The sequence below is a fragment of the Variovorax durovernensis genome, from assembly GCF_977011995.1.
This window is the reverse complement of sequence record NZ_CDRNCW010000001.1, coordinates 2,897,844-2,953,414: the sequence shown is the minus strand read 5'-3', so window position 1 is coordinate 2,953,414 and position 55,571 is coordinate 2,897,844. Positions and strand designations below refer to the sequence as shown.

Genomic DNA, 55,571 nt, shown 5'->3' with positions numbered 1-55,571 from the left:
GATGACGGTCACGCCGGTAGAGAACTGCCCCAGCGCCTTGCGGAAGTCGCGGCGGTCGAAGCGGTCGACCGCGGCCTCGCGCGCCCTGGCCTCCAGGAAGCGATCGGCCTCCACAGCGTCGAACCACCAGGGAGCGAAGGCGCGCGGATCGTCGAAGCCGTTGACCACCGTGCTCGCGACCGCAGGCATGTGCGTCGCGCTCTGCAGCAGCTTGTGCAGGTGCGGCGTGGGCGGCGCGAGAAGGCTGCGGGTCCAGTCGGTAGCCCAGCGGGCATAACCCTCCCAGTAGCGGTCGAAGGTCTGCTGCATCCACGCCGCGTCGAAGGAGGCGTCGGTGTTTTCGAGGATGCGCTGGAGGTAGATGTGAGCGCTCTTGGCCGCGTTGTTCGAGCCCTGCCCGGTGATCGGGTCGTTGAGGACAACCACGTCGGCCAGGCCCAGCACCTTGCGCCCTGACGGCAGCGTGGCCACGGGCTTGCGCACCGTGGGCGCGAAACTGCCGATGAGGATGCCGTTGTCGTCGGCCAGCTCGATGCTCTGGCAACGTTCGGCCTCCCAGGGCAGGAAGGTTTCGAGGATCTGCTTGCTGCGCGCCAGGTGCTCCTGCGGCGTCCTCACGTCGGCCCAGCAGTCCATCGGCCCGCCCGGTATGCCTTCGAACACCATGATCTCGCACGGGCCGCTGGTCGTGAGCGCGGGGAACACGAAGTACTCGCCCACGCCGGGAATCAGGTTGAAGCACACGCGCGAATAAGGCTGCGCCGGCTTCATGCCCTTCACATAGGTCAGCGCCAGCACGCGCTGCGGCGCATCGAACGCGCTGCGTTCGGCATCGCGCTCGAACAGCTTCGCAATCTCGCCCTTGCCGCTGGCCACGACTACCAGCTCATGCGCGCGCGCGCACGCCTCCAGTGCCTCGAGCCCCACGGCCTTCAGCACGAGCCGGCCGCCGCGTTGCTCGAAGGCATTCATCCAGCCGTGGATCTTGACGCGCTGGTCGACCGACTGGGCCGCGCCGTCGAGCCGAGCGCTCCACTCGATGGCCTTGCCGCCCTGCGGGTTGCGCACCGTCATGCCGATGCCTTCCACGCGCGGGCAGTCGCCGGCCCAGAAGTCGAGCCCGAGTTCGCGTTCGGTCTGCAGCGCGGTCTCGAACATGCACTGGCTGGACATGACCGGCCCCTCGAGGATCTCCCGCGCGCTGCGGTTCGAGAAAACCGTCACCTCGTGCCCGGCCGCCTGCAGGCCCAGCGCAAGCTGCATGCCGGACTGGCCGGCGCCGACGATGGCCACGCTTCTTTTCATTGCGTCGTCAGGCCGTGGCGGCGCAGGTTTCGATGTAGCGGTCGGCCTCCACCGGGTCGGCGAACCACGGGAAGAAGGTGCGCGGGTCGTCGAAGCCGTTGGCGAAGGCGCTGGCCAGCGTCGGCATCGCGCCGGCGCTGCCGAGCAGCTTCAGCACATGGGGCGGCGGCGGCGTGAGCAGCATGTTGGTCCACTGCGTGACCCACTGCGAATAGCCGAACCAGTAGCGGTCGAAGGTCTGCTGCATCCACGAGGCATCGGCCGCGCCGTCGCCGCGCGCGAGGATGCTCTTGAGGTACACGTCGGCGCACTTGGCCGCGTTGTTCGAGCCCTGGCCGGTGATCGGGTCGTTGAGCACCACCACGTCGGCCAGGCCCAGCACCTTGCGCCCTGACGGCAGCGTGGCGATGGGCTTGCGCACCGCGGGCGCGAAGCGGCCGGCGAGGATGCCGTTGTCGTCGGTCAGCTCGATGTCCTTGCAGCGCTCGGCTTCCCAGGGCGTGAAGGTGTCGAGGATCCACTTGCTGCGCGCCAGGTGTTCCTGCGGCGTCTTCACGTCGGCCCAGCAGTCCATCGGCCCGCCTGGAATGCCTTCGAACACCATGATCTCGCACGGCCCGCTGGTCGTGAGCGCAGGGAACACGAAGTACTCGCCCACGCCGGGAATCAGGTTGAAGCAAACGGCAGAGAACGGTTCGCGCGGCTTCATGCCTTTCACGTAGGTCAGCGCCAGTGCGCGCTGCGGCTTGTCGAAGGTGGACTTGTGGGCGTCGCGCTCGAAGAGCTTCGAGATCTCGCCCTTGCCGCTCGCTACCAGCGTGAGGTCATGCGTTTGCGTGCAGGTTTCGAGTTCGTCGATGCCTGCGTCCTTGAAGACCAGCTCGCCGCCCTTCTTCTGGAACTCGGCCATCCATGCCGGGATCTTCACGCGCTGGTCGACCGACTGCGCGCTCGAGTTCAGCCGGGCCGTCCAGTCGATGGCCTTGGCGCCCTTCTGCTCGGGGTGCGGCACGGCCAGGCCGATGCCGTCGACCGTGGGGCACTCCTTGGCCCAGTGGTCGAGCCCGAGGTCTCGCTCGATCTGCAGCGAGGTGTGGAACATGCACTGGCTCGACATCACCTTGCCGTTGCGTATGTCGTCTGCCGTGCGGTTGCTGAACATCGTGACTTCGTAGCCCGCGCCCAGCAGGCCGAGCCCCAGTTGCAGGCCCGACTGGCCCGCGCCGACGATTGCGATTCGCTTCATTGCCTTGCTCCTTGCTTGCTTGTTCGGTTGCTTGGATCAGTCCATCAACTTGGGAATGGCCGGCACGGCCTGCTCGGGGCCCATGGCCGCGTAGCCGCCGTCCACTGCGTAGTCGGCGCCGGTCACGAAGCTCGCGTGGTCCGAGCACAGGAACAGCACCACCTGCGCCACCTCGTCGGGGTCGCCCACGCGGCCGAGCAGGTGGAAAGGCGCGGCCACGCGGTCGGTCTTGGCACGATCGCCGTTGCTCAGGCGGTCCATCACGGCCGACCACGTCCAGCCCGGCGACACGCTGTTCACCCGGATGCGGTCGCCCGCCAGGTCCATCGCCATGTTGCGGGTGAGCTGCGCCATCGCGGCCTTGCTGACCGGGTACAGCCAGCGCCCGGTCTGCGCCACGCGCGACGAGATGCTCGTGAAATTGACCACCGCCCCGCCGCCGGCCTCGACCATGTGCGGATGCACCGCCTGCAGCATCGCCACCGCGCTGGCCACGTTCACGTTGAACGAGGTGAGCCAGTCGGCGCGCGGCGACTTGAAGCCGTCGTCCACATAGGAGCACGCGAGGTTCACCAGAAAATGCACGCCGCCGTGCCGCTGCGCGGCCTGGGCCACGCATGCCGCCACCTGGGCGTCGTCGGTGATGTCGGTGTGCGCGAAGAGCGCGCCGGCGCCCAGCGAATCCGCCAGCGCCTGTCCGTTGGCGGCGTCGATGTCGGCGATGGTCACCTTCACCCCGGCTGCGTGCAGCGCGCGCACCACGCCGGCTCCTATCAATGTGGCACCGCCGGTGACGATGGCGCTCTTGCCTTCGAGTCCCTTGAACATGACGCTGGCTCTCCTCTTGGTGGATCGACCGGGCCGGGCTGGCCCGTGGGGTCGTACGTTAGGAGGTCGGAGCGCGCGAACGCATCCCGCAAGCGCAGGCGCTGTCCCTGCCGCGCATGTTTTTGACGAGGGGCGATCCGAATTGTGGGCGGGGATGGTTTTTGCTACGGTGCCCCAGCCCCATGGAAACCGCCGCCACGACCCCACGGCTGCCGCTGCAGCGCTACCGACTGTTCGAAAGCCACGACATGGACGAGGCGCGCGAAAGCGTGGCCCGCGTGTTCTGCCCGCACGGCCTGACCATGCTGCGGCCGCGCACCGAACTGGACGCCTGCCACCACAGCGCGCGCCTGCACCGGGACGTGAGCCTCAACTATGTGCAGTACGGCCCGGGCGTGCAGATCGACCCGGGCTATCTGCAAGACTTCTTCCTGCTGCAGATTCCGCTGCGCGGCGGCGCGGACATCCGCTGCGGCGCGCAGCAGGTCGAAGCCACGCCCAGCCTCGCCTCGCTGCCGTCGCCGACCGAACAGCTCTCGATGCGCTGGGCCAACGACAGTCCGCACCTGATCGTGCGGCTGGCCCGTCCGGCGCTGCAGTCGCGGCTCGAGGCGCTGCTGCAAGCGCCGGTGCGGCAGGCGCTGGTGTTCGAGCTCGGCGTGCCGCTCGACAACCCCGCGCTGGCGCCGCTGGTGCATTTTATCGACTACCTGCGGCTCACGCTCGACGCCGGCAACTCTCTGCAGGCCGGCGGCAATCGCCTGGCCGAGCATGCAGAGGCCTACCTGATGGCGAGCCTGCTGATGTCGGCGCGGCACAACCACTCGGGTGCCCTGGCCGGCGACGCGCAGCGCGGCCTGATGCCGCGCGTGGTCCGCAAGGCGCAGGAGTTCATGGCTGCGCACGCCGAGCAGCCGGTGTCGCTGGCCGACGTGTGCCGCGAGGTCGGCTGCAGTGCGCGGGCGTTGCAACTGGCGTTTCGCCAGCATGCGGGCCAGGGGCCGATGGAGTTCCTGAGGGAACTCAGGCTCGACAGGGTGCGGGCCGACCTGCTGGCGGCGGCGCAGCGCAACGACGGTGGCGGCGTGCGCGAGACGGCGGAGAAATACGGCTTTCTTCACCTCGGTCATTTCGCGGCGCAGTACCGCGCCCGCTTCGGCGAAAAGCCCTCCGAGACGCTAGCGCATAGGGCTTGCGGCGGCGAAATCAAGACACTATGAGAATAGTTCTTATTTGATTCAGGGCGTCGAATCGGCTATTCGTTCGAGGCGGCCGACCTGGCTCAAGACGTATCCGCGCGGCTCACCACCGCGCCACGCCGCCTCGACAGCATGACCGTTTCAAACGTTTCTCCTTCCCGCATCGCCTGGCGCATTGCCGCCGGCATGCTCGGCGGCTACGCCTTCACCTGGGGTTTCATCGCCCTGGCCATCGGCCTGCTGTTCGCGGCCCGCATGGAATTCCACGACGCCGAAGCGCTGGGCTACATCGTCGGCTTCATCGTCTTCCTGGTCGCGTTCCTCTGGGCGTTCTCGGCACACAGCCTGGCGCGCGTGTGGCTGGTGCTGGCCGGCGGCGGCGCGCTCATGGCTGGTGCCGCCTGGCTGGTGCAGCGCGCGCTGCTCTGATTGTTGGCGCGCACGCGCAAGGAGACCCAAGTCCGTGTTTCAGAATTTCCGCCTCTCGATGGCCTGGCTTCATACGTGGTTCGGCCTTGTGCTGGGCTTCGTGCTGATGGTCGTCTTCTTCTTCGGCTCTCTTTCGGTGTTCGACCGCGAGATCGACCGCTGGGCGATTCCCTCGACCCGCTTCGAGCCGCAGCCCATGCCGTCGTTCGACAAGATGCTGCTGCCCGTCTTCCAGGAGATGAAGCCCAGCGCCCAGAGCATCGAGCAGGCCCGCAGCCGCGTGAGCGGCCCCATGGCCGACAGCTTTCCGGTGGTCAAGAGCTGGGGCGCGTACACCACGCACCGCGACCCGGTGCTCAGCCTGTTCTCCAGCTATGAGCTGCCCAATGCCAAGGACCCCGAAGACAGCGTTTTCGGCGACCGCACCATCGACCCGCGCAACGGCAGGCTGCTTCCCGACGACCACCTGAAGATCGGCAGCCAGTTCTTCTACCCGCTGCACTACAGCCTGCACCTGGAGTGGAAGAACCTGGGCTACTTCATCGTCGGGTTCTCGGCGCTCGTCATGCTGGTGGCGCTGGTCAGCGGCGTCGTCATGCACCGCAAGATCTTCCGCGAGCTCTTCACCTTCCGCCCGCGCAAGCACATGCAGCGCAGCACGCTCGACCTGCACAACCTGACCGGCGTGGTGGCACTGCCCTTCCATTTCATCTTCGCTTTCTCGGGGCTGGTGATCTTCGGCAGCATCTACTTTCCGATCACCGACACCCAGCTCAAGCCGCTGCACGACCTGCATGAAAAGCACGAGGCAATGGAAACCGGCCTGCCGCACGACCGCGCGGGCGTGCCCGGCACGCTGGCTTCGGTGGACGCCATGGTGGCCGAGGCCAAGCGCCGCTGGGCCGCCAAGGACATGGCCGGCGACGTCGGCTTCCTCAGCGTGCAGCACGTAGGCGACGCCAACAGCTACGTCAGCGTGTACCGCGCCGGCACCGACCGCATCGCGCTGACGGGCGAAGGCATCCACTTCAAGGCCTCGACCGGCGAAGTGCTGCGCGAAGACCCGCCGCTCACGCCCGTGGCCAGCGTCAACACCTTCCTTACAGGCCTGCACCTGCAGCACTTCCGCCACTGGCTGCTGAGGTGGCTGTATGTGCTGGGCGGCCTCTCGGGCTGCGCGTGCATTGCCACCGGCTTCGTCTTCTTCGTGGAAAAGCGCAAGCGCCAGCATGCGAAGCAGGAGCGCGGCGGCGCGCGCTGGGTCGACGCCTTCGCGGTGAGCACCGTGACCGGCATGCTCGTCGCCACGCTCGCCATGCTGATCGGCAACCGCCTGCTGCCGGACGACCTGCCGGCGCGCGGCGACTGGGAAAAGTACATCTTCTGCGGCGCATGGCTGCTCGCGTTCGCGCACGCCATCTGGCGCACCGCGCCCGTTGCCGAAGCGCGCATGGCGCCGGCCTGGGCGGAGCAGTGCTGGGCCGTAGCCGTCATGGCCGTGGCTGCGGTGCTGCTGAACTGGGCGACCACCGGGGACCACCTGCTGCGCACCATCGGCCAGGGCTACTGGCCCGTGGCCGGCGTCGACCTGTTCATGCTCGCGAGCGCGGCGGTCGCGCTAATGGCCGCACGCAAGCTCGGCCGTCGCGCCGGCATGGCCGCCGCCGTGGCGACACCTCGCGCGGCTGCCGCCGGCGTGGAGGAGAGCGCCCGTGCCTGACGCCCTCCTCCTGCTGCTGGCCGTGGCGGCCAACATCGCCGGCCTGGGCTGGCTGGCGCTGGCCATGGACGTTCATTGGGAACAGGCGTTCGGCCCTGTGCCCGCGTCGCGTGGCACGGTCGTGCTGCTTCGAGTGCTTGGCGTATCGGGGCTGCTGGCATCGCTGCTGCTGTGCCTGGCGGTCGACCACGCCTCGATGGCTTCGCTCGTGTGGTTCATGACGCTGGCCGGCGCCGCGCTGACCATCGCGTTCACCGCCGCCTGGAAGGCCCGCTGGCTCGCCTTGCTGGTGGCCTGGGTCCGCCCGGCCGCCTGAGACGCCCCTCGACCCCGGGGGGCAAAGCCAGCCCCGGCGCCCCTGCCTGTCACGAAAAAGTATTCTCCGGCAAGCGGGAAGCCGGGTTGGTCAACGACATAATGGCGGCCGCGCGGAAGCGGGCCGGTCCCGGCATTCATCCGGCGCACCTATAGCAAGCTGAACAAGATTTCCAAGGCAGAAGCGATCTATGAGGCTTGGCCGCAAAGGCTGTTGGCGAATCGGCCAATCGATCGCAAAGCTCTGGCTGGCGCTGCTGCTGTTGGCCATCCTGCCCTTTGCGCACGCCGATGAATCGCCGCGGAGCGAGTACACCGCCGTCCACATCACCCGGGCGGAACTGCTGTCCGTGACCGGTACGGGCTATTCCCTCCCGCCCCAGCACATCGAAGACGCCACGCTGCCGAGCGCCGGCTGGAAGCCGGTCAGCCTCCCGTACACGGCCTTGCGTGAACTCGTGCCCACGGCCTCGAGCGGCATGCGGGCCGTCACCGACTGGTACCGCATCGACCTGTCGGGCCAGCCCCGGACGACGCAGCAACGCGTTCTCTACCTCCCGCGCTGGAAAACCCTGGGGCACATTGCCGTCTACGGCGACGGCGTGCTGCTCTACCAGTCGCACGGCAGCCCCATCCACAACGGCTACAACCATCCGCTGCTGCTGCCGCTGAACGCGACCGCGAACACGCTGTCTCCGAAGTCCGTGCTGATCCGGGTCGACCGCCTGCGCAACAGCGGAAGCGGGTTCTCCACGGTGTGGGTGGGCGACGAGAATGCCCTGGCCTGGCGCTACCAGTCGCGCCAGATGCTGCAGGTGCAGTTGCCGTTCATGGGCAGCGCGGCATTCCTGGCGGTGGGCGCCTTCGCATTCGCGGTGTGGCTGGGCAAGCGGCGCGAATCGCTCTACCTGCTGTTCTCCGCCATCTCGGCAGTGGCGTTCCTGCGGATGCTTCACTACTACGTGGGCGGCAGCTACCTGCCGATTTCGGACGAATGGTTCGAATGGGTGACCGTGGCCAGCCTGCTCTGGCTGATCGTCCTCATCCACCTGTTCCTGCAGCGCCTGCACCAGCAGCCCTCGGCCTGGCTGACCCGGCTGGCGCTGGGCCTGACGCTGGCCTGCAATGTCGCGACGCTGCCGAATCTGTCGACGTCGATCGTCAGCCTGTACCTGTTCACGCCGCTGCTCAACCTGGCGGTATTGCCCGTGGCGGTGCTGATCTTTGCCGTGAACCTGCGCAAGGCCTTGCGGGCGCAACTGCCCGAGGGCCGGCTGGTGGCGGGCTGGACTGTCTTCGCCGTCGTGTTCACCTCCTACGACGGGCTCCTGCAGAACAACCTGGTCAGCCCGGAGAGCGTGTACACCTCGCCCTACGCCGTCATCGGCCTGTTCTTCGTGTTCTCTTTCATCATGTTCCAGCGCTACACCGGCGCGTTTGCCGAGGTGGGACGGCTGAATACGGAACTGGTCTTGCGGCTGCGGGCACGCGAAGCCGAACTGGAGCAAAGCTACCAGCGCCTGCGCGTGATCGAGAACCAGCAGATGCTCAATGCCGAACGGCGGCGCCTGATGCAGGACATGCACGACGGCCTGGGTTCATCGCTGATCAGCGCCATCCGCTCGGTCGAGCGCGGCACCATGAACGAGGCCGAGATTTCGAGCGTGCTCAAGAGCTGCATGGAAGACCTGAAGCTGGTGATCGACTCCATGGAAAGCGTGGACGCCGACCTGCTGCTGCTGCTGGCGACCCTGCGTTTTCGCCTGGCGCCGCGCATCGAGAGCGCCGGCGTCGCGCTGCGCTGGGAGGTGCAGCCCGTGCCCGTGCTGGCCTGGCTGGACCCGAACAGCGCATTGCACATCCTGCGCATCGTGCAGGAATGCGTGGCCAACGTGCTGCGCCACACGCGGGCCTCCACCATCTGCTTCAGCACCGCGACAACAGACGACGGCGTGTGCGTGGTGATCGAGGACAACGGCGAGGGCTTCGCCGTGGAAGAGGCCCTGCGCCGGCATGGCCGCGGGCTGCGCAACCAGCAGCAGCGTGCGCAGGCCATCGGCGCCAAGGTGAGCTGGGAATCCAGCAGCGCCGGCACCCGGTTCACGCTCTGGCTGCCTCTTCACCGCGACGTCGACACAGCAGCGAAGGCCCTGGATCTCATTTGAGTCCCTTCAGAGGCTCGCCGCGATCTGCTCGCGCAGCCACTTGTGCGCGGGGTCGCGGTGCCTGCGTTCGTGCCAGAGCATCGCCATCTCGTAGCCAGGCACCTCGAGCGGTGCCTCCACGACACGCAGCCCCGCCGCGCCGCGCGCCAGCCGCTCTGGCAGCATCGCGACCATGTCGGTGCTGGCCAATACCGACATCATGAAAAGGAAGTGCGGCACCGACAGCGCCACGCGCCGCGTCAGGCCCTTTTCGGCCAGCGCCTCGTCCGTCGGCCCGGCAAAACCGCCGCCCCCGGGCGACACCACCACATGCTCCAGCGCGCAGAACTGTGCGAGCGTCGGCCGCCGCTTCAGGCGCGGATGCCCTTCCCGCCCAGCCAGCACATAGCGCTCCTGGAACAGCACGCGCCGGTGCAGCCCGGGCTGCGCACCCACACTGGTGTGAAAGAACAGGTCGACCTCCGCCTGCTCCAGCTGCCGCGCCATGCGCGAGGGCACCGCCTCCACCACGGCCAGCCGCGTGTGCGGCGCCGCGGCACGCAGCCCGGCCAGCGCCGGCAGCAGGATGGCCGACTCGGCATAGTCGGCAGCGGCAACGCGCCAGGTGGTGGTCGCCTCGGCAGGGTCGAAAGGCCGCGTGGGCGCCACCGCGCGGCCCAGCGATTCGAGCGCCTCGCGCAGAGGCTCGCGCAGCTCGTCGGCGCGCGCGGTGGGCCGCATGCCGCGCTGCGCGGGCACCAGCAGCGGGTCGTCGAAGGCTTCGCGCAGCTTGGCAAGCTGCACGCTCACGGAGGGCTGCGACAGGTTCAGCCGATCGGCCGCGCGCGTTACGTTGCGTTCGGCCAGCAGTGTGTCAAGCGTGACCAGCAGGTTGAGGTCGAGGCGGCTGAAATTGTTCATGGCAATTCCTGGAATTCAAACTATTCATTTCCAATATATCGCCACGAAGCCTAACCTGCGGGCATCTTCATTCCGACCTCTGTGGAACCATGAACATCCTGCTGGTACTTGCCCACCCCGAAGCCGCCTCGCTCAATGGCGCGCTCCATCGTTTCATGCTCGAGCGCCTCGCGGCCGCCGGCCATTCCGTGCAGGTATCCGACCTGTACGCCATGCGCTGGAAACCCGCGCTCGATGCCGACGATTTTCCCGCGCGCGACACCGCCGCGCGCTTCGACCCCGTGCTTGACTCGCTCCATGCCTTCGAGGCCGGCACGCAAACGGCCGACATCGCCGCCGAACAGGAAAAACTGCTGTGGGCGGACGCCGTAGTCCTGCAGTTCCCGCTGTGGTGGTACTCGATGCCCGCCATCCTCAAGGGCTGGGTCGAACGCATCTACGCGTATGGCTTTGCCTACGGCCTCGGCGAACATTCAGACACCCACTGGGGCGACCGCTTCGGCGAAGGCGTGATGGCCGGCAAGCGCGCGATGCTGGTGGTGACGACCGGTGGCTGGGCGTCGCACTACGCGCCGCGCGGCATCAACGGGCCGATGGACGACCTGCTGTTTCCCATCCAGCACGGCATCCTCTATTACCCGGGCTTCGACGTGCTGCCGCCTTACGTGGTGCATCGCACGAACAAGATCGACGATGCCGCCTACGCACGCATCACCGGGGAACTGGGACAGCGGCTCGACACGCTCTTCACGACCGAACCGATCCCGTTCCGCCGCCAGAACGCCGGCGACTACGAGATTCCCGCGCTCACCCTGCGCGAGGACATCGCGCCGGGCAAGACGGGCTTTTCAGTGCACACCGCTTGAGGAAGCGCTACGGCGCGCGGGCTACTCGGCCTCGATGCCGGCGGCCTTCACGATGCGGCCCCATTTCTGCGACTCGGCCGCCTGGAACTTCGCAAGTTCATCGGGCGAGGTGGTGAACACCTCGGTGCCGGTGGGTTCGTAGAACGCGGTCTTCGCCGCCTCGCTCTTCGCGGCCTTCACCAGCAGCTCGTTGAGCCGCTTGACCACGGCGGGCGGCGTCTTCGCCGGCGCATAGGCGGCGAACCAGTAGCCCATCTCGTAGCCCTTCACGCCGGCTTCGGAAATGGTGGGCAGGTCGGGCGCGAGCGGCGAGCGCGCAGAGCTGGAAATGCCCAGCGCGCGCAGCTTGCCGGCCTTGACCTGCGGCAGGCCGGTGGCGGTGTCGGTGATCATCATGTTGATCTGGCTGCCCAGCAGGTCGGTCACGGCGAGCGTGTTGCTCTTGTAGGGCACGTGCAGCAGCTTGATGTCGGCCATCTGCTGCAGCAGTTCGCCCGCCATGCGGCTCGACGAACTGCCGCTGCCGAAGCTGTATTTTCCCGGCTCCTTCTTCGCGAGCGCGATGAACTCGGCCACGCTCTTCGCAGGAAACGACGGGTTCACCACCATGATCTGCCCGCCCTTGCCCAGGGCGGCAACGGGTGCGAAGTCTTTCACCGGGTCGTAGGGCAGCTTCTTGAACAGGTGCTCGTTGGCGGCATGCGTGGTGTTGGTGGTGATCAGCACCGTGTAGCCGTCGGCAGGTGCCTTGGCCACGTTCTGCGAGGCGATGAAGCCGCTGGCGCCGGCCTTGTTGTCGATGATGACAGCCTGCCTGGTCTCGGTCGCGATCTGGTTGCCGAGTGCGCGCGCGATCTGGTCGGTGGCGGTGCCGGCCGCGAAGGGCACGACGAAGGTGATGGCTTTCTCGGGGAAGGCCTGTGCATGGCCCAGCAGCGGCGCAAGCGCCAGCGCGGTGGTCAGCACGGCCAGGGGAAATCGTTTCATTGTTTTGTCTCCGGATTTGAATGGGCAGTAGAAAAAGTGAAAGCCGACGCTATGGCCCGGCCAGCAAAGGCACGAGCGAGCGCGGCACGCGAACGGGCATGTCGAGCAGCAGGAAAGAAAGCGCCTTGCCGTGCGCATCGAGATTCAGCGCATCGTTGACGCCGCCGTCGAGCACCGCGTCGAGCACGAAGTTCATCGCGTGCAGCTTCGGCAACAGGAAGCGCTGCACCTGCGACGGCGCACGGTGGCGAAACTGCGCGGCCACGCGCTCGGGCGTGAGTTGTTCGGCCAGCAGCGGATACAGCCCGGCATGCCAGGCGATGACGCTGATGTTGGAACGATCTCCCTTGTCGCCGGTACGGCCGTGGGCCGCGCGGTAGAGAGGCACGTCGATGGTGTCTTCAAGAATCTTGCTCATGCGAGTTCCTCCGCGGCCAGCAGTTCGAAGCGCACCGGAACCGCCTCGCGCGACAGCAGGCACGACAGCGTGTTGAGCCTCGGCGTGAGCGCGGTGCGCACGCCGCCACCGCCAGCCGGGCCGCAGGTGTAGAGCGCCATCACCTCGCGGCCGAGCCGTTCGGCCTGGGTACGGTCGGCATGGGTGGCCGCGACGCGCAGGCGCACGTCGCGCAGGCCGCTGTCGGGCGTGTCCGCCAGCGCAAGGCCCGCGTCGTCGCCGAGGATGCTCAGCGCGCCGATCAGGTCGATGCGCAGTTCAAGGCCGTCGAGCCGTTTCTTCAGCACGTCGGCCGCGAGCCGCGCGCGCGCTTCGGCGCGAGGGCCCGCGTAGGAAATTTCGCCCTCGGCCAGCCAGCCGCCTTCATGGCAGACATTGACCTTGTAATTGCGCGGCCGCTCATGCCCGCAAACGCCGCGCAGTTCGACGCGGTCCGCGCCCGGCAATGCACGCACCTCGGCGTCGGCAATGTCTGCCACCACATCGGGCGTCAGGTAGGCGGCGGGGTCGTGCACTTCGTAGAGCAGTTGCTCCTTCACCGTGGCTTCGGTCACGAGGCCGCCGGTGCCGTCGGCCTTGCCGATGACGCAGCCGCCGTCGGCATCGATCTCCGCGATGGGAAAGCCGACCGACTCGAGCCCCGGCACATCCTTGTAGCCGGGGTCGGCAAAGTAGCCGCCGCACACCTGCGCGCCGCATTCGAGCAGATGGCCGGCCATGGTGGCGCGGCCCAGCCGGTCCCAGTCGTCGGCGCGCCAGCCGAAGTGCGACATGGCCGGCCCCACCGTGAGCGACGGGTCGGCCACCCGGCCGCACACCACGATCTGCACGCCCGCGTCGAGCGCGGCAGCGATCGGCTCGGCGCCAATGTAGGCATTGGCGCTGACCACGTGCAGCCCCTCCATTCGCGCGCCGAGTGCTTCGCGCAGCACTGCGCGATGTTCGGCGCCCGAGAGGTCGTCGCCCTCCACCACCGCAATGCGCGGGGCACTGGCGCCCAGTTCGCGCGCCATGCGGGCGATGTGCCGGGCGGCGGCGCGCGGGTTGGCGGCGCCGAAGTTGCTCACGATGCGGATGCCATGCGCCAGGCAGCGCGCCAGCACCGGCCGCAGCATGTCGTCGAGCAGCGGTTCGTAGCCGGCATCGGGGTTGGCGCGGCGGCGCAACTGCGCCAGCGCCAGCGTGCGCTCGGCCAGCGTCTCGAAGATGAGGAACGCGCGCCGCCCAGCGGGGCCTTGCGCGAGACGCGCGATCAGCGTGTCGACCACGGGGCCGGCAGCGTCGGTGCGGTCGCCCGAGAAGCCGGCCGCGCATCCAATCAACAGCGTGGGCGTTGCAGCAATGGAGTTCATCGAGTCGCACTGTAGGCAGCCCTCCCTCATCCGTAAAATCGAAAATTCGGATCGATTGATCCGGTTTTCAAATAACGTATCCGGCCACCGGAACCCAGAGACATGAAAAAGACGCCAGACCTCTCCACGCGGCAGCTGCGTGCCTTTCTCGCGCTGGCCGAGCACCGCAACTTCACGCGCGCGGCGCAGACCAGCCATCTGTCGCAACCGGCCTTCAGTGCGCTGATCCGCACGCTCGAAGACGCCGTCGGCACGCGGCTTTTCGACCGCGACACGCGCAGCGTGCAGCTCACGCCCGAGGGCCTGCTGTTCGAAGGCTCGGCGCGCCGGCTGCTCGACGACATGGGCAATGCGATGGTCGACCTGGCCGACCACGTGGAGCGCCGCAAGGGCCGCGTGCGCGTGGCCGCCCTGCCCTCGCTCGCGGCCGGCTGGCTGCCAGCGGTGTTCGCGGAATTCATGCAGGCATGGCCCGGCATCCGCATCGACCTGGACGACGCGCTGTCAGACGCCTGCATCGCGCTGGTGCGCGCCGGCCAGGCCGACTTCGCGCTCGCCGCCTCGGGCGCGGAGGCCGCGGCGGGCAGCGACCTGCGCGCGCGCAAGCTGTGCAGCGACCGATTTCACCTGGTGTGCCGGGCCGACCATCCGCTGGCGCGCGAGCCACGCCTCACGGTCAAGAAAATCGCGCCGCATCCGTTCATCCAGATGGCGCGCAACAGCAGCGTGCGGCAGGCGCTTGACGCCGCGCTGCATCCGCAGCGACTGAACGCGGTGTTCGAGGTGGAGCACCTGGCCACCGTCATGGGGCTGGTCGAAGCAGGGCTGGGCATCAGCGTGGTGCCGGCGCTCACGCTGTTCCACTTCCAGCGCGAAACGCTGGTGACCCGCCCGCTGCCCCTGCCCGCGCTCACGCGCACGCTGTACCTGGTGCAGCGGCGCGAAGGCAGCCTGTCGGTCGCGGCGCAGACGCTGTACGACCTGATCGTCGCGCGGCTCGGCTCGTTGCGGCTGGACTGAAGCCAGCGCGGGCACCGCGTGCCTGCCATGCCGAAAAGCTATATCTCCCAGTGCGATCACGATATTGCTGCAGGTCGGCTCCTCGGGAATAGTGCGGCGCAGCGGTGAAAGAGGCCGCGCCTATACCAAAGGAGACCTATGAGAGATTCCCGTCGCAGCTTCGTCGGCCTGATGCTGGCCCTGGCTGCCGCCGCCGGCGCACCGTATGCGCTGGCCGCACCCCTGTCTTCCCGGCCGATCCGCCTGGTGGTGCCCTTCGGTGCCGGCGGCGTGGCCGACCTGGTCGCGCGCAGCGTGGCGCAGAAGATGTCCGAATCGATGGGCCAGAGCATCGTGATCGACAACAAGCCCGGCGCCGGTGGCGTGGTGGCTTCCGACACCGTTGCCAAGGCCGCGCCGGACGGCCACACCTTGCTGCTCATGTCCAACGGCAACGCGGTGAGCGCGGGCCTGTTCAAGTCGCTGCCCTACGACACGGTGAAAGACTTCGCGCCTGTCTCCACGCTCGGCTACTTCGACATGGCGGTGCTCGCGCAGGGCAACGGCAAGTTCAAGACCTTCGCCGACCTGGTGGCCTATGCCAAGGCCAATCCGGGCCGGCTGAACATCGGCACCATCAACGTCGGCAGCACGCAGAACCTGGCCGGCGAACTGCTCAAGACCTCGCTGGGCATCGACGCGCAGGTCGTGCCTTTCAACGGCACGCCGGCCGTGACCACGGCACTGCGCGGTGGGCAGATCGACGTGGCGGTGGAAATCCTCTCGCCGGTGCTGTCGCAGATCGAGGCGAAGGCGCTGCGCGCGCTGGCGGTGATGGGCGACAGGCGCGCCCCCAACCTGCCCGATGTGCCGACCGTGGCCGAGAGCGGTACACCGGGCTTCCAGGTCGCCTCGTGGAATGCGCTGGCCGCGCCCGCCAATACGCCACCCGACGTGATCGCCCGCCTGAACCGCGAAGCACGCGCGGCGCTGGACTCACCCGAGGTAAGGAAGCGGCTGCAGGCCCTGGGCGTGGAGCCGCGCGGCAGCACGCCGCAGGAGCAGGCGCGCCTGCTCGACAGCGAGATCCGGCGCTGGTCGGCCGTGATCCAGCGCGCCGGCATTCCCAAGCAATGAGAAAAACGGCAAGGACACCATCTTGAAGACCATCGCCCCACCCCACCCCGATCCGAGCCGACCGGCGTTTACCCTGCCTGCCGGCGCCTGCGACGCGCATTGCCATGTGTTCGGCCCCGGCGACGTGTTTCCGTATTCGGACAACCGCCGCTACACACCGCCAGATGCGCCTGCCGCCAAGCTGCGCGCGCTGCACGAACTGCTGGGCATCGACCGCGTGGTGCTCGTGCAGGCCAGCGTGCACGGCCACGACAACCGCGCCATGCTCGACGCCATCGCCCAGTCGCCCGACAGTTACCGTGGCGTGGCCATGGTGGGCGCGGGCGTCAGCGACGCGGAGCTTGGCGCACTGCACAAGGCCGGCGTGCGCTCCGTGCGCTTCAACTTCGTGCAGCACCTGGGCGGCGCGCCCGACCTGCCCACGGTGCTGCGCATGGCCGAGCGCATCCGTCCGCTCGGCTGGCACCTGGTGCTTCACCTGGACGCGGAAGACCTCGTCACTTACCGCGCGTTCCTCGACACGCTGCCGGTGCCCTTCGTCATCGACCACATGGGCCGCACGATGGTCGAGCACGGCCTCGACCAGCAGGCCTGCGACATGATGCTCGACCTGATGCGCGACGAGCGAGCCTGGGTCAAGGTGAGCGGCGCCGAGCGCATCTCGCAGAGCCTTTCGACGCAGGGCCAGCCCTACGCGGATGCAGTGCCCTTCGCCCGCCGCCTGATCGAGGCCGCGCCCGACCGCGTGCTGTGGGGCACCGACTGGCCGCACCCCAACGTGCGCGAGATGCCCGACGACGGCAAGCTGGTCGACCTGCTGCCGCTGTTCTGCGACGACACGGCACAGCTTCGCAGGCTGCTGGTCGACAACCCGACCCGCCTGTACTGGTACGACTGAGCGCGTCCGCGCGCCGCTCCCCCGACAGCCCCCCACAGCCCTGTTTTCACGCCACGGCACCGCCGAGGCGTGCGGACGGGCTCGCCTGCGCCCGCGTTTTCTCGCGGGCTACGAATTCACAACGAGGAGACAACATGAGACGACTTCCCCGCCTTCCGGCACTTTCCGGGCGCGTTGCCCTGCGCGCGCTTCCCGCGCTGGCGCTCTGCACCGCCGCACACCCCACCTGGTCCCAGGCGGGAGCCTCCGCCGAGAGCGTCCAGATCTACGGCCTGGTCGATGCGTTCGTCGGTTCCATGCAGCGCAGCGACGAGAAGGGACGCACCAAGGTGCTGGGCAGCGGCGGCATGACCACGGCCTACTGGGGCGTGCGCGGCGCGGACAGCCTGGGCAACGGGCTGCAGGCGCAGTTCGCGCTGGAGAGCTTCTTCCAGTCCGACACGGGCACCTTCGGGCGCAACAGCACCGACCCCTATTTCTCGCGCAACGCATGGGTGGGGCTGTCCGGCGGCTTCGGGCAGGTGTCGCTCGGCCGGCAGACCAACCCGATGTTCGCGGCAAGCGGTGCCTTCAATCCCTTCGGCGTGTCGCTGCAGTTCTCGCCCGTCATGCTGCACACATGGCAGCCCACGTACAACCGCGCCGTGCTCGGCGACAGCGTGTGGGACAACGTGGTGCAGTACAGCTCACCCACCTTCGCGGGCCTGCGCGCCAACCTGCTCTACGGCATGGGCGAGGTGACGAACCGCGACAGCGTTCGCAACCTGAACCTGACCCTCAACTACGCAGCCGGCCCGTTCGCGGCGGTGCTGTCGATGCAGCAGGCCAGGACGGGGCCGGGCTTCACCACGGCCATCGGCCGGCAGGACGCAGCGATGTTCGGCGCCTCTTACGACTTCAAGGCGGTGCAGTTGTACGGCCAGTTGCTGCGCACCCGCACGCCCGACATCCGCGTCGACACCGACACCGCTCAACTGGGTGCGGCGGTGCCGGTGGGCGCGGGCCGCTTCATGGCCTCGGTGGCGCGCACCGAGCGCAAGGTGACGAACGGCGCCGAGACGCATCGCACCACCTGGGCCGCCGGCTACGACCACTTCCTGTCGAAGCGGACCGACCTGTACGCGGTCTACATGCGCGACCGGCTGACGGACTTCCGCGGCAGCGGCAGCGTGGGGTTCGGCATGCGTCACCGCTTCTGACTGGCACCGGTCATTGCGCCGGCACCCAGGTGCTGCTGGACGAGTTCGCGCAGCAACTCTCCCATGGCACGCTGCGTGCGCGTGACGGGCCGCTGCGAGCTGGCCGCCAGCGCCAGCCGGCTGCGCAGGCCGGGCTCGGCGATGGGCCGTATCGCATAGCGCTGCGAGCGCTCGGCAATGGCCACCGCATTGCGCGACAGCACTGCATGGCCCGCGCCATCGGCCACCAGCGCGAGGATCGCCGGCACGCCGTCGATCTCCAGCGCGATGCTCGGCCGCCGCCCGATGGCGGCCAGCTCCGCCTCGACCAGCATGCGGATCGCGTTGGGCCGGGTCGGAATCACCAGCGGCTGGTCGGCCAGTTGATGCAACGCGAGCGGCACGCCGCGCCGCGCGCGCCCAGCGCCCTTGGTGGCGCTGACCAGGAACAGGTCTTCCTCCAGCACCGTCTCGCTGTCTACATCGGGCGAAGGCTGCGGGTTGTAGAGCAGCGCGATGTCGAGCCGGCCGGTGAGCAGCGACTCCTGCATCGCGGTCGAAAGGCTTTCGGTGATCGAGAGTGCCGCATCGGGCAGCCGCTCGCGCACGGCCCGCACCAGCGGAACCGTCAGCACCCCGGCCACGCTGGGCGGCAACCCGACCGCCACCCGCCCCGCCAGCGCGCCGCGCATGCGGCCCATGTCTTCCTTCGCGCGCTCCACCTGGTGCAGGATGCCGCGGCCATGCTCCAGCAGCCGCTTGCCGGCATCGGTGGGTACCACGCCGCGGCCGTTGCGCACCAGCAGGTTCTGCCGCAGTTCGACTTCAAGCTGGCGCACCTGGCGGCTCAGCGCGGGCTGGGCGATGTCGATCACCGTCGATGCCCGGGTGAAGCTGCCGAGCTCGGCCACGCGAATGAAGTACTCCAGCTGTTTCAGGTCCATGACCTGAGGTTATCGGCATAGCGCCGGGCGAGCTATGCGTGTTTGTTCTATCCGGTGCTGGCTCCGCTGAGGCCGGCCTTGCCTGGGGAGTCGGCGCTGCCACTGGCGACGTCGATGGCGCTCTTGCCCGCCGCCTCCGCCATTGCGGCCAATGCCGTCGGATTGGGCGTGGGCTCGCCGATCTTGCGCAGCAAGTTGCGGTCGGTATGGCTGAAGGGCTCGGCCTGTCCGCGCACGCTCAGCACGGTTTCCTGCTCGTACGACCAGCTGCGGTCGTCGTGGATGGTGACGGCGATGCTGTAGCGCAGCGTCTTGAACGCATGCTCCAGGAACGGGTTGGCGAGGATGCCGTTGGTCTCTCCGCCGCGCACCGCCTCCAGCCTGAAGCTGCGGTCGCCGGCCTTCGCCTGCCCCGTGGCCATGGCCGTGAGCCCGCGCGGGATCGACAGTGTCTGCACCAGCGCGCCCGTGGCGGGCTCCCAGAGCCAGTAGCCGACCTGGTCGTGGAAGGTTTCGACGTCGTCGGGCTTGACGATTCGCAGGTGATAGCGCAGCCCGTAGAAGATCTGCGGTCCGTTGGTCTGCGCGTCGATGGGCTGGAACTCCGCATGCTCGATGAAGGCTTCGGCTTCGGGGCCTTCGGGCTTCGGGCTCACGTCGTGGCCGGAAGTCCCGATCCACAGGCCCGCGAGGCCCGTGAGCGGGCCGAGGTTGGCAAGCGTGTACGGATCGGGCTCCGGCTCGGTATAGATGTCTTCGGGAAATTCAGGGGAGTCCGGGAGCTCGGCCATTTTTTCTTCCTGGAGTTTTTGCGGGAGTGTGAACGACAAGTCCGTCACTGATCAAGACGGATGCCGACCTTGGCGATGATCGCACCCCACTTGCGGGCCTCGCTGTCGATGAAGGCCTTGAATTCCTCCGGCGAACCGCCGCCCGCCACCAACCCCTGGTTGGCGAGCAGTTCGCGCACCGCCGGCTCGCGCAGCACTGCGTTGACGTCCGCGTTGATGCGCTGCACCACCTCGGGCGGTGTGCCGGTGGCAGTGAAGAAGCCGTTCCAGGCCAGCGATTCGAAGCCGGGGTAGCCCGACTCGGCCACGGTCGGCAGGTCTTTCATGAGTTCCGAGCGGGTGGCGCTGGTCACTGCGATGAGCTTCACCCGATGGCCCTGGATCAACGGCAGCAGCGCGGGCGCGACCGTGAACAGCGCCTGCGTGTCCCCCGCGGCGAGCGACAGCCCTGCGGGCGGCGAGCCCGAGTACGGCACGTGCACCGCCTCGATCTTCGTCACGCTGCGCAGCAGCTCCATCGTGAGGTGCGACGAACTGCCCGCGCCCACGGACGCATAGCTGAACCTTGAGCCCTGCTTCTTCGCCCAATCGACGAATTCCGGCAGCGTGTTCGACGGGTTGTTCGCCTGCACCGCCAGCACGTTGGGCTGCGAGGTCGTGAGCACGATGGGCATGAGGTCGCGGGCCGGCGCATAGGGCATGCGCCGGTACATGTAGGGCCCGAATGCGATCGGTCCGTTGAAGCCGATGCCCAGCGTGTAGCCGTCGTGGGGCGCCTTGGCCACCGCGTCCATGCCGATCAGGCCGCCGGCACCAGCCTTGGTCTCGATCACCACGGGCTGCTTCCAGAGCACGCGCAGGCGATCGGCCAGCGTGCGCGCGATCACATCGAGCGAGCTGCCGGCCGGCGCGGGAACGATCACGCGAACGGGCCTGGACGGCCATTCCTGTGCACTTGCGCCGGCGGTCAGCAGGCTGGCAAGCAGGAAGATGGCGAGCCTGTTGTTCTTCACTTGGGTCTTTCGATGGGCGAGGGTGGGGCAGCGCAAAGTTTTATCACCGTTCTACAGGGAGACCTGACACCATCGGCGCCGGGGAAGGAAAACACCGTGGCAAGCATTGCAAACTGAAGCACTACAAATGAATTCGAAAGGCTTCCACAGCACCTCCGAACGGCATTCCGGCGTTTAACCACTTCGCGAACGTGCTGATTTTCGGGGGGCTTCAAACCGCCCTCACATCGCGGCAAGATGCGCATCCGCCGATTCTTGCGTCACCTCGACCAAACGAAGGAGCCCGCTCATGTTCGCCACGCCCGAACGCACCATCAAGACCCCCGGCCCCGAGCACCCGATCACCATTGCACGCAATCCGCTTCGCGTGGTGGTGTCGGTGGACGGCCGCGTCATTGCCGACACGCGCGAAGCGCTGACGCTGCGCGAAGCGCATTTCGGAACCGTGCACTACATCCCCCGCAAGGACGTGAAGATGTCCTTGCTGGAACGCACCTCGCATGCAACCTACTGCCCGTACAAGGGCGAGTGCAACTACTACAGCATTCCCGCCGGCGGCGAGCGCTCGGTGAATGCGGTGTGGACCTACGAGTCGCCCTACGAGCCGGTCGCCCAGATCAAGGACCACGTGGCCTTCTATCCCGACCGCGTGGGCCCCATCGAGGAGCGGGTGGCCTGACGGCACCTGAGTCCCCTCTTCCGGTGCCCCCGGGCACCGGACCCATCACGTGGAGAATGGCAGCGGCAACCATCCTCCACGTCCATGAACATCCGACTCGCACTCTACGAACTGGCCCGCATCCATCGGCTGCCGCCCGCGCGCCTGCACGCGCTGTTCGCGCTGGCTGAACTCGACGCACAACCGACGCAACTGCCGCAACGCTTCTGGCGCGTCATCGCACTGCTGGCGGCGGGACTCGGCGGCTTCGGCATCGTGATGTGGGTGGCGGCCAACTGGGGGTCGCTGGGCCGCGCCGGGCAGTTCGGATTGCTGCAAGGCTGGGTGCTGCTGACGGCACTGGCCGCATGGCGCAGCGCGACGCTTCGCACCCCCATGGGCCTGCTGTGCCTGCTGGGCACGGGCGCGCTGTTCGCCTATTACGGCCAGACCTACCAGACCGGTGCCGATGCATGGCAGCTGTTCGCGCTGTGGGCCGTTCTCAGCCTGCCGCTGTGCCTCGGCGCGCGCAGCGACGTGCTGTGGTTTCCGTGGGCGATGGTGGCCTGCAGCGCAATCAATCTCTGGGTCTATGCGCACACGGGGCATCGCTGGCGCTTCGACAACAACGACCTGCCGATCCAGCTGATCGGCTGGGGCATGGGCGTGCTGCTCATCATTGCGCTGAGCCCGTGGGCACGGCAATGGGTCGGCGAAACGCACTGGTCGCAACGGCTGGCGATGCTGGCGCTGACCGTGAACGTGACGCTGACCTCGCTTGCAGGTCTTTTCTTGCGCAGCGAGGTTTCGCCCCACTACTTTCTGGGCCTGGCGCTGATGTGTGGTGCCGGCGGCATGCTGATGCAGCGCGGCTGGTTCGACATCGTCGGGCTGAGCGCCGCGGTGCTGTGCGTCGACACCCTGCTGGTCGCCGGCCTGGCCCGCATCCTGTTCGACGGCGGCGGCATCGACACCATGAGCCGGTTGCTGCTCATCGGGCTGGTTGCCGCGGGATTGCTGGCTGTGTCCGTGGCCCTGGTCATGCGTAGACAGAACACCGTCCTGGCCGCCTCGCAACAGGAAGGAGCGACCGCATGATCGCCCCCGCCGAAATCATCCAGCGCGCCACCGCCCAGGGCTTGCTGCCGCAAGACGCGCAATGGCCGCGCGAGGATTCCCGCCCCGGGGCGGTGCTGCTGCTGACTGCGCTGGGCGCCTGGCTCGCCGTGCTGCCGCTGCTGGGCGCGGTCGGCCTGGCATTCGGCGATGCGCTGCTGCACGAAGGACCGGCACTGTACGTATTGGGACTCGGCCTGCTGGCCGTGAGCATCGTCATCCTGCGCCAGGGCGGACTGGCGCTGTTCATCGAACAGCTCTGCCTGCCGGCCGTGGTGCTGGGCCTGTGCTGCCTGGGATGGGCGCTGTTTCGCGACCTGCCGGTTTCCATCGCCGCGCTGGGCATGTGCGTTGCCAGCGTGGTGCTGGCATGGCTCGCTCCGCTGCACTGGCTGCGCAGCCTGCTGGGCATGATGCTGGGCGTGTTCCTCACCGTGGCCGTCATGGGATGGTCGAGCGGTGAAGACACCTTCGATCATTTGTTCTGGTCGGGCCGCTTTCGCTGGACGTGGTGGCTTCAGGCGCACATAGGCCTGGCCGCATGGCTCACGGTGCTCTGCCTGCTGCCACGGTTGCCGGGCGCGCGCACCGGCAGCCTGCTGGCGAGCCTGGCCGAAGGCTGGTGCGCGCAGCTCCTGCTGATGCTGGTGCTGCTGTCGGGCGCCACATTCATGCTGGGCGGCGTGGTTCCGGGCAGCAACGTCGGGAGCGAAATGGGCCAGGCCGGCAGCGGGTTCAGCCTGCTCGGCAGCACCCGGAACCTGGTGTCGGTGCTGTGTGCCTTGGCTGCAGCCGCGCTGTTGGCCTATCGCTGGCCGGCACTGCGGCAGATGCCCTTGGCGGGCCTGGGCGTGGCACTGCTGCTGGCGGTCTTGTGCGCCTTCATGCCCAACCTCGGCGCGACCTGCCTTTGCACCGCGGCATTGGCGGTGACTCAGCGCTGGCGGCTCGCCGCCCTTGGCTGCGCGGCCGCGCTGTGGATCGTGGGCAGCTTCTACTACCTGCTCGCGTGGTCGCTGGCGGACAAGGCGCTGCTGCTGGTGCTGATCAGTGCCGCGCTGGGTGCACTGGCCTGGCTGGCAACGCGCGCCATGTCGCGTGCGGCCGGCGCCGAGAGCGCCGCGCCGAGCGCCGGCACCTGGTGGAAGAACAGGCGGCTCGCCGGCATCGCGCTGGCAGGAGTCGCCACGCTGGCGGTGGCGAACTTCGCCATCTTCGAGAAGGAAACCATCATTCGCGACGGCCGCCCCGTGTTCGTGCGGCTGGCTCCTGTCGATCCGCGCTCGCTGATGCAGGGCGACTACATGCGGCTGAACTTCGCATTGCCCGATCGAATGGACCGGGACGACCATCCTCGTGGTGGCCGGCGGCCGACCGTGCTGGTGCGCCCCGATCCGGCGCTGCCGTCGGCCTATACGCTGCACCTGCCATCGGCCCTGGAGCCGCGGCAGGGCGACGACATCGAAGTACCGCTCAGTGCCAAGGACGGGAGCTGGGTCTTCGTCACCGACGCATGGTTCTTCAAGGAAGGCGACGCGCAGAAGTTCGAAGGCGCGCGTTATGGCGAGTTCCGCATCCTGCCCAACGGTTCGGCCCTGCTGGTGGGCATGGCGGACGATCAATTGCAGCCGATCCGGTAGCACGCCCAGCCCAAGGAAAAAGCCGGCCTCGCATCTGCGGAGCCGGCTTCTTTTTTATTCGACTGCCTTCGCCGGAGCGGCGAAGCACTACAGATCGATTACAGCGGCAGCGTGTCGCCGCGAGCAGCAGCGCGGGCCGCGGCACGCACGGTAGCGCGATCGACGCCGCTGGCCAAAACAGGTGCCACGCCCGACGAAGCGCCGTCGGCATACGGGTTGGCGCTGTGCGCGGCGGCCACTGCTTCGGCGCGAACGGCTGCGCGGCTGGTGGTCGAGGCGGTCAGCTGCACCGGGCCCGAGTTGGCGCCATCGGCATAGGGGTTGGCGCTGTGCGCGGCCACGACGGCCTGGCTGGCGACTTCGGCGCGGCTGGTGGCGGAGGTCAGTTGATGCACGCCGTCATAGCTTTCGGCATGGGCAGCGCCGGCAGCGGCCAGCAGAGCGAGAGAGACGGCGGAGAGGAGTTTCGAGGCGGTCATTTGGAGGTCCTTCAATTGGTTGGTTTCGTTTCACCTGGATCAGCTGAAGGGCTGGTCCATGGAAAGAATTTTGCGCCGCCAAACCGGTAAAAACCCGCATCGAAAAGAACCGCGGTGTTCGTGTGAAGGAAACAATCGCGGCGCCCCACCCTCCCGCCCGCAACGCCCTTTCAGTCGAGCAGCACGCCCGCCAGCACCGTGCTCACGATGCATTCCAGCGCCTGCTCGTAGTGCACCGCCGTGAGCTTCTTCACCTGCAGCACTGCGTTCACGATGGGCTCGTAGTCGGCATAGAACTGGGTCGAGGCCCAGAGCATGAAGAGAAAGTGGCGCGCGTCGATCTTGCGGATCTTCTTGGCGGCCATCCAGGCTTCGAGCACCTCGATGCTGGCGGCCGTGCTCTGCGCGATGTGCGCCCAGTCGGCGGCCGACAGGAAGGTGCCGCCACGCACCACCTCGTTGGCGAACAGGCGCGCCTCCAGCGGATTCTTGCGGCCCAGCCGGAGCTTGGCTTCCACATAGGCGCGCAGCGCCACGGCGGGTTCGGTCTCGACCTTGAGGATGCGCAGCGCGCTGTCCCACTCCTCCAGCAGCGGCGCGAAGGTGGCGCTGTAGAGCTCTTCCTTGGTGGCGTAGTAGTAGTAGACGTTGGCCTTGGGCAGCTCGGCCACGGTGGCGATCTCCGCGATGCGCGCGCCGTCGAAGCCCTTGGCCGCGAACACCTCGCTGGCGGCCTTGAGGATCTTGCGCTTGTTGGCCGCCCTGATCTCCCTGTCCGCGGTGGTCTCGGGTGCCGAAGGTCGTGTTGTCTTGGTGTCGCGCATGGCTTTGAGTCGCTTTTTTTGACCGGAGCAAATTCTAGAGGTGGCCCCGCGCCGGGGCGGGAAAAGCATCATCAAAAAAATCTGACCATATCGTCAATTTATTACTTAGAATTTCCTGACGAACTGGTCAGCTTTTTTTAGTTTGAATGTAAGCCATGCCTCAAGCCCTGCGCACCGCCTTGCAAGAAACCCTGCTCGACTGGCAGGACGACCTGCCCGCTGACTGGCGCTGCGCGCTCGGCGGCGTGCGGCTGGACTTCGAAGGCGTGGACGCTCGACTCGAGCTGGAAGCCTGGGAGCCCATCTTCCCCGCGCGCAAGGGCCGCCGCCTGCCCGGCATGCCGGCCGGCGCGCACATGCTCAAGGCCTTCGACAGCGTGCTGCCCTCGAAGGTGCGCTGCCTGGTGCTGGGGCAAGACCCTTACCCCTCGATCGACATCGCCACCGGCCGCGCCTTCGAGGTCGGCAACGTGGCCCGGTGGCGCGAGCTCGACAAGATGTTCACCAAGAGCATCCGCGCCTGGGTGCAGATGCTGGCCGAGGCCCGCACGGGCGACGCCGGCTACGGCGGCAGCTTCGCCAACTGGCCACGCACGCTGGCGGACATCGAATCGGGCGCGCTGCCCTTCGAGACGCCCGACTGGCTGAGCGACCGCTGGATCGAAGACGGCGTGCTGCTGCTCAACACCTCCTTCACGCTCAGCCGCTTCCAGGTGGCCATCGATCCGCATCAGTCGCACGGGCACCTGGTGCTTTGGAAGCCGCTCATCCAGGCGGTGCTGGCCCATCTGCTGCAGCGCGGCGAGCCGCTGGTCTGCATGGGCTTCGGCGCTTCGGCCGCGGAAGCCTTCGCGGCGGCGGGCATCGGCGAGGGCCGCAACGGCAACGTCGCCTGCATCCTGCGCGAGCACCCCGCCTACGCGGACGCCGTGCTGGGACTGCCAAACCCCTTTGTGCTTTGCAACACCCATCTGGCCGAGATGGACAGCGCCCCCATCCACTGGTGACCACCCCAATGAACGACAAGAACGACTACGACTACATCATCGTGGGCGCGGGCTCCGCGGGCTGCGCCCTCGCCGCGCGGCTCAGTGCGCGCCCCGCCACGCGCGTGCTGCTGCTGGAGGCCGGCGGCAAGGACTCCAACCCGCTGTTTCGCCTGCCGATGCTGATGGGCAAGCTGTTCCAGTCGGGCATCTACAACTGGCACTTCCATACCGAGCCCGAGCCCAACCTCAACGGCCGCAAGATCTACTGGCCGCGCGGCAAGGTGCTGGGCGGCACGTCGACCATCAATGGAATGATCTACGTGCGCGGCGGCAAGCAGGACTACGACGGCTGGGCCGCCATGGGCAACCCCGGCTGGTCGTACAAGGACGTGCTGCCCGCCTTCAAGCGCTCCGAAGGCCACATCCAGCGCGACGGCGTGTTCCACAGCGCCAAGGGCGAGCTCACCGTATGCCGCGCACGCGGCTGGAACGCGCTGCTCGACGTGTTCTGCGCGGCGGGCCAGCAGGCCGGCTATCCGCTCAACGACGACTTCAACGGCGCCAGCCAGCTCGGCTTCGGCCGCTACGACTTCACCATCAAGAACGGCAAGCGCTGGTCCACCTCCTTCGCATTCCTGCGGCCGGCGCTCAAGCGCAGCAACCTCAAGGTCGTGACCCGCGCACGCACGCACAAGGTGCTGGTGGAGCGGGCCCGGGCCGTGGGCGTGTCCTACGAACTGCACGGGCAGATGCACACGGTACGCGCGCGCAAGGAAGTGATTCTTTGCGCCGGCGTGGTCGGCTCGCCGCACCTGTTGATGCTGTCGGGCATCGGCCCGAAGGACGAACTGGAGCAGCACGGCATTCCGGTGCTCAAGCCGCTGCCCGGCGTGGGCGGCAACCTCCAGGACCATGTGGACTGTGTCATGTCCTATGAGTGCAAGCAGCCCGTCACGCTCTACAAGGACCTGCGCTTCGACAAGATCGCTTTCTCGGTGGTGCAGGGCATGCTGTTCGGCGAAGGCATCACCACCACCTTCCCCTACGAGGCCGGCGCCTTCATCAAGACCTCGCCCGAACTCGCCAACCCCGACGTTCAGCTGCACTTCATGCCAGCGCTGGAGAAGACGGCCAACCTCTATTTCCCCAACCCGTTCAGGAAGAGCACGGTCGAGGCCAAGCACGGCTTCACCCTGCGCGTGGGGCCGGTCAACCCGAACAGCAAGGGCCGCATCCGGCTGCGCTCGGGGCGCCCGACCGACGCGCCGATGATCCAGCCCAACTACCTGGACACCGAGTTCGACCGCAAGACCATGGTCGATGCGATCCGCGCCACGCGCCGCATCATCGAGCAGCCCGCGTTCGACGACTACCGCGGCAAGGAGATCGCGCCCGGCCCCGAGAAGCAGAGCGACGAAGACCTCGTCGCCTGGCTGCGCGCCACCGCCATGACCACCTTCCACCCCGTGGGCACCTGCAAGATGGGCCACGACGAACTGGCCGTGGTCGACCACCGGCTCAAGGTGCACGGCATCGAGGGGCTGCGCGTGGCCGACGCCTCGATCATGCCGGTCATCTCGAGCGGCAACACCAATGCACCGGCCATCATGATCGGCGAGAAATGCGCCGAATTCATCCTGGCCGGCCAATAGAACCACACGAATCCCAGGCCAGCAGGAGCACACCGAAATGATCGTCGAACACCGCCTCTACACCTTCCGTCCCGGCACCATCGACCAGTGGCGCGAGAAGTACGAACGCGAGGGCCTGCCGGTGCAGAAGCGCCACCTCAACAAGTTCGTGGGCCTGTACATCTCCGAGATCGGCCGGCTGCACACCTCGGTGCTGATCTGGGCCTACGACAGCCTGGCCGACCGCGAGGCCCGGCGCGCCGCCATGTACGCCGACCCCGAGTGGCAGTCATTCATCAAGAGCGTGTGGGCGCTGGACGCCATCCAGAGCCAGGACGTGATGATCATGAACCCGGCCCCCGGCTCGCCGACGCCCTGAGCGCATTTCTTCCCGTCAGCAATTTCGTCCGCCAGTTCTTCAACCCGAGAGATATCCGCATGACAAGCAACGCATCCTCCCGCACCGCCACGCCCCGCCGGCAGATCCTGAAAGCCGCGGCCGGCCTTGGCGGTGTCGCCATGGCCAGCGCCCTCTATCCGCTGATCGCGAATGCCAAGGGCGGGCTGATCGCGCTGGTGCACACGCAAGCCGCGGGCGACGCCAGCGCGGTCGACGCGATGATTGCGCGGCTCAAGCTGCTGGGCAAGGAAACGGGCATGCAGACGCGCGCCATCTACGCGAAAGACCCGTCGACCTACGAGACCATCTTCCGCACGCTGGGCGATGCCGGCGCGGCCATCATCGTGTCGACCTTCAACGAAGTGACCGAGCCCTTCAAGGCGCTCGCGCCCAAGTACCCGAAGACGCAGTGGCTGCAGCTGTTCGGCGACGAGATGAAGCCCGCCATCCCGAACGTGACCACCGTCTCGTACGACTACTACCTCGGCACCTACCTGGCAGGAATCTTCGCGGGCCGCATGTCGACCACGGGCAAGATCGGCTTCATCGGCGGCATGTCTATCCCGCCGCTGAATGCCGACTACAACGCCTTCAAGGCCGGCGTGCTGTCGGTGCGCAAGGACGCCACGGTCACGGTGGCCTTCGCGGGCTCGTTCCAGGACCCGGTGAAGGGCCGAGAGATCGCCACGCAGATGTTCAACGGCGGCATCGACTTCATCCAGACCGACGCCGCCGCCACCGACGCGGGCATCATCGCCGCCGCCAACGACAAGCCGGGCCGCCTGGTGAGCTGCCTCGACCCCGCGCAATACCCGCAGGGCCCGAAGACGCTGATTTCCATCGTCAGCCTGCACTTCGGCAAGTCGCTCTACGACGAGGCCAGCAAGATCCTCAAGAACGGCAAGGGCGGCGCGCACCTGAACACCGGCCTGGGCACCGGCGTCGTCGGCCTGGAGCTGTCGCCCCTGTTCCAGAAGGAAGGCGACAAGGCCGTGGCGGCCAAGGCCGAAAAAGTGATGGCCGAGATCCGCACCGCGCAGGCGGCCATCCTGAGCGGTGCCCTGAAGGTGCCTTTCAACACCGTTCTCTGACCCTCGCCACCGCAGCATGAACAGCAGTTCCTCGAACAGCGGGCCCTCCCCTGCGCGCCCGGCGCTGGTGCTCGACGGCGTCACTGTGCAATACGACACCGTGAAGGCGCTGTCGGACGTGTCCATCGCTTTCGAGGAAGGCCGCATCCATGCGGTGGTCGGCCAGAACGGCGCGGGCAAGACCACTTTCGCCCGCGTCTGCTCCGGCCTGGTGAAGCCCACGCACGGCCGCGTGCACATCGGCGAGCACGAGATCCGCACCGGCCACGTGAACGCCGCGCGCGCGGCCGGCGTGGAACTGGTGCACCAGAGCTTCGCGCTGCCCGCGTCGTTCACCGTCGCGCAGGCGATGGAGTTCGGCGCCACGCGGCACAGCGGCCTGTTCACCAAGCGCCAACTCGAGTCGCGCTGGCAGGCGCACCTCGACGGGCTGGGCCTTTCGGTCAGCCCGCGCGAGGTGATCCGCAACCTGCCGATCGAGACGCAGCAGGGCATCGAGATTGCGCGCGCGCTGGTCACCGACGCGCGCGTGCTGATCCTGGACGAACCCACGGCGGTGCTCGCACCGGCCGGCGTGGAAACGCTGTTCGAGCGCATCCGCATCCTGAAGAAGCGCGGCGTGACCGTCGTGCTCATCCTCCACAAGATCCGCGAGATGATGGCCATTGCCGACACAGTGAGCGTGCTGCGCCGCGGCGAGCATGTCACCGGCCCCGTGCCGTGTGCATCGATCGGCGCTGCCGAGCTGAGCCAATGGATCATGGGCGACGCCAAGGTTCCAGTGCAGACTGCCGCGGCACCGCCGCGTGCAACCGAGGCGCTCACGGCTCCCACCATCCTGCGCATGCACAAGCTCTCGACCCAGCCCGACGCCGAGGGCGCGGCGCTGAACGAGGTGAGCCTCGAAGTGCGCGCGGGCGAGATCATCGGCATCGCGGGCGTCGAAGGCAACGGCCAGCGCACGCTGGTGCGCGCCATCTCGGCGCTGGCCGGCACCGCGTCCGGCAAGCTCGAGTTCGGCGGCAAGGACATGACCCACAGCGACCTCGCCACGCGGCGCGCGGCGGGCCTGCGCATCATCCCGTTCGAGCGCAACGTGGAAGGCCTGTCGCTCAACAGCAGCCTGTGGGAGAACTGGTCCATGGGCCGCCTGCTGCAGGGCGGGCTGCTGTCGTTCGTGCGCCCGAAGAAACTCCAGGCCGAGTGCGACGTCGCGCTCACGCAATGGGACGTGCGCTACGCCACTTGCGGCCAGCCCGCGGGCTCGCTCTCCGGCGGCAATGCGCAGAAGGTGATCTTCGCGCGCGAGGTGGACGACAGCGCCCGCCTCATCATCGCGGCGCAGCCCACGCGCGGCCTCGACATCGGCGCCACGGCCTATGTGTGGAAGGCGCTGCGGCAGGCGCGCGACCGGGGCGCGGCCATCATCCTCATCTCTTCCGACCTGGACGAGCTCTTCGACATCAGCGACCGCGTGCTGGTCATGCTGCGCGGGCAGGTGGTCGGCGAATACAGTGCGCCCTACGACCTGCGCCAGGTTGGCCAGGCGATGGTGGGAGCACACGCATGACGGCTTCTCGCATGCTGCCCGTGCTGCGGGTGGTGGTCTTCGTCTGCTTCGCGCTGCTGCTGTGCGCGCTGGCCTTCATGGGTGCCGGGCTCGACGTGGGCGAGCTGTTCACCGGCATCCTCGACGGCGCCTTCCTGCGCGACGGCGCCGTGCACCAGGGCCTGCGCTGGGCCATGCCGCTGTTCATCACCGCGACCGGCGTGGCCATCGCGTTTCGCGCGGGCTTCTTCAACATCGGCGCGCAGGGGCAGTTCTATGTCGGCTCCATCTTCGCGGCGTTCACCGCCGAGTGGCTCGCGGGCGGGCCGGCCTGGCTGGTCGTCGCGTGCTGCCTGCTCGCGGGCATGCTGGGCGGCGCGCTGTGGGCCATGTGGCCGGGCCTCTTGCGCCTGCGCTCTGGCACCGACGAGGTCATCACCACGCTGATGGGCAATTTCCTCGCGGGCCTGCTGCTGGTGTACGTGACCTCCGGGCCGCTGAAAGACCCGACGGGCTCGGGCCAGCAGGCATCGAGCCGGCCCATTGCCGATGCCTACCGCATCTCCGATTCGCTGGGCGTGTCGCCGCTGATCGTGGTGCTCACGCTGCTGGTGTTCGCGCTGTCGTGGCTGCTGGCCAACCGCACGGCGCTGGGCATCGTCGCCAACCTCGCGGGTCGCAACCCGACGATGGTGTCTTGGCAAGGAGCGCGCGTGGGGCGCATCGGCCTCTTCAGCTTCCTGGTTAGCGGCGCGCTGGCCGGGCTGGCCGGCGGCATCGAACTGCTCGGCCCCAACGGCCGGCTGGCCAGCGGCTTCCTGCCCGCGCACGGATTCACGGCCATCCTGATCGCGCTGGTGGCGCAGCTCACCATCGTCGGCACGGCCGTGTCCGCCCTCTTCTTCGGTGCGCTGGCATCGGCCGCGCTCTACCTGCCGGTGATGGCCGGCATGCCTGCGGCGGCCATCGAGGTCATCAACGCCACCATCGCCCTGTTCATCACGTCCCGCGCCAAGTGGCTGGACAAGCTCCTGACCCGAAAGCCCGCATGACAGACACGCTCGTCTCCATCCTGATCTCCGGCACGCCGCTGGTCTACGTCACGCTGGCGGGCGTGCTGGCACAGCGCGCGGGCATCTGGAACCTGGGCCTGGAGGGGCTGATGATCATCGGCAGCTGCGCGCTCATCGTCGGCATCGTGCAGACCGGCTCGTTCGCGCAGGCCATGCTGATCGCCGCGGGGCTGTGCGTGGCGGCGTCGGCGCTGCTGTGGTGGGTGGTCGAGCGGCTCAAGGCCAACCCGATCATCGCGGGACTGGGCCTGACGGGGCTGGGCCTCGGCGGCACCTCGCTGGCAATCCAGGCGCTGTACGACAGCGAAGCCACGGTGACGGCGCCGTTCGGCATTCCCAAGCTCAACAGCCTGACCAGTGTTGACCTGGGCGCATTCGGCGGCCTCTCGGTGTTCGTGCTGTTCATGCCGGTGGCGGTGTGGCTGGTGTGGCTGCTGCTGGAACGCACCCGGCTGGGCCTGCAGATGTCGGCCTCGGGCGAACACCCGTTCGCGGCGCGCAGCGTCGGCGTGAACCCCGGGCGCATGCGCCTGCTGGCGCTGGCGCTCGGCGGCGTGCTGTGCGCCATCGGCGGTGCGGAGCTGGCCGGCGGCAGCCTGCAGATCTTTTCGCAGAACATGACGGCGGGCCGCGGCTTCATGGCCTTCGCGGCGGTGATCTTCGGCGCCGGCAGCGCGCTCGGCGCCACCGCAGCTGCACTGTTCTTCGCGGTGGTTTCCGCGCTGGGCATCCGCGCGCAGCTGGTGTATGGCGGCGCGATTTCCAACGACTTGCTGCAGTCGCTGCCCTACCTTGCAACCATCTTCGGCGTGTGGCTGAGCACCAAGCTGCGCGGCGGGCTGGGCTCCATCAGGGGCACGGCCGAGATGCGCGACTGAGCCTCAGCACACACGGAGACCCGCGCATGACGACGACGCCCGCCCTTACCCTGATCCGCGGCGCGGAAGTGCTGACCATGGCCGGCCCGCAAGGCACGCAGCCCGCGCGCGCCGACCTGCTGGTGCGAGGCGGCAGGATCGAAGCCATCGGCCCCGACCTGCCCGTGCCGCAGGCATGCACGCTCATCGAAGCGCGCGGCAAGCTGCTGATGCCCGGCCTCGTCAACGCACACACGCATTCGAGCGAGACCTTCTTCAAGGGCCGCTACGAAGGCATGCCGCTGGAAACCTGGCTGCTGTACGCCTACACCTACCTCAGCGGCAGCCCCATCGGCGACCGCCTGCTGTACCTGCGCACGCTGCTGCTCGCCATGCAGTCGCTCAAGAGCGGCGTGACCACCTTGTGCGACGACTTCTTCGACCCGATGGCGCACAGCATCGACCGGCTCGGCATCGTGTTCCGCGCATACCGTGACGCGGGCATCCGGGTCAATGTGTCGAGCGCGGTGCTCAACACGCCGGTGCTCGACTCCACGCCCTTCGGCCACGAGCTGTTCCCCGAACACCTGAGCGCGCAACTGAAATTCGGCGCGCCGATCACGCCCGCCGACTACACGGCTTACTGCCAGGAGGCGTTCCGGCAGTTCCACGGCCAGGCCGATGGCCGCCTGCGCTTCGCCATCACGCCCTCGGCGCCGCAGCGCTGCACCATTGACATGCTGCAGGCCTGCCACGCGCTGGCGGTGCAGCACGGCGTGCCGCTGCACACCCACCTGCTGGAGACGAAGGTGCAGGCCGTGGCAGGCCAGATGTTCTACGGCAAGACGCTGCTGGCGCACATGCACGACATCGGCATCCTCGACCGCCACGCCACCTTGGCCCACGCCATCTGGCTCACCGACGCCGACATCGCGCGCATGGGCGAGGCCGGCTGCACCGTGGTGCACAACCCGCTGAGCAACCTCAAGCTGGGCTCGGGCCTGTCGCCCATCCGCATGCTGATGGATGCGGGCGTGCGCATCGGGCTGGGCACCGACGGCCTGTCGTCGAACGACAGCGCGCGCGTGTTCGACCTGATGCGCTTCGCCGCGCTGATGCACAACGGTCCGGCCCCCGATGCAGCCGAATGGCCGCGCGCCGCCGAGGTGCTGAAGATGGCCACCATCGACGGCGCGCGCACCGCGCTGCTCGACGACACGACCGGTTCGCTCGAAGTCGGCAAGGCCGCCGACCTCGTGATGCTGGACCTGGACAACGACAACTTCAGGCCGCGCAACGACATCGCGAAGCAGCTGGTCTATTGCGAGAACGGCAGCTCGGTCGAACTCGTGATGGTGGCCGGACAGGTCGTTTCGCAAGGCGGCAGGCTGCACACCGTCGACGAAGCGGCGGTATGGGCCGAGCTGGACGAACTGCTGCCCGCCTACCTGCAGGAACACGGCAAATGGGAGGCCGCCAACCGCGTGTTCGAGCCCTGCTTCGCCGAGGTGATCCGGCGCTGCAAGGCCGTCGACCTGCCCGGCCTTGCCCGGTTAACACCGCGAATCGACTCCAGATAGAGTGCCGGCTGTTTCACTCGACCGCGCATTCACGCATTCGACACCCATGAAATTCGGCTACACCATCGTCTACGTTCCCGACGTCGCGCAATCGCTGCGGTTCTTCGAACAGGCCTTCGGCTTCACGCGCAAGTTCCTCCACGAATCGAACACCTACGGCGAACTCGCGACCGGCGAGACCACCCTCGCCTTTGCCGCGCACGAGCTTGCCGAATCGAATTTCCCGCAGGGGCATGTGGCCGCATCGGCCTCGGCCAAGCCGCTGGGGATGGAGCTGGGCTTCGTTACCGAAGATGTCGCGGGAGCGCATGCACGAGCCATTGCGGCCGGCGCGTCCGAACTGTCCGCGCCAGTTTCCAAGCCGTGGGGACAGGTGGTCTCCTATGTGCGCTGCCCCGACGGCACGCTGGTCGAGCTGTGCTCGCCCATCGGCGGCTGAGCGGCGATCAAGCAGGCGATCAGCGGCCGGCCTTCGCCACGCTCACCGCGCCCTTCATGCCGGCGTCGTAGTGGCCCGGCTGCAGGCAGCCGAAATCGACTTTGCCCGCCTGCGTGAACTGCCAGAGCACCTCGCCGGTCTTGCCCGGTGCCAGCGTCACCATGTTCAGATCCGCGTGCTCCATCTCGGGGTTCTTCATCATCGCCTCGTAGTGCGCGCGCAGGTCCTTGCCGGTTCCCAGCACGAGTTCGTGCTTCAGCACGCCCACGTTACTGACGACGAAGCGCACCGTCTCGCCCTGCTTCACGCTGATGTCGGACGGGGTGAAGCGCATGTTGTCGGTCATGTCGACATTGATCGTGCGAACCGATTTTCCGGCGATGCCGGGCTTGCCGATTGCGCTGTCGGCGGCGTTGTCGTGACCGCCTGCATGCGCGCCCGATGCGGAGGCGCCGGTGGCGGCCAATGCGAGCAATGCCGCCGCGGCGGGAATATGAAGTCTGATGCGTGCCACGGTCTTCCTTCTCTTGCATTGCCTTGCTGTGAACGGACGAACGAAATGCCCGCCTGCGCCGCACTCTAGGAAGCCCATCCACCGATCGCCTGACAAGCCGATGACAAGAAAGTAATCTACGCAGCCTTGTGCCGCCACGCCGGAAGGAATCCATGTCGCATCCCGTCTTCCTGTCCAGTTCAGCCTTGCCCCGCATGCCCGAAGGCAGCCGCAACGAATGGCGCGGCTTCTTCGGGCACGGCGGTGAACTGGAGGCCAATGCGTTCTTCCCGTTGTTCTGGCGCGCGCTCTTCAGCACGGACGACATCCGGCATGCGCGGTTCATCGACGAGTACGACATCGACGACGAAGACGCTGCCGTGGACCGCGCAGAACGCATGAACGACTTCGGCGCGGAGGCCGCGTACCCCTACCTCGTGACCGACAAGAGAACTGCATTGACGCGATTGGCGAGCCGGCGGGAGGCCATCCTGGCAGCGGTCGGCGAGCGCTATCGGCCCATCTACGACGGCTTTGCAGAACTGATCGCACATGGTTTCGCGGACCATCTCCTGCTGAGGACCAGCGGACTGCCCGACGCAGCCGAAGCCGGGAAATGGCTGCACGCCGCTATCGCGTCCATCGACACGCCAGATGCCGCGAGTGGCGAAATGAAGGCGCTGGCGAAAGACCTGTCGGCATACGGCGCGAACCCCGTCTGGCTGTTGTCGGGCACGGGCGTGACTGATGCGGGGTCCTGGCCAACCGAAGAACTGCAAAGCCTGTTCCCACCGGCCGACAGGAAGAAACCGAAGCCGAGTCCCGCCGCCTCCCGGCCTGAGCGGGCGCCGGGCAAGCCCAAGAGCTGGCTCGACCCGATGCTCGAATGGCTCGGCGCGCTTGTTGCGGCAGGCCTGGCGCTGGGCGCATACGGGCTCACACGGTCGGTGTGGCTGGCTGTGCTTGTGTTTCTTGTGGCGGCAGTTGCGCTGGGCTTCGGTATCGCGAAGCTGCGCGGACCGCGCTCTTGAACAGCAAGGGGAACATAAGTAGATGATGAAATTCGACACGCTTCCGACGCAATGTCTCGTGGACCACTCGCTGGAGATCCGCGTCCGGGGTGCAGTGCCCGGCGAGGCAGTCGTCCTGAAGCTCGGCAATCGCTTCAAGAGCACAGTGTTCCTGTCCGAAGCCACCTTCGAAGCCGATGCCGCCGGCGTGATCGACCTCCTCGCGCACGCACCAATCTCGGGCTCGTACGACAGCGTGAATGCAATGGGACTGTTCTGGTCTCGCGTACCGATCACCGGCGAACTGGCCGCCGCGATTTCCGGACTGAGCGAGGACCCGCTCACCACCACGCTGACGGCGGAAAGCGCGGATGGCCGGCAATCGATCTCCCACGCGATTCGGCGCGTTTACTTGGGCCCCGGCGTGACCTCGCGAGCAGTCGATGCCAACGGGCTCGTGGGCAAGTTGTTCGAGCCACCGGGTACGGGTCCGCATCCGGCGTTGCTGGTGCTGGGAGGTTCGGGCGGAGGCATCGAGTGGTCCCAGGAGACGGCCGCGCTGATGGCGTCCCACGGCTACCTGAGCTTGGCACTGGCCTACTTTGCAGCAGAAGGCTTGCCGCCCACGCTGGATCGCATTCCCCTCGAATATTTCGGCACCGCGCTGCAGTGGCTGGCGGCTCAACCGACAGCTGCAGCGGATCGCATCGGCGTCATAGGCGCCTCGCGCGGCGGCGAACTGGCGTTGCTGCTCGGCGCGAGCTACCCGGTCATCCGCACTGTCGTCGCGTACGTGCCTAGCGGCATCGTGCATGGCGCGTATCCGGAGAACGGCTTCAGCGCCTGGACACTGGGCGGCAAGGAGATACCGTTCTCAGAGAGTTCCTCCGCCGAGGAGCGCGCCGGCATCGCGGTGGAAAGAATCAACGGCTCTGTGCTGATGATCTCGGGCATCGACGATCAGTTGTGGCCGTCGACGGAACTGACGGACATCGCCGTCCGGCGCTTTCAACGGAACAACTTCCCCCATCGCGTCGAACACCTGCGCTACAAGAGCGCCGGCCACAGCATCGGCTGGCCCAACGGGCCCACGACCACGCTGCATTTCAGGCATCCCGTGTCCGGAAAAGAAATGAACGCGGGCGGTACGCCCGAGGGAACGGCACGGGCACGGAGCGACTCGTGGGCAAGGATGCTCGAGTTCGTGCGAGACGCGCTGGCCGGCACGCCGCCACCCTGAACATAGTCCGTCCATATGGCACGATCCAGCCATGCACGAGCCCTCCCGCCGAATCCCCTACCGCACCTGGCCCGGCTCGTTCGCGGTTCTCCTCGCCATTGCCGCCTACGTCGGCGGCCTGACCTTCTGGGACCGCCACACGCCCGGCGCCCGCCCGCTGGCTGCCGGCGAAACCATCGACGCGGGCCAGGCGCGGTTCGTGCCGGCCGAGGGGTGGAAGATGGACGTGGCGCGCTCCAAGGCCGGCCGCTCGCTGATGCTGCTCAAGGGCGGCCATAAGTTTCGGGTGACGACGGAGCCATGGGCGGGCGGCCCCGACGGTCCGCTGGTGCGGCAGCAACGGCTCATGGAGCGCGGCCAGGGCCTGACCATCGACGGCGACGTGTCCGACTTCGTGACTTCATGGGGCCTGCAAGGCAAGACTTTCGCGTACTACGGCTCCAAGCTGGCCGGTCGCTTCTGGCAGGTGGTCGACCTGCGGCGCAAGTCGCTGGTGCAGATCGACTTCTACGGCCCCAACGACGGGCTGGACGACGCGCTGGCGGAAGCCCGCGGCATGCTGGACTCCATGGACCTGGAGGCACCGCAGGAATGAACATCAACGCCCCCGCCTTCGACAACGACCAGGCCTCATGGCCGGTCGGCACCGACTCTTTCTTCCAGCCGCAGCGCGCGGCGTTCTGGGTGCTCACGGCGTTGATCGTCAACGGCCTGTTCTACACGGTGAACATGTTCTCGCTGGGGTTCCGCGTGGTCCCGGTCACGGCCTTCCTGGGGCTGCTGGTGTGGGGGCTCTACACGCTGCTCTTCCTGGCCGCCTTCCGCACGCTGGACCTGCTCGAGCAGCATCCGCCGGAGGCGTTCATCCTGGCTTTCGCCTGGGGCGGCCTGGGCGCTGTCTACTTCGCGGCGCCGGCCAACATCGCGATCCAGAGCCTGTGCGCCAAGCTGATATCGCCGGAGTTCGTGGCGGTGTGGGGTCCGGCCATCGCGGGGCCGATCACCGAAGAGTTCCTGAAGATCGCGGGCGTCATCCTGCTGGTGCTGGTCGCACGCAACCAGTTCCAGACTTATCTCTCGGTGCTCATCGTCGGCGCGCTGGCGGGGCTGGGCTTCCAGGTGATCGAGAACCTGAGCTACACCGTCAACGCCTCCATGCACTTTCCGCTGGAGAACCAGGTCTATCCGGTGTTCCTCAACCTGCTCACGCGCGGGCTCATGAGCGGACTGTGGAGCCATGCGGCCTACACCACCATCGCGTCTTTCGGCATCGCCTGGTTCCTGCTGCATCCCGAGCGGCCGATGGCTGTGCGGGTGGCGGCGGCACTATTGAGCTTCGCGCTCGCGTGGGCCATGCACTTCATCTGGAATTCGCCATTCCTCGAAGACCTGTTCGACAACGGCTACGGCGAAATGGCCGTGCTGCTGTTCGTCAAGGGCATTCCCGTGATGATCGCGGCCGGGCTGATCTGGCGCGTGGCCGTCAAAGAGAACGGCGCCCACCTGCACGCCCTCGCGGCCGTATTCGTGCCGGAGCGCGACCTGATCCGCGATGACGAATGGGTGCGGCTGGGCGCGCCAATGCAGCGCTACAAGGTCCGCCGCGAGATGGGCTGGGCCTACGGCTGGCGCGCAAGGCGGCTGAAGACCAGGCTGCAGCGCGAGCAGCTGCGCCTGATCCGCAAGGCAGGCACCTACGGCCGCGGGCCGCAGACGCTGCGCCACGAAATCGCCATCAGGCAACTGCGCGCGGAACTCGATCCATTGATCCAGCCGCGGCTGCCCTGACCCCCCCGGCCGAGGCTCAGCCCGCGTCCTTCAACGCCTTCTTCGCCTTCTCGGCCGAGTTCTTCGAGCGGTTCTTGTGATAGCCCGACTTGACGTTGTTCACGGCCTTGCCGACCGGGCCGCTCTTCTTTGCGTCGCTGTCCGCGCGCTTCTCGTCGATCTTGTGCTTGGCGGCGTCGGTCGCATCGGAGGCGGCCTTGCCGATCTGGGCGCTGGCGGTGCCGGCGGCAAGAAGCGTGAGCGATGCAGCAAGTGCAATCAGGATTTTTCTGGTCATGGGGTGATCCTCCAGGTTCGATAGTCGAGCCCTGATGCTCGCATCGCTTGCCGGGCCCGCGTGTCAGCCGCCACCCCGCGTGCGCCGGGGCCGCCATCGGACATTTCCGGCAAACCCGCAGGTGCCCGGGAAGATTTGTCCGATGGCCATCGAGGCCGCGAAGGGCTTTGCAAAGGCCCAGAACTTCAAGCAACAGCTAAAGTCCCAGCCGGAACATCCTCCTCTGCCGCCCATGCGCACCACCACCGCGAGCGCCCTCTTCTTCTGCCTTGCCACACTCCTGCACAGCGCGGGCGCGTCCGCCCAGTCCCTGAGCTGCGGCGGAATGCTCTCTGGCGTGGGCGACTCCAAGTTCTCGGTCGTGCAGAAATGCGGCGAGCCGATGTCCAAGGAATTCGTCTGCGTGCCGCGCCCGCAAGTCGCCTGGGTGCTTTCGCCTTACCCCGGCGGACCGGCGCAACAGGTGATCACGCAGCAATGCGTGCCGATGGAAGACTGGGTCTACAACCGAGGCCAGGGCAACTTCCTGGGCATCGTGCGCTTCTACAACGGTGCGGTGGAATCGGTGCGCGACGGGGAGCGGGTACGCTGAGCGCTTTCATCAACGAACACAGGATCTGACGTGAGCACATTCCAGGATCATTTTTCAGACCATGCAGCCTCCGCCCTGGCCAGACAGATGGCCCTGGGCGATGTCATCGGAGAAAGATCCTGGGGCATCGACGTGCAGAAGGGCGTGCTGAGTTTCGGCGATGACCTGCGATACCCCGCGCAACTGCTCGGCACGCACGCCTTCGGCCCCGGCACGTGGCTGTGGGTCTGGGCCAACGCGCAGAGCAACATCCCCGAACAGCACACAGAGGCGGCCCTGCGCATCCGGCAGCGCGGAGAAGAGGAGTCGATCGAGGCTTTCACCGCCGCGTCGCTGCAACTGGACGATGCCCTCACCGACCACATGATCGCCATGACCTGCGGCGGCCTCGAAGGCGGGCGCTGCTACTACCGCGCGCCCTACGACGGCGGCGCCCTCTTCGTGCTGCTCGACGGCGTGCCGCGCGAGGTACTGGCACCTGTGACGCTGCCACGCGCGGTCACGGTGCTGATGGAGGTGATCTCGCAGTTCGACGTGGACCACAGGCGGATGGCGACGAGCTTCCTGCGGCAGCAGGGCCTGGAGGCCACATCGAGCAGCGCGGCGGCCATCCGGGCCGAGCGCGCGGGCGAGGGGCACATCGAAATCAGCTTCGATGAATCCGGCCGCATCTCGAACGTTGCCTGCACGCTGCTGCCCCAAGGCGCAACGCCAACGGCAGAGCCGCCGCCCGAACCGAAAGCGCCGCGCTGGCAGTTCTGGAAGCGATAGGCCTCCGTCAGGGCGGCAGCACCAGCGGCCCGCAGTTCTCCTCGGTCACGAACACCGAAACCAGCTTCGCAGGCTTCACCGGATCGGGGTTCTCCGCGAACAGGTGCAGCGTGCCTGGCGGCTCGAAGAAGGTCTCGCCGGTGCGGTAGTTGCCGGGCGGCGTGCCGGCCAGTTGCGAGCGCACCGTGCCTTCGAGAATGATCGCGGTCACCGAACCCGGATGTCGATGGGCCGGCGAATAGGCCATCGGCGGAAAGTCGACGATGGCCGTGGTGACGGACTTTCCAGGCACATGCGGCAGCGGCTCGCAAGAGATCACCCTCACCGAAGTGCCCGGCCGCGCGGCGGCGCCCGGGCCTTCGATCGGCGGCGCCGACGCGAACATCGGCCGGCTCACCGTGCTGCAGATGTCATCGATGAACTGCGCTGCCGACTGCCTGCCCGCATGCGGCAGCAGCGCCCAGGCCGCGGCGGCGACGGCCAGCGCGCCGAAGCCGAGGCCCGCTCGGTGCCGCGGCAGCAAAGGCTGCATCGCATTCATCGGACGCCCCCGCGCGGCAGCCGCGCATCCGCGCGCCAGCCCAGCGCACGCTTTGCCTTCTCGCTGCTGACTTCGTCGCACTCCTCGGCGATGTTGAAGATACCGCCTTCCGAGCATTGCAGTGCCAGCAGCGCCGCAACGGCGGCGGCCACCACATGCAGCGGGCTCGCGCCCTTGGGCTCGGCGGTCGAGGTGCCCGGGCCATAGAGTTGCCCGTAGCGCAGCACCGTGGCCGTCATGCCTGGCGCGCCCAGCACCGCATGCTCCAGCGCGGCGACACCTTCGACGCTGACGCGGCGCGCGCCCTCCGCGCCCAGGTCGAGCGGCATGTCTTCGGTGAAGGGCTTCACTCCGGGCGCATAGGCCCACGCGATGCTCTGCGCCACCAGCCGCTTCGCGCCCGCCGCCACAGCGGCGGCCACGAGGTTGCGCGTGCCCTCGGTGCGCACACGTGCATTGAGCACAGCCGCCTCGGCCATGCGCTTCGGATCGAGGTCGTTCGGCAAGTCGGTGAGCTGGTGAATCACGGCCCATGGCGCGATGCGCGCGAGCGCCGCATTCAGCGCCGCCGCATCAAACACGTCGACGACCACCGGGTGCACGCCCCGCGCATCCAGCCCGGCTGCCCGGTCGGCGCGCCGCGTGCTGCCGTACACGACGTAGCCCGCGTCCTTCAGCAGCGGAATCAGCGCGGTGCCGACGGCCCCGGTCGCACCCGCCAAAAATACTTTCTCGCTCATCGCATCGCTTCCTTCAAGCTGTTCATGAAACGAGCTTAGGCCTACGATGCCTCACCTGAAAGAACCAAGAATCGACAAAACGACTGGGCCATGGCAAGCGGCAAGAAAACATCCAGGAACACCCCGACGCTCGACCGCGCCAGGGCCACGCCCCTGTTCCGGCAGATCTACGAGCGCTACCGGAACGCCATCGAGCAAGGCACGCTGCGCCCCGGCGACCGCGTGGCATCGGCACGCAACCTGGCCAGTGAACTGGGCGTGGCGCGCGGCACCGTCGAGGCGGCCTACAGCCAGCTGACGGGCGAAGGCTATCTTTCGTCGCGCGGGCAGGCGGGCACGATGGTCTCGCCGTCGCTGCCAGTGCAGCATGCGGCGCGGCGCGAACCCAGGCGCGTGGAACCAGCCGCCGCCATCGGCGGACTCATGCAGCCGGGCGAACCGCCGTTGCTGCAACTCGGCATCCCGTCGTTCGACGCCTTCCCGCGCAAGCTGTGGTCTCGCCTGGCGGCGCGGCGCATGCGGGCCATGGGCGCTGCCGACATGTTCTACGGCGCACCCGCGGGCTTCGCGCCTTTGCGCGAGGCCATTGCGGCCTACCTGCAGGTGTCGCGCGGCGTGGCCTGCCATCCCTCGCAGGTGCAGGTGACGCCGGGCTACCGCGCCTCGCTAGCCCTGGTCGCGCGCGTGCTGCTGAAAAAGGACGACCGCGTGTGGATCGAAGACCCGGGCTTTCCGCCGACACAGGAAGCGCTGCGCCACACCGGCCAACGCACGGTGCCGGTGCCTGTCGACGACGAGGGACTGGTGGTTTCACGCGGCCTGCGCAAGGCGCCGAAGGCGCGCATGGCCGTCGTCACGCCCTCGCACCAGGCACCGCTGGGCGTGTCGATGTCGCTCGCGCGGCGGCTTCAGCTGCTCGAATGGGCCTCCAAGGCCAATGCCTGGATCGTCGAGGACGACTACGACGGCGAGTACCGCTATGCCGGTCCGCCGCTACCGGCGCTCAAGAGCCTCGACGGCAACGACCGCGTGCTGTATGCGGGCAGCTTTTCGAAGGTGCTGTATCCGGGGCTGGCGCTGGGCTACCTGGTGGTTCCCGAATCGCTGCGCGCGCGCTTCGAGGAGGCCGCGCGCATCGGCTCGAACGGCAGTCCGCAGCTCACGCAGGCCATCGTGGCCGACTTCATGCGCGAGGGCCATTTCTCGCGCCACCTGAAGAAGATGCGGCTGCTGTACGCGCGCCGCCGGAGCATGCTTGCCTCGGCCTTGCTGAAAGCTTTCGGCGACGCGGTGCGCATCGACTTGAAGAGCGGCGGCATGCACCTGATCGCCCGCTTCGATGGGCTCGGCCACAGTGATTCGGAGCTGGCCCGACGCGCACAACAGGCCGGGCTGAACTGCCAGCCGCTGTCGGGCCGGCGCATCGCGGCAGCTGGCGACGAAGGGCTGCTGATGGGCTTCACCAACATCGCGAGCGCCGCCGAGGCGAACCGGCTCGCGGCCCGGCTTCGTGCCGCGTTCGGCTGAAGTGCGTCAGGCCTCGCCGTCTTCCTCCAGCGCGGCGCTGCGGTCCTTGATGCGCGTGACCTGCGACAGCACCGCATCGGCCGGTGTCATGTCGGGCCGCTGCCCCTTGTAGACGGGCTGTTCGAACTTGCCGCCTGCGTAGCGGTACAGGTAGCGCACCTCGACCAGCGTGCCCACGGCCGGCAGAGCCTCGCCGGGAGGCACGGTCACGTTGCCGAGGTCGATCATCGCGCCGGCCTCGTCCCGCAAGCCCACGGCCACCGAGCGCTGCGCATTGACGCGGAGCACCTCGCACGTCGCGCTCTGGTTGAACTTGAACTTCAGGCTGGCACTGCTGCGGCCCGCCGCGAACGGCGCGTCGAGCGCCTTCAGCACATAGCCTTCACTGTGCGCGGCCAGAAGCTCGGCTGCGCGCCGGCGCTTTCCCTCGGCGCTCAGTTCGAGCGCCAGCACCGTGATCCACGGCACCGTCGATGCGGCCTTCTGCAAATGAGTGAAGCGCTCGATGAAGGGCGCGCAGCGCAGATCCTGTCCGGCCATCTCCAGCAGGTCGAAGGCCAGGAAAGCATCGCCCACGTGCTCGCCCGCGATCACCGTGCGCCCGGCATCCGCGTCTGCAGCGCCGGCCCATGCCTGCGGTATGTCGACGAACAGCCCGCGCCGGTTGGTGCCGCGCACCGTGCCGCCTTCGATCAGCAGGATGCGGTTTTCGCCGTCTGCCTTTTCCTGCAGGCCCCAGCCGGGGTCGTCGAGGTAGCGCGCCAGCTGCTCCTCGGAAATCAGCGTGGGCAGTTGCGGCAGCTCGCCGCTCACGCGGCCGGCGAGCTCGGTCGAGGTGTAGAGCGCGCCGGACTGGTGGGGCGTATAGCCCTTGGAGGTCTTCTCCTTCACGACCTTTTCATAGATCTTCAGCGCGGCCTCGTAGGTGAGCGGGCTGCTGGTCTTGGTGCCCGTGGCGAGCGTGCCGCCTCGCCGGCCGTTGCCATAGTCGACGACCCAGCCATCGTCCTTCTGGCGAAGGTGCACCTGGTAGATCTTGTCCGAGCCCTGGCCCGTGAAGTAGAGAAAACTCGATTGTTGTAAGTGTTCCGTATTCGCCATCGCGCTCATTGCCTGCCTGTTCGGAAAGATGTCTGCTGCGCGCGATGCTACACATGGCCGGCAGGCGCCCATGCCCGCTAAGATGCTCGCCGGAACAAGAAGCACAAGCATCCAACCCGAAGGCAGGGAGGCCTCCGCGTGAAGCGCATTCGCTCAGAGAAATTGATCCGCATGAAGCCGGGCGCGCTGGGCGCCAGCGGCTTCAGCACGGTGGAACTGTTTGCCTTGCCCGAAGCCCCGGGCCACGTGGTGCACGTGAGCAGCAGCCGCGACGGCCAGCAGTGGAAGGAAACCGTCTACACCCCCTCGCCACTGCCGCTGGAGGCCGCCACAGCCGCCTTCGAGCAGGCCGTGGCTGCGCAGATCGCGCAGGGCTACACCATCGAGGGCACCGCACTTGCCAGCGCCCCGGCAGCATCGCCTGACCCCGTTGCACTTGCACACCCCGGCGACGCCGTGCTGCTCGCCAGCCTCCACCCCGACGCCTGGCGCCTGCTGCCGCCGGTGCGCCAGAGCCGCGTGGTGTGGCGCATCGGCGAACGCCGGCTGGCCGCAGCCGTGCCACGGCTCGTCGACATCATCGAGACCGGCGAGCCGATGCTCGACTACTGCATTGCATGGGCCATCGGCCGCTGCGGCGACGGCGGTGCCTTCGAGGCGATGCGCGAGCTGTCCCAGCGCGGCCGCACGCCCGTGGTCACGCGCGCGGCACGCTGGGCCGCACTGAGCCTGTGGCCGCAGGACCAGCGCGCCAGCGAGATGGCGCGCATTGCCGACGACTGGCCGGCCGCGCTGCGCCGCGCCTGGGCCGATTTGCTGGAGCTGCCGCTTGAACAAGCCATGCCGCGCCTGCGCGATCACCTGGCCGACACCGCGCTGTGGAACGGAATGAAGTACGCGGCATGGGTCGAGCAGCTGTTCGACCTGTCGCTGCTCGAAGGTCCCGCTGCCGACAGCCTGGTGCACGCGGCGCTGCGCGAGATCGGGCAGACGCTGCAGCTCGCGGCCGGCAGCTTCCGTGCATGGCGGCGGCTCTACAAGGGTGCTGAATTCGCTGGCGACTACGCGCTGCTCGGCGTGCTGCACCAGAGGCTCGAAACACAGCGCGCCGCTTTTCGCTCCGGCGGGCGCTGGGCGATGGCGAACGGCCGCTATGTAGAGATTGCGAAAGAGGTCGTGCGGCCCGACAGCCGCCTCGCCTACAGCCACCGCACGCGCGACTACCTTCGCCGCCGCACCTGGCGCAGCCTGCGCCGGCTGGCGCTGGCCGGCACGGCCGACGAGGCAAGCTGGCTGCAGCTGGCCATGGGCGTGCTGCTCGCCGCCGACGATGCCGAGGCCGGCACCGCCGGCCAGCAACGCGACCCGCGCTGGAGCGAAGAACCCAGCCGCTGGCACACCGGCCCCTACAGCGGCTGGCTGGTGTTGATGCAACTGCTGCATCGCCACGACGCCGAATGGGAAGCCCAGCGCGGCGGCCTGCGCTGGCGCCGCCACAGTCCGCTGCCCACGCAGCGCATCGACCGCACCGAAGCCTGGCCGGAACGCTGGGACCGTCATCCGCAAGCCCTGCTGCAGCTGATGCAGCAAGGCCGCTGCGCCGCGGTGCACGCTTTTGCCGCCCGCGCACTGCAAGACAACAAGCCGTTCTGCGAAGCGCTGGACGCACCCACCGTGTGGAGCCTGCTCGCCAGCACCTGGGACGACACCGCGCGCTTCGCGCTCGCCATCGCGCGCCAGCGCATCGCGGCGGGCACGGCGCCCATGCAATGGCTGCCGGCGCTGCTGCGCTCTCCGCTCGCCGAGGCGCGCGCCTACGCGCTCGAATGCATCGCGCGCGATCCGGGCCTGTACAGCCAGCAGGTCGACCTGCTGCTGATGCTGCTGACATCGGCCGATGCCGAAGTGCGCCGTGCCTCGCGGCTGTTGCTGCAGGCCGCCGCGTCGAACCTCTCGACGCTCGATGCGCTGTGCGTCGAACTGCTGGCCTGGCTCACTGCCAGCGATGCCGAGACGCCCGAACTGGCCGCCATTTGCGAGAACCTGCAGTGGGCCTTGCAGGGCCTGCTGCGCACCGCGGCGGCCAAGGCGCCGCTGCCTGAGCTGCTTTCGCTCTTCGATCATCCCGCCGCCGAAGTGGTGGCCACGGCGGCCGAGTGGCTGCTGTTGCACCCGGCTTCTGTGCAGGGCCTGCCGGTGGGTGTGCTCACACGGCTGCTGCAGTCCGACGATGCGCGCCTGCGCGGCGCGGGCGTGCGGCTCTTCACCGCCCTGCCCGACGACACGCTGCTCGGCCAGCCCGAGCTGTTCGCAGCCTTCTGCGCCAGCCCGATGGCACCCGTTCGCGCGGCCGTGGCGCCGAAGCTCGCGCAGTTGCTGCCGCAGCATCCGGCCTTCGGTGCGGCGCTGATGCCGATGCTGCGCGACGAGCTGTTCCGCGCCGAAGCCGCCGATGGCGTGTTCGACGCCCTGCTGCAATGGCTGCGCGGCCCGCTCGCCGAGCACACGCGCCGGGGCGAGCCCGCCGTGACGCTGCGCCTGCTCGAAGCACGCAGCAAGGGCGCGCAACAACTCGGCGCATGGCTGCTGCCGCAGCAAGACCCGCAGGGCTTCGACGTGCTGCAGACCGCGAGCCTCGGCCTCGTCGATACAGCCGCAGCGCGCCGCTGGGCCATGGACCAGCTCGCCGCACAGCCGGAACGCACGCTCGCGAATCTCGGCGACGCACTGCGCATGTTCGACAGCCGCTGGGACGACGCCCGCGACTGGGCCCGCCAGTGGTTCGGCGCGCAAGGCAGCGCACCCCAATGGACGCCCGCGCTGCTTGTGCGCCTGTGCGACCACAAGGACGCCGGCGCGCAGCGGCTGGGCCGCGAGTTGCTCACCACGCATTTCGACGTGACCGACGTCACCACCTACATGTTGCAGCTGAGCCAGCACCCCTCGCCCGGTATGCAGCTGTTCGTGACCAACTGGCTGGCCTCGGCCGCCGGACAGAAGCCCGACGTGCTCGCGCGGCTGGAGCCCTACTTTCTCAGCGTGCTGTCGCAGGCCAACCGCGGCCGGCTGGCCAAGGCGCGTGTCATGCAGTTCCTGGCGGCGCAGGCGGCGCATTCGGAAGACATCGCGCGCATCGTCGCGCGCGTGTTCGCCCGGCAGGCCGTCACCGGCGCCATCACCGAGCGCGCACAGTACGTGGCGGGGCTGCGCGGCATCCAGTCGCAGTTCCCCGAACTCGACAACCCCTTGCAGACCGCCCCGGTACGCAGCGTTGCGCCGCGCCGCGCGCTACCTGCCGCACCGGGCGGAGGAAGCGCCGCATGAGATTCCAGTACCGCTACTTCGGCCACTCCGGCGCGCAGCACACGGCCGACAGCACCGCGCTGCAGTTCGCGCCCGACACGCTGCGCGCGCCGGTGCACTTCGTGGCCGACATCAACCGCCACCTGCCGTTCCGCGAAGGCATGTCGGCCCTGCACGACGTGGTGGTCGGCGACCTGCGCTTCCAGCCGCGCGACAAGAGCGCCTACCTCGAATGGCTGGCCGGCCAGGAAGGCGAATTGCTCGGGCAGTTCATGGCGCGCAGCGATGAACTGAAGACGCAGATGGCGCCACTTCGCGACGAGCTGGCCGAACTGCGCAAGCACAAGTCGGCCGTACTGCAGCCCTTCATGCGCGCACAGAAGAGCTACTTCGACCACATCTACAAGGTCAACCGCGAGGCGTGGTTCGTGCTAGACCCTGTGATCACGGTGCACCCCGACCGCGTGTTCTTCGAGTGTTTCAGCCAGGACGAGTCGAGCTACGGCATGTTCTCGTGCAGCCACGACATCTTCGACCGGGTGAGCGACCACGCCTTCGGCACCACCAACGTCGATTACTCGGAGTCGCTGTACGACGAGTTCCAGAAGATCCGCGACTACAAGAACACGCGGCTGGCCATCGACCCCGGCGGCTTCCAGGTGCAGAGCGACAACGACCCGGCCTTCCACGAGCCGAAGATCGACGTGCCCGACAGCTGGGTGCGCGGCTTCCTGCAGGTGAGCAGCGCGATGCTGCTGCCGGCGCAGCGGCTGCAGCTGCATCCGATGGACGTGCACAACATCTGCCTCGTGCTGCGCCGTCGCAAGGAGCGCGTGGGGCCGCGCTCGCTGCGCTTCATCCTGCGGCCGGGACAGCCGGTGCGCATTCTGTTCGAGCCCTGGGGGCACGAGCTGGTGTGCCCGCGCTCCACGCACAGCGCCACCTCGGACATCGACATCCGCGTGTGGGGCCGGCGCCGGCTGCTGCAGCTCGAACGCCTGGTGCCTGTGGCGCAGGGCTTCACCGTGCATCTGCTTGGTACGGGCATGCCCAGCTTCTGGGTGGCGCAGCTGCCCGACATGGAATTCACGCTCGGCCTCTCGGGCTGGACCGCCAACGACTGGTCGCGCAACGGCCATTTCGAATTGCTGCAGCCGCGCCACACGGTCGACCAGGACAGCCAGTTGCGCGTGTTCGCGGCACTGGGCGAACGCTGGCGCGCCACCACCGCCGAGCTGGCCGCGGCCACCGGGCTTTCGACCCTCACGGTCGATGCGGCGCTCGGCGGCTACGTGCAGGCCGGCCGCGTGGTGTACGACCTGGCACACGGCGTTTGGCGCCTGCGCGAACTCAGCCGCGAGCCACTGCCCATGGACAAGCTGCGCTACGCCAGCCCCGAGGAAGAGGCCGCCGCCGAACTGGTGCGCGCACGCCGTATCGCCAACGTGAAGACGCAGGCGCGGGCCGACGGCGGCCTCGCGCTGAGCGGCAAGTGCAAGGGCGCCGCCGGCCAGCGCGAATACCTAGTGAGCCTGCAGCTGGACACCGACCAGCGCGTGGCCTCGGGCGACTGCCAGTGCAGCCATTTCGTGCGCCACCGCATGACCAAGGGGCCGTGCGAGCACATGCTCGCGCTGCGCCTGTCGGCCTCGCCGGCCACGGCCGTCATCCAGAACGCAACAACGACGACAGATCAGGAAAGGATCGCACGCATCGGCTGATACACTGCTTTTTGCGAACGGAGCGGGAAGGCTCTTGCAATCCGGTTGGCGTATCGCCACCCTCGCACACAGCACTTCCCAAGCGTCACTGGACGTCTCTTCACTGTGCCGTACACGCATGGTGACGCGACAACAGTACGGCTTCCTCGAAGCTCATCGGCGTCACCATGCGTGTACGGCGTCGAGTGGAGCCCTCCAGTCCCGAGGCTCTTCGACGAGATTCCCGCTTCGTTCGCAATTTTTTATCTTCAGCAGTGCATCGGCCGGTGGCGCAGCGCCATGACCATGCAGTCTCCCCCCGCATCTTCCATCCCCGACTCGGCACTCACGCGCGAGCAGCTCTACGAACGCATCCGCAAGAGTTCGAAGCAGGAAGTGGTCCTCGAGGAAATGCAGCGCCTGGGCTTCTGGCCTCAGGATGCGGCGCAGCCCACGGTCGAGGCGCAGTTGATCCGCCGCGAAAGCGAGCTGCAGGCCGCATTGAGCAAGCTCGGCGAGGAGCTGCGCGGCATCGAGGACCGCGACAAGGCCCTGAAGATGATGCGCAAGGAGCGCATGGCCAAGGCCCGCGAACGCCGCGAGGAAACCCGCCAGCGCCTCGCCCAGGGCCGCCATGCGCGCGCCCTCGCATGGCACGAGCGGCGCCAGCGCGAGTTGCTCTACGTGGGCGAAGGCGTGTCGGGCGGCCTGGGCGAGGCACAGAGCGACGCCCAGGTGCTGGCGCGCAACGCCCTGCCCGCGCTGCACCATGCAGGCGACCTCGCGCAGGCGATGGGCATCGGCCTGGGCGAATTGCGCTTCCTGGCCTGGCACCGCGACGTGGCCAGCGTGAGCCACTACCAGCGCTTCACCATTGCCAAGAAGAGCGGCGGCGAGCGCCATATTTCCGCGCCCATGCCGCGCATGAAGCGCGCGCAGTACTGGGTGCTCGACAACATCCTCGCGAAGATGCCGGTGCACGACGCGGTGCACGGCTTCCTGCCGGGCCGCTCGATCCTCACCAATGCCGCGCCGCACGTGGGGCAGGACGTGGTGATCAACCTCGACCTGAAGGACTTCTTTCCGTCCATCGGCATGCGCCGCGTGCGCGGCGTGTTTCGGCAACTGGGCTATTCGCCGCAGGTGGCGAGCCTGCTTGCGCTGGTGTGCACCGAGGCACCGACTGACGAGGTGCAGCTCGACGGCCGCCGCTACTTCGTCGCGCGTGGCGAGCGTGTGCTGCCGCAAGGCGCGCCGACCAGCCCCATGCTGACCAACCTGCTGTGCCGCCGCCTCGATGCACGGCTGGCCGCCAGCGCGGCCAAGCTCGGCTTTCGCTACACGCGCTACGCCGACGACCTGAGCTTCTCGGCCGACGCCGCGCACAGCCGCGACACGGCCAAGCTGCTGTGGCGCGTGAAGCAGATCGTGGCCAGCGAAGGCCTCACGGTGCACCCCGACAAGCAGCAGGTCATGCGCAGACACCGGCAGCAGCATGTGACGGGCATCGTGGTCAACGACAAGCTCTCTCTCGACCGCGACACGATGCGCCGCTTTCGCGCCGCGCTGCACCAGGCCGAACGGAATGGGCCGCAGGGCTTGCAATGGAACGGCAACAGCGACGTGATCGGTGCGCTGCGCGGCTACGCGAACTTCATCGCGATGACCGATGCGGCGCGCGGTGCTCCTTATGTGGAACGCGTTCGCGCACTGGCCGCGAAGCACGGCGGCGGCAAGGCGACCACGCCGGCCGTGCAGCAGACGCCGTCGCAACGCAGCCTGCCCGCGGGCCAGTTCCGCAAGCAGTCGGCCGCAGGGCTGGCGCCGTGGCCTGCGTGGTGGCAACCCGCGCAGGTAGCGGCGCCCGTGCTGGAGAAAACCGCGGAGCAGATCGCCGAAGAGAAGAAGGCACAGCGCGATGCGGCCCGCGCACAGGCAGCCGCAGCGGCCGCAGCGGCCGCACCAAAGGCCGCGGCGCGGCCGGCGCAGACGCAAGCGCCATCTGCGCAATCCACTCCTGCGGCCGCCCCCGCGCCGGGCGCCCTCGCCCACATCGGCTGGATCGTCAGCATGATGTTCCAGGCGCTCTACGTGGTCACGTCCTTCCTGGCCGGCTCCAGTCCGCTGATCTGGCTGCTCACCGGCGGTGTGTTCATCAGCAACTTCCTGCGGCGCAAGAGCGGATGGGGCGGCTTCCTGGCAGCGGTCTTCGTGTCTTCCGCGGTGGCTGTGCTCGTACACAACATGCGCAAGTGAGCAAGCCAAAAACCACAGGCCACTTCACAGCGCACGGCAAGCCAGCTACATTCGTTGCTCCGACAAACAGCCACAGAAGGAGGTACGCGATGGAAGACACTGCTATTCACGCCCCCACCATCGTGCGGTTTGTCGTGCATCCCGCCGCCCTCTGACCGATTGCTGAAGCAGTTTCCGCGCAGCACGTGCCCCTGACGGGCACGGCCGGTCCGGCACCCGCGGCCCTTTCGCCGCAGCGACAAACCGCCCCGATTCAAACGCCGCCGCCAGCACGCGTGTGCCGGCAGCGCCCCGTTCCTTTTCGAATCAAGGCAAACCCATGCTTGAACCCCGTGCCGCGCATTCGCGGCATACCGTGCCCACTACCGTGTTCGATCCCCACAGCGCGAGCGAAGCCGACTGGGATCGTTTTCTCGCCTACTGGCGCCTGCGCTCCGAAGAAGACCATCCCGGCGAGCCCGTGCAGCCCGACGCCGACCGGCGGCGCGAGGTGCTGAAAGCCGCCCCGCTGTACGCCTTTCATCGCGTCCTGGCCTTGGGCGAACACGGCGAGTTCATCGGCAGCCTGAGCACCAGCTTTCGGCGCCAAGGCACTCCAGGCAGCGAGCCATTCGCGCCTTTCATCGACGCCTGGGGCGGCGTGCTGCTGCCGCACCGCCGGCGCGGCGTCGCGAGCGCCTTGCTGCGCACGCTGCTGGCGCAGATGGAGCTGCACGGCAAATCCGTCGCCACCCTCAAGGCGCACATGCCCGGGGGACACGCCTTCCTGCAGGCCATCGGCGCGAGCGAAAAACACCGCAGCGTCGAGAACCGCATGCGCTTCGACGCCCTCGACTGGCAGGAGCTCGCACGCTGGCGCACCGAAGGCTTTGCGCCTGCCCACGGCCTTCGCGCCGAGGTGCATGCCGGCCGCGTGCCGCACGAGCGGCTGGCGACGCTGGTGGGCCCGATGTCCACGTTGTTCGACGACGCACCCACCTCAGGCCTGGAGCGGCCGCCGTTTCGCTACGACCTCGAAGACTTCGCGCCCTGGTACGCGGACATGGACCGCCGCGGCGGCGAGCACTTCCTGGTGCTGCTGCTCGACGGCGAGGAACTGGCCGCGGTGTGCGAGGCCAGCTGGAACGCGCTCTACCCCGACCGCATGAGCCAGCGGCTCACCGCCGTGTCGCGCAAATGGCGCGGCAAGGGTCTTGCCAAGGGTGTGAAGGCGGCCATGCTGCAGCTGGTGCGCGAGCGCCATCCCGAGGTCAAGCTCGCCATCACCAGCAACGCCGAGGTCAACGCGCCCATGCTCGCCATCAACCACCGCCTGGGCTTCGCGCCGTACCGGCACGACGGGCTCTACCAGGTCGGCACCCAAAGCCTGCGGGACTTTCTCGCCACCCGTTCCACTACGCCCGAGGAGGCATCGCAATGAAAGCACCCCAGAGACTGCAGGCCCTGATCGACGAAGGCCTGATCGACACCGTGGTGCGCCAGCTGATGAGCGGCAAGGAAGCCATGGTCTACGTCGTGCGCTGCGGCGACGAGACACGCTGCGCCAAGGTCTACAAGGAGGCCGACAAGCGCAGCTTCCGGCAGGCCGTGGACTACACCGAGAACCGCCGCGTCAAGAACAGCCGCGAGGCGCGGGCCATGGCCAAGGGCACGCGCTTCGGCCGCCAGGTGACGGAGGCCATCTGGCAGAGCGCCGAGGTCGATGCGCTCTACCGGCTGGCCGCTGCCGGCGTGCGCGTGCCTACGCCGCACAACTTCCTGGAGGGCGTGCTGCTGATGGACCTGGTGACCGACGCCAACGGCGACGCCGCCCCGCGCCTGAACGACGTGGCCTTCTCGCCCGAAGACGCGCTGCGCCATCACGCCAGCCTGCTGCGCGAGGTGATGCGCATGCTGTGCGCCGGCATCGTGCACGGCGACCTCTCGGAGTTCAACGTGCTGCTGGCCGAAGATGGTCCGGTGGTCATCGACCTGCCGCAGGCGGTCGACGCCGCGGGCAACAACCACGCCCGGCGCATGCTGCTGCGCGACGTAGAGAACCTGCGCAACTTCTTCGGCCAGTTCGCGCCCGCGCTGCTGGAGACGCGCTTCGGCGAAGAGATCTGGCACCTCTACGAACGCGGCCAGCTGCGCCCCGAGACAGAGCCGACCGGCAGCTACATGCCCGAGACCGGCCCGGTCGACCTGCGCAATGTGCTGCGCGAGGTGGACGACGCGCGCGAGGAAGAGGCCGCGCGGCTGCTGCGCCTGCGCACGCCGCGACAATAGGCGGGCCAACGCCCGCCTGCCCGATGACCTCTTCCGCCCTGCCGATCTCCGCCCCGCGCCAGCTCCTGTCCTCCACCGTCCGCCGGGTCGCCAAGGCCGCGGCCTTCGTGGCGCTGGGCTTCGGCCCGGCCGCGCATGCCGCCGGCACGGCCATCCGGCTGCAGGACGACCGGGGTACCACGCTGGAACTGCAGGCGCCGGCGCGGCGGATCGTGTCACTGATGCCCTCGCTGACCGAAACCGTCTGCGCGCTGGACGCCTGCGACCGGCTGGTCGGCATCGACCGCCATGCCAACTGGCCGGCGTCGGTGAAGGGGCTGCCGCAGGTGGGAGGCATCGACGACGCCAACATCGAGCGCATCGTCTCGCTCAAGCCCGACCTGGTCCTGCTGCGCCCGCGCAGCCGTGCCGCCGAGCCGCTGGAGCGCCTGGGCATCAAGGTGCTGGCGCTCGACGCCAAGACTCATGCCGACATGCGCCGAGTGATGGAGACCGTGGCCCGCGCCACCGGCCGCCCGGGCGCCGGCGAGGCTTTCTGGCGCAAGCTCGATGCCGGACTGGACGCCGCACGGGCGCGCGTGCCGGCCGGCTGGCAGGGCCGGCGCGTGTACTTCGAAGTGCACGGCGGCATGGCGGCGGCCAGCGAAAGCTCGTTCATCGGCGAAACCCTGGCCCGCCTGGGGCTGGGCAACGCGGTGCCCGGCACGCTCGGCCCCTTTCCCAAGATGAGCCCCGAATTCGTGGTGCGCGCCGACCCCGACGTGCTGATGGTGTCGGCGCTCGGCGAGATCTCGGCCATGGCCGGACGGCCCGGCTGGTCGGCCATGTCGGCAATAAAGCGCGGGCGGGTCTGCAGCTTCGCCTCGGCCCGTTTCGACCTGATGATGCGCCCCGGCCCCCGGCTGGACG

At 68.0% G+C, this 55,571-nt stretch carries 52 protein-coding genes and 1 pseudogene (2 of these 53 cut by a window edge); 35 read left to right on the top strand and 18 right to left on the bottom strand.

All coding sequences use genetic code 11. The annotated features are described in order from the left end of the window. The 4 genes and pseudogenes from ACWV14_RS14010 to ACWV14_RS13995 form a co-directional block, all read right to left on the bottom strand. Positions 1-96: the start of a flavin reductase family protein gene (locus tag ACWV14_RS14010; RefSeq protein WP_235507990.1), read on the bottom strand. 429 nt of this gene lie to the left of the window's left edge; the window shows 96 of its 525 coding nt (coding positions 1-96); the start codon lies at positions 94-96; its stop codon lies beyond the left edge, outside the window. Next, a pseudogene (locus ACWV14_RS14005) lies at positions 70-1,305 on the bottom strand (styrene monooxygenase/indole monooxygenase family protein); the annotation flags it as partial. The gene ACWV14_RS14010 and the pseudogene ACWV14_RS14005, both read right to left, overlap by 27 nt. Before the next feature lie 7 nt (positions 1,306-1,312). Further along, positions 1,313-2,551, bottom strand: a complete 1,239-nt coding sequence (locus tag ACWV14_RS14000; RefSeq protein WP_454909165.1) for a styrene monooxygenase/indole monooxygenase family protein — start codon at positions 2,549-2,551, stop codon at positions 1,313-1,315. Positions 2,552-2,587: 36 nt separating this feature from the next. Further along, positions 2,588-3,379 (bottom strand): SDR family oxidoreductase, encoded by a 792-nt coding sequence (locus ACWV14_RS13995; protein WP_454909164.1) that lies wholly within the window; start codon positions 3,377-3,379, stop codon positions 2,588-2,590. A gap of 182 nt (positions 3,380-3,561) precedes the next feature. Here ACWV14_RS13995 and ACWV14_RS13990 point away from each other — a divergent pair, with 182 nt between their 5' ends. From ACWV14_RS13990 to ACWV14_RS13970, 5 genes are all read left to right on the top strand, one after another. Beyond that, entirely contained in the window at positions 3,562-4,599 is a 1,038-nt protein-coding gene (locus ACWV14_RS13990; protein WP_454909163.1) for an AraC family transcriptional regulator, read from the top strand. Between the two features lie 111 nt (positions 4,600-4,710). Next, complete coding sequence (locus tag ACWV14_RS13985; protein ID WP_454909162.1) at positions 4,711-5,007, top strand: iron uptake protein; 297 nt, start codon at positions 4,711-4,713, stop codon at positions 5,005-5,007. A 34-nt stretch (positions 5,008-5,041) separates the two neighbouring features. Then, complete coding sequence (locus ACWV14_RS13980) at positions 5,042-6,727, top strand: PepSY-associated TM helix domain-containing protein (RefSeq protein ID WP_454909161.1); 1,686 nt, start codon at positions 5,042-5,044, stop codon at positions 6,725-6,727. After that, positions 6,720-7,043: a DUF3325 family protein gene (locus tag ACWV14_RS13975; protein ID WP_454909160.1), complete on the top strand. Its 324-nt coding sequence runs from the start codon at positions 6,720-6,722 to the stop codon at positions 7,041-7,043. Before ACWV14_RS13980 ends, ACWV14_RS13975 begins: the two co-directional genes overlap by 8 nt. Before the next feature lie 190 nt (positions 7,044-7,233). Beyond that, positions 7,234-9,207: an ATP-binding protein gene (locus ACWV14_RS13970; protein ID WP_454909159.1), complete on the top strand. Its 1,974-nt coding sequence runs from the start codon at positions 7,234-7,236 to the stop codon at positions 9,205-9,207. Positions 9,208-9,213: 6 nt separating this feature from the next. On the opposite strand, the gene ACWV14_RS13965 is transcribed toward ACWV14_RS13970, so the two are convergent. Then, positions 9,214-10,107, bottom strand: a complete 894-nt coding sequence (locus ACWV14_RS13965) for a LysR family transcriptional regulator (protein ID WP_454909158.1) — start codon at positions 10,105-10,107, stop codon at positions 9,214-9,216. An 89-nt stretch (positions 10,108-10,196) separates the two neighbouring features. Here ACWV14_RS13965 and ACWV14_RS13960 point away from each other — a divergent pair, with 89 nt between their 5' ends. After that, positions 10,197-10,973 carry an NAD(P)H-dependent oxidoreductase gene (locus ACWV14_RS13960; RefSeq protein WP_454909157.1) on the top strand — a complete coding sequence of 259 codons (777 nt, stop codon included), beginning with the start codon at positions 10,197-10,199 and terminating at the stop codon, positions 10,971-10,973. A 21-nt stretch (positions 10,974-10,994) separates the two neighbouring features. Here ACWV14_RS13960 and ACWV14_RS13955 read toward each other — a convergent pair whose 3' ends face one another. The 3 genes from ACWV14_RS13955 to ACWV14_RS13945 are packed head-to-tail and all read right to left on the bottom strand — an operon-like array spanning position 10,995 to position 13,769. Beyond that, complete coding sequence (locus tag ACWV14_RS13955) at positions 10,995-11,960, bottom strand: Bug family tripartite tricarboxylate transporter substrate binding protein (RefSeq protein WP_454909156.1); 966 nt, start codon at positions 11,958-11,960, stop codon at positions 10,995-10,997. Positions 11,961-12,009: 49 nt separating this feature from the next. Next, entirely contained in the window at positions 12,010-12,378 is a 369-nt protein-coding gene (locus ACWV14_RS13950) for an AtuA-related protein (RefSeq protein WP_454909155.1), read from the bottom strand. Further along, the gene (locus ACWV14_RS13945) at positions 12,375-13,769 is read right to left on the bottom strand and encodes an acyclic terpene utilization AtuA family protein (RefSeq protein ID WP_454909154.1); all 1,395 of its coding nucleotides are present in this window, start codon (positions 13,767-13,769) and stop codon (positions 12,375-12,377) included. The genes ACWV14_RS13950 and ACWV14_RS13945 overlap by 4 nt, the downstream gene beginning before the upstream one ends. A 102-nt stretch (positions 13,770-13,871) precedes the next feature. Here ACWV14_RS13945 and ACWV14_RS13940 point away from each other — a divergent pair, with 102 nt between their 5' ends. The 4 genes from ACWV14_RS13940 (at position 13,872) to ACWV14_RS13925 (ending at position 18,002) form a co-directional block, all read left to right on the top strand. Further along, positions 13,872-14,789, top strand: a complete 918-nt coding sequence (locus ACWV14_RS13940; RefSeq protein ID WP_454909153.1) for a LysR family transcriptional regulator — start codon at positions 13,872-13,874, stop codon at positions 14,787-14,789. Positions 14,790-14,927: 138 nt separating this feature from the next. Continuing rightward, on the top strand, positions 14,928-15,905 hold the full coding sequence (locus ACWV14_RS13935) for a Bug family tripartite tricarboxylate transporter substrate binding protein (protein WP_454909152.1): 978 nt from the start codon (positions 14,928-14,930) through the stop codon (positions 15,903-15,905). A gap of 22 nt (positions 15,906-15,927) precedes the next feature. Next, positions 15,928-16,803 carry an amidohydrolase family protein gene (locus tag ACWV14_RS13930; protein WP_454909151.1) on the top strand — a complete coding sequence of 292 codons (876 nt, stop codon included), beginning with the start codon at positions 15,928-15,930 and terminating at the stop codon, positions 16,801-16,803. Positions 16,804-16,937: 134 nt separating this feature from the next. After that, positions 16,938-18,002, top strand: a complete 1,065-nt coding sequence (locus tag ACWV14_RS13925; RefSeq protein ID WP_454909150.1) for a porin — start codon at positions 16,938-16,940, stop codon at positions 18,000-18,002. Here ACWV14_RS13925 and ACWV14_RS13920 read toward each other — a convergent pair. From ACWV14_RS13920 to ACWV14_RS13910, 3 genes are read right to left on the bottom strand one after another with little or no spacing between them, the layout of a single operon-like run. Next, entirely contained in the window at positions 17,990-18,925 is a 936-nt protein-coding gene (locus ACWV14_RS13920) for a LysR substrate-binding domain-containing protein (RefSeq protein ID WP_285411052.1), read from the bottom strand. The genes ACWV14_RS13925 and ACWV14_RS13920 overlap by 13 nt on opposite strands. A gap of 47 nt (positions 18,926-18,972) precedes the next feature. Then, positions 18,973-19,716 carry an FABP family protein gene (locus tag ACWV14_RS13915; protein ID WP_454909149.1) on the bottom strand — a complete coding sequence of 248 codons (744 nt, stop codon included), beginning with the start codon at positions 19,714-19,716 and terminating at the stop codon, positions 18,973-18,975. Between the two features lie 44 nt (positions 19,717-19,760). After that, positions 19,761-20,729 (bottom strand): Bug family tripartite tricarboxylate transporter substrate binding protein, encoded by a 969-nt coding sequence (locus ACWV14_RS13910; RefSeq protein WP_454909148.1) that lies wholly within the window; start codon positions 20,727-20,729, stop codon positions 19,761-19,763. 289 nt (positions 20,730-21,018) lie between these two features. Between ACWV14_RS13910 and ACWV14_RS13905 the strand changes: the two genes are divergently transcribed. The 3 genes from ACWV14_RS13905 to ACWV14_RS13895 all read left to right on the top strand — a co-directional run bounded on the left by ACWV14_RS13905 (position 21,019) and on the right by ACWV14_RS13895 (position 24,143). Then, complete coding sequence (locus tag ACWV14_RS13905; RefSeq protein ID WP_422086204.1) at positions 21,019-21,408, top strand: DUF427 domain-containing protein; 390 nt, start codon at positions 21,019-21,021, stop codon at positions 21,406-21,408. A gap of 84 nt (positions 21,409-21,492) precedes the next feature. Further along, positions 21,493-22,485: a DUF2157 domain-containing protein gene (locus ACWV14_RS13900; RefSeq protein ID WP_454909147.1), complete on the top strand. Its 993-nt coding sequence runs from the start codon at positions 21,493-21,495 to the stop codon at positions 22,483-22,485. Continuing rightward, a complete protein-coding gene (locus ACWV14_RS13895; protein ID WP_454909146.1) occupies positions 22,482-24,143 on the top strand; it encodes a GDYXXLXY domain-containing protein in 1,662 nt (553 codons plus the stop codon). The genes ACWV14_RS13900 and ACWV14_RS13895 overlap by 4 nt, the downstream gene beginning before the upstream one ends. A gap of 98 nt (positions 24,144-24,241) precedes the next feature. Here the strand turns inward: ACWV14_RS13895 and ACWV14_RS13890 are convergent, their stop codons facing one another. Then, entirely contained in the window at positions 24,242-24,622 is a 381-nt protein-coding gene (locus ACWV14_RS13890) for a helicase SNF2 (RefSeq protein ID WP_454909145.1), read from the bottom strand. Positions 24,623-24,792: 170 nt separating this feature from the next. Continuing rightward, positions 24,793-25,446, bottom strand: coding sequence for a TetR family transcriptional regulator C-terminal domain-containing protein (locus tag ACWV14_RS13885; RefSeq protein ID WP_454909144.1), 654 nt, complete (start codon positions 25,444-25,446; stop codon positions 24,793-24,795). Positions 25,447-25,601: 155 nt separating this feature from the next. On the opposite strand from ACWV14_RS13885, the gene ACWV14_RS13880 reads away from it, so the two are divergent. The 9 genes from ACWV14_RS13880 to ACWV14_RS13840 are packed head-to-tail and all read left to right on the top strand — an operon-like array spanning position 25,602 to position 35,055. Continuing rightward, on the top strand, positions 25,602-26,453 hold the full coding sequence (locus ACWV14_RS13880; RefSeq protein WP_454909143.1) for a hypothetical protein: 852 nt from the start codon (positions 25,602-25,604) through the stop codon (positions 26,451-26,453). Positions 26,454-26,461: 8 nt separating this feature from the next. Beyond that, positions 26,462-28,087 (top strand): GMC family oxidoreductase, encoded by a 1,626-nt coding sequence (locus ACWV14_RS13875; protein WP_454909142.1) that lies wholly within the window; start codon positions 26,462-26,464, stop codon positions 28,085-28,087. Between the two features lie 37 nt (positions 28,088-28,124). Then, entirely contained in the window at positions 28,125-28,445 is a 321-nt protein-coding gene (locus ACWV14_RS13870) for an NIPSNAP family protein (RefSeq protein WP_454909141.1), read from the top strand. 59 nt (positions 28,446-28,504) lie between these two features. Continuing rightward, positions 28,505-29,557: a BMP family ABC transporter substrate-binding protein gene (locus tag ACWV14_RS13865; protein ID WP_454909140.1), complete on the top strand. Its 1,053-nt coding sequence runs from the start codon at positions 28,505-28,507 to the stop codon at positions 29,555-29,557. 16 nt (positions 29,558-29,573) lie between these two features. Further along, positions 29,574-31,127, top strand: a complete 1,554-nt coding sequence (locus ACWV14_RS13860; protein ID WP_454909139.1) for an ABC transporter ATP-binding protein — start codon at positions 29,574-29,576, stop codon at positions 31,125-31,127. Beyond that, positions 31,124-32,158 (top strand): ABC transporter permease, encoded by a 1,035-nt coding sequence (locus ACWV14_RS13855; RefSeq protein WP_454909138.1) that lies wholly within the window; start codon positions 31,124-31,126, stop codon positions 32,156-32,158. The genes ACWV14_RS13860 and ACWV14_RS13855 overlap by 4 nt, the downstream gene beginning before the upstream one ends. Further along, on the top strand, positions 32,155-33,057 hold the full coding sequence (locus tag ACWV14_RS13850) for an ABC transporter permease (RefSeq protein ID WP_454909137.1): 903 nt from the start codon (positions 32,155-32,157) through the stop codon (positions 33,055-33,057). Before ACWV14_RS13855 ends, ACWV14_RS13850 begins: the two co-directional genes overlap by 4 nt. Before the next feature lie 26 nt (positions 33,058-33,083). Further along, entirely contained in the window at positions 33,084-34,616 is a 1,533-nt protein-coding gene (locus tag ACWV14_RS13845; RefSeq protein WP_454909136.1) for an amidohydrolase family protein, read from the top strand. Positions 34,617-34,662: 46 nt separating this feature from the next. Continuing rightward, complete coding sequence (locus tag ACWV14_RS13840) at positions 34,663-35,055, top strand: VOC family protein (RefSeq protein WP_454909135.1); 393 nt, start codon at positions 34,663-34,665, stop codon at positions 35,053-35,055. A gap of 19 nt (positions 35,056-35,074) precedes the next feature. Here ACWV14_RS13840 and ACWV14_RS13835 read toward each other — a convergent pair whose 3' ends face one another. Continuing rightward, positions 35,075-35,560: a cupredoxin domain-containing protein gene (locus tag ACWV14_RS13835; protein WP_454909631.1), complete on the bottom strand. Its 486-nt coding sequence runs from the start codon at positions 35,558-35,560 to the stop codon at positions 35,075-35,077. A gap of 161 nt (positions 35,561-35,721) precedes the next feature. Between ACWV14_RS13835 and ACWV14_RS13830 the strand changes: the two genes are divergently transcribed. From ACWV14_RS13830 to ACWV14_RS13815, 4 genes are read left to right on the top strand one after another with little or no spacing between them, the layout of a single operon-like run. Next, positions 35,722-36,579: a hypothetical protein gene (locus tag ACWV14_RS13830; RefSeq protein WP_454909134.1), complete on the top strand. Its 858-nt coding sequence runs from the start codon at positions 35,722-35,724 to the stop codon at positions 36,577-36,579. 25 nt (positions 36,580-36,604) lie between these two features. Then, positions 36,605-37,798 carry an acyl-CoA thioesterase/bile acid-CoA:amino acid N-acyltransferase family protein gene (locus ACWV14_RS13825; protein WP_454909133.1) on the top strand — a complete coding sequence of 398 codons (1,194 nt, stop codon included), beginning with the start codon at positions 36,605-36,607 and terminating at the stop codon, positions 37,796-37,798. A gap of 31 nt (positions 37,799-37,829) precedes the next feature. Continuing rightward, on the top strand, positions 37,830-38,393 hold the full coding sequence (locus ACWV14_RS13820) for a hypothetical protein (RefSeq protein ID WP_454909132.1): 564 nt from the start codon (positions 37,830-37,832) through the stop codon (positions 38,391-38,393). Continuing rightward, a complete protein-coding gene (locus ACWV14_RS13815; RefSeq protein ID WP_454909131.1) occupies positions 38,390-39,586 on the top strand; it encodes a PrsW family intramembrane metalloprotease in 1,197 nt (398 codons plus the stop codon). Before ACWV14_RS13820 ends, ACWV14_RS13815 begins: the two co-directional genes overlap by 4 nt. Positions 39,587-39,602: 16 nt before the next feature. Here ACWV14_RS13815 and ACWV14_RS13810 read toward each other — a convergent pair whose 3' ends face one another. Continuing rightward, positions 39,603-39,863, bottom strand: coding sequence for a hypothetical protein (locus ACWV14_RS13810; RefSeq protein ID WP_454909130.1), 261 nt, complete (start codon positions 39,861-39,863; stop codon positions 39,603-39,605). 232 nt (positions 39,864-40,095) lie between these two features. Here ACWV14_RS13810 and ACWV14_RS13805 point away from each other — a divergent pair, with 232 nt between their 5' ends. Continuing rightward, positions 40,096-40,455: a DUF2845 domain-containing protein gene (locus ACWV14_RS13805; protein WP_454909129.1), complete on the top strand. Its 360-nt coding sequence runs from the start codon at positions 40,096-40,098 to the stop codon at positions 40,453-40,455. Between the two features lie 30 nt (positions 40,456-40,485). Next, positions 40,486-41,226 (top strand): DUF6882 domain-containing protein, encoded by a 741-nt coding sequence (locus tag ACWV14_RS13800; protein WP_454909128.1) that lies wholly within the window; start codon positions 40,486-40,488, stop codon positions 41,224-41,226. Positions 41,227-41,233: 7 nt separating this feature from the next. Here ACWV14_RS13800 and ACWV14_RS13795 read toward each other — a convergent pair whose 3' ends face one another. Continuing rightward, positions 41,234-41,767, bottom strand: coding sequence for a cupin domain-containing protein (locus ACWV14_RS13795; protein ID WP_454909127.1), 534 nt, complete (start codon positions 41,765-41,767; stop codon positions 41,234-41,236). Then, a complete protein-coding gene (locus tag ACWV14_RS13790; RefSeq protein WP_454909126.1) occupies positions 41,764-42,507 on the bottom strand; it encodes an NAD-dependent epimerase/dehydratase family protein in 744 nt (247 codons plus the stop codon). Before ACWV14_RS13790 ends, ACWV14_RS13795 begins: the two co-directional genes overlap by 4 nt. 90 nt (positions 42,508-42,597) lie before the next feature. Between ACWV14_RS13790 and pdxR the strand changes: the two genes are divergently transcribed. Then, positions 42,598-44,034 carry a MocR-like pyridoxine biosynthesis transcription factor PdxR gene (pdxR, locus tag ACWV14_RS13785; RefSeq protein WP_454909125.1) on the top strand — a complete coding sequence of 479 codons (1,437 nt, stop codon included), beginning with the start codon at positions 42,598-42,600 and terminating at the stop codon, positions 44,032-44,034. A 6-nt stretch (positions 44,035-44,040) separates the two neighbouring features. Here pdxR and ACWV14_RS13780 read toward each other — a convergent pair whose 3' ends face one another. Then, entirely contained in the window at positions 44,041-45,135 is a 1,095-nt protein-coding gene (locus ACWV14_RS13780; protein ID WP_454909124.1) for a hypothetical protein, read from the bottom strand. Positions 45,136-45,273: 138 nt separating this feature from the next. Between ACWV14_RS13780 and ACWV14_RS13775 the strand changes: the two genes are divergently transcribed. The 6 genes from ACWV14_RS13775 to ACWV14_RS13750 form a co-directional block, all read left to right on the top strand. Next, positions 45,274-48,459: a hypothetical protein gene (locus ACWV14_RS13775; RefSeq protein ID WP_454909123.1), complete on the top strand. Its 3,186-nt coding sequence runs from the start codon at positions 45,274-45,276 to the stop codon at positions 48,457-48,459. Continuing rightward, positions 48,456-50,159: an SWIM zinc finger family protein gene (locus tag ACWV14_RS13770; RefSeq protein WP_454909122.1), complete on the top strand. Its 1,704-nt coding sequence runs from the start codon at positions 48,456-48,458 to the stop codon at positions 50,157-50,159. Before ACWV14_RS13775 ends, ACWV14_RS13770 begins: the two co-directional genes overlap by 4 nt. A 285-nt stretch (positions 50,160-50,444) precedes the next feature. Next, positions 50,445-52,394, top strand: a complete 1,950-nt coding sequence (locus ACWV14_RS13765) for a reverse transcriptase family protein (protein ID WP_454909121.1) — start codon at positions 50,445-50,447, stop codon at positions 52,392-52,394. 319 nt (positions 52,395-52,713) lie between these two features. Next, entirely contained in the window at positions 52,714-53,814 is a 1,101-nt protein-coding gene (locus ACWV14_RS13760) for a GNAT family N-acetyltransferase (RefSeq protein WP_454909120.1), read from the top strand. Next, entirely contained in the window at positions 53,811-54,662 is an 852-nt protein-coding gene (locus ACWV14_RS13755; RefSeq protein WP_454909119.1) for a PA4780 family RIO1-like protein kinase, read from the top strand. Before ACWV14_RS13760 ends, ACWV14_RS13755 begins: the two co-directional genes overlap by 4 nt. A 23-nt stretch (positions 54,663-54,685) precedes the next feature. Beyond that, positions 54,686-55,571, top strand: partial view of an ABC transporter substrate-binding protein gene (locus ACWV14_RS13750; RefSeq protein WP_454909118.1) — the 5' portion only. It continues 56 nt past the right edge of the window; 886 of the gene's 942 nt are visible here — the first part of the coding sequence; its start codon is at positions 54,686-54,688; its stop codon lies off the right edge, out of view.

What these genes read in the sequence shown, in the direction of transcription:
- ACWV14_RS14000 (WP_454909165.1), bottom strand. Translation starts at nt 2,551, where the DNA reads ATGAAGCGAATCGCAATCGTCGGCGCGGGCCAGTCGGGCCTGCAACTG.
- ACWV14_RS13995 (WP_454909164.1), bottom strand. Translation starts at nt 3,379, where the DNA reads ATGTTCAAGGGACTCGAAGGCAAGAGCGCCATCGTCACCGGCGGTGCC.
- ACWV14_RS13990 (WP_454909163.1), top strand. Translation starts at nt 3,562, where the DNA reads ATGGAAACCGCCGCCACGACCCCACGGCTGCCGCTGCAGCGCTACCGA.
- ACWV14_RS13985 (WP_454909162.1), top strand. Translation starts at nt 4,711, where the DNA reads ATGACCGTTTCAAACGTTTCTCCTTCCCGCATCGCCTGGCGCATTGCC.
- ACWV14_RS13970 (WP_454909159.1), top strand. Translation starts at nt 7,234, where the DNA reads ATGAGGCTTGGCCGCAAAGGCTGTTGGCGAATCGGCCAATCGATCGCA.
- ACWV14_RS13965 (WP_454909158.1), bottom strand. Translation starts at nt 10,107, where the DNA reads ATGAACAATTTCAGCCGCCTCGACCTCAACCTGCTGGTCACGCTTGAC.
- ACWV14_RS13960 (WP_454909157.1), top strand. Translation starts at nt 10,197, where the DNA reads ATGAACATCCTGCTGGTACTTGCCCACCCCGAAGCCGCCTCGCTCAAT.
- ACWV14_RS13955 (WP_454909156.1), bottom strand. Translation starts at nt 11,960, where the DNA reads ATGAAACGATTTCCCCTGGCCGTGCTGACCACCGCGCTGGCGCTTGCG.
- ACWV14_RS13950 (WP_454909155.1), bottom strand. Translation starts at nt 12,378, where the DNA reads ATGAGCAAGATTCTTGAAGACACCATCGACGTGCCTCTCTACCGCGCG.
- ACWV14_RS13945 (WP_454909154.1), bottom strand. Translation starts at nt 13,769, where the DNA reads ATGAACTCCATTGCTGCAACGCCCACGCTGTTGATTGGATGCGCGGCC.
- ACWV14_RS13940 (WP_454909153.1), top strand. Translation starts at nt 13,872, where the DNA reads ATGAAAAAGACGCCAGACCTCTCCACGCGGCAGCTGCGTGCCTTTCTC.
- ACWV14_RS13935 (WP_454909152.1), top strand. Translation starts at nt 14,928, where the DNA reads ATGAGAGATTCCCGTCGCAGCTTCGTCGGCCTGATGCTGGCCCTGGCT.
- ACWV14_RS13925 (WP_454909150.1), top strand. Translation starts at nt 16,938, where the DNA reads ATGAGACGACTTCCCCGCCTTCCGGCACTTTCCGGGCGCGTTGCCCTG.
- ACWV14_RS13920 (WP_285411052.1), bottom strand. Translation starts at nt 18,925, where the DNA reads ATGGACCTGAAACAGCTGGAGTACTTCATTCGCGTGGCCGAGCTCGGC.
- ACWV14_RS13915 (WP_454909149.1), bottom strand. Translation starts at nt 19,716, where the DNA reads ATGGCCGAGCTCCCGGACTCCCCTGAATTTCCCGAAGACATCTATACC.
- ACWV14_RS13905 (WP_422086204.1), top strand. Translation starts at nt 21,019, where the DNA reads ATGTTCGCCACGCCCGAACGCACCATCAAGACCCCCGGCCCCGAGCAC.
- ACWV14_RS13900 (WP_454909147.1), top strand. Translation starts at nt 21,493, where the DNA reads ATGAACATCCGACTCGCACTCTACGAACTGGCCCGCATCCATCGGCTG.
- ACWV14_RS13895 (WP_454909146.1), top strand. Translation starts at nt 22,482, where the DNA reads ATGATCGCCCCCGCCGAAATCATCCAGCGCGCCACCGCCCAGGGCTTG.
- ACWV14_RS13890 (WP_454909145.1), bottom strand. Translation starts at nt 24,622, where the DNA reads ATGACCGCCTCGAAACTCCTCTCCGCCGTCTCTCTCGCTCTGCTGGCC.
- ACWV14_RS13885 (WP_454909144.1), bottom strand. Translation starts at nt 25,446, where the DNA reads ATGCGCGACACCAAGACAACACGACCTTCGGCACCCGAGACCACCGCG.
- ACWV14_RS13880 (WP_454909143.1), top strand. Translation starts at nt 25,602, where the DNA reads ATGCCTCAAGCCCTGCGCACCGCCTTGCAAGAAACCCTGCTCGACTGG.
- ACWV14_RS13875 (WP_454909142.1), top strand. Translation starts at nt 26,462, where the DNA reads ATGAACGACAAGAACGACTACGACTACATCATCGTGGGCGCGGGCTCC.
- ACWV14_RS13870 (WP_454909141.1), top strand. Translation starts at nt 28,125, where the DNA reads ATGATCGTCGAACACCGCCTCTACACCTTCCGTCCCGGCACCATCGAC.
- ACWV14_RS13865 (WP_454909140.1), top strand. Translation starts at nt 28,505, where the DNA reads ATGACAAGCAACGCATCCTCCCGCACCGCCACGCCCCGCCGGCAGATC.
- ACWV14_RS13860 (WP_454909139.1), top strand. Translation starts at nt 29,574, where the DNA reads ATGAACAGCAGTTCCTCGAACAGCGGGCCCTCCCCTGCGCGCCCGGCG.
- ACWV14_RS13855 (WP_454909138.1), top strand. Translation starts at nt 31,124, where the DNA reads ATGACGGCTTCTCGCATGCTGCCCGTGCTGCGGGTGGTGGTCTTCGTC.
- ACWV14_RS13850 (WP_454909137.1), top strand. Translation starts at nt 32,155, where the DNA reads ATGACAGACACGCTCGTCTCCATCCTGATCTCCGGCACGCCGCTGGTC.
- ACWV14_RS13845 (WP_454909136.1), top strand. Translation starts at nt 33,084, where the DNA reads ATGACGACGACGCCCGCCCTTACCCTGATCCGCGGCGCGGAAGTGCTG.
- ACWV14_RS13840 (WP_454909135.1), top strand. Translation starts at nt 34,663, where the DNA reads ATGAAATTCGGCTACACCATCGTCTACGTTCCCGACGTCGCGCAATCG.
- ACWV14_RS13830 (WP_454909134.1), top strand. Translation starts at nt 35,722, where the DNA reads ATGTCGCATCCCGTCTTCCTGTCCAGTTCAGCCTTGCCCCGCATGCCC.
- ACWV14_RS13825 (WP_454909133.1), top strand. Translation starts at nt 36,605, where the DNA reads ATGAAATTCGACACGCTTCCGACGCAATGTCTCGTGGACCACTCGCTG.
- ACWV14_RS13820 (WP_454909132.1), top strand. Translation starts at nt 37,830, where the DNA reads ATGCACGAGCCCTCCCGCCGAATCCCCTACCGCACCTGGCCCGGCTCG.
- ACWV14_RS13815 (WP_454909131.1), top strand. Translation starts at nt 38,390, where the DNA reads ATGAACATCAACGCCCCCGCCTTCGACAACGACCAGGCCTCATGGCCG.
- ACWV14_RS13810 (WP_454909130.1), bottom strand. Translation starts at nt 39,863, where the DNA reads ATGACCAGAAAAATCCTGATTGCACTTGCTGCATCGCTCACGCTTCTT.
- ACWV14_RS13805 (WP_454909129.1), top strand. Translation starts at nt 40,096, where the DNA reads ATGCGCACCACCACCGCGAGCGCCCTCTTCTTCTGCCTTGCCACACTC.
- ACWV14_RS13795 (WP_454909127.1), bottom strand. Translation starts at nt 41,767, where the DNA reads ATGAATGCGATGCAGCCTTTGCTGCCGCGGCACCGAGCGGGCCTCGGC.
- ACWV14_RS13790 (WP_454909126.1), bottom strand. Translation starts at nt 42,507, where the DNA reads ATGAGCGAGAAAGTATTTTTGGCGGGTGCGACCGGGGCCGTCGGCACC.
- pdxR (WP_454909125.1), top strand. Translation starts at nt 42,598, where the DNA reads ATGGCAAGCGGCAAGAAAACATCCAGGAACACCCCGACGCTCGACCGC.
- ACWV14_RS13780 (WP_454909124.1), bottom strand. Translation starts at nt 45,135, where the DNA reads ATGGCGAATACGGAACACTTACAACAATCGAGTTTTCTCTACTTCACG.
- ACWV14_RS13770 (WP_454909122.1), top strand. Translation starts at nt 48,456, where the DNA reads ATGAGATTCCAGTACCGCTACTTCGGCCACTCCGGCGCGCAGCACACG.
- ACWV14_RS13765 (WP_454909121.1), top strand. Translation starts at nt 50,445, where the DNA reads ATGCAGTCTCCCCCCGCATCTTCCATCCCCGACTCGGCACTCACGCGC.
- ACWV14_RS13760 (WP_454909120.1), top strand. Translation starts at nt 52,714, where the DNA reads ATGCTTGAACCCCGTGCCGCGCATTCGCGGCATACCGTGCCCACTACC.
- ACWV14_RS13755 (WP_454909119.1), top strand. Translation starts at nt 53,811, where the DNA reads ATGAAAGCACCCCAGAGACTGCAGGCCCTGATCGACGAAGGCCTGATC.